59 protein-coding genes and 1 tRNA gene are annotated in these 55,305 nt (G+C 58.7%); 35 read left to right on the top strand and 25 right to left on the bottom strand.

Going from position 1 to position 55,305, the window contains the following annotated elements; genetic code table 11:
• The 3 genes from WCA10_RS01975 to WCA10_RS01985 all read left to right on the top strand — a co-directional run.
• Positions 1–721 (top strand): D-alanine--D-alanine ligase family protein (locus WCA10_RS01975; RefSeq protein WP_472820803.1); only part of this gene is annotated, 721 nt, incomplete at its 5' end.
• Between the two features lie 65 nt (positions 722–786).
• Positions 787–1,122 (top strand): cupin domain-containing protein, encoded by a 336-nt coding sequence (locus WCA10_RS01980; protein ID WP_472820804.1) that lies wholly within the window; start codon positions 787–789, stop codon positions 1,120–1,122.
• 218 nt (positions 1,123–1,340) lie between these two features.
• The gene (locus WCA10_RS01985; protein ID WP_472820867.1) at positions 1,341–2,468 is read left to right on the top strand and encodes an amidase; all 1,128 of its coding nucleotides are present in this window, start codon (positions 1,341–1,343) and stop codon (positions 2,466–2,468) included.
• Between the two features lie 15 nt (positions 2,469–2,483).
• Here the strand turns inward: WCA10_RS01985 and WCA10_RS01990 are convergent, their stop codons facing one another.
• A complete protein-coding gene (locus WCA10_RS01990) occupies positions 2,484–3,266 on the bottom strand; it encodes an NIPSNAP family protein (protein WP_472820805.1) in 783 nt (260 codons plus the stop codon).
• 29 nt (positions 3,267–3,295) lie between these two features.
• A complete protein-coding gene (locus WCA10_RS01995) occupies positions 3,296–3,754 on the bottom strand; it encodes a nucleoside deaminase (protein ID WP_472820806.1) in 459 nt (152 codons plus the stop codon).
• Between the two features lie 335 nt (positions 3,755–4,089).
• On the opposite strand from WCA10_RS01995, the gene WCA10_RS02000 reads away from it, so the two are divergent.
• The 5 genes from WCA10_RS02000 (at position 4,090) to WCA10_RS02020 (ending at position 10,002) form a co-directional block, all read left to right on the top strand.
• Positions 4,090–4,524: a MerR family transcriptional regulator gene (locus tag WCA10_RS02000; protein WP_472820807.1), complete on the top strand. Its 435-nt coding sequence runs from the start codon at positions 4,090–4,092 to the stop codon at positions 4,522–4,524.
• A 266-nt stretch (positions 4,525–4,790) separates the two neighbouring features.
• The gene (locus WCA10_RS02005; RefSeq protein WP_472820808.1) at positions 4,791–5,510 is read left to right on the top strand and encodes a (2Fe-2S)-binding protein; all 720 of its coding nucleotides are present in this window, start codon (positions 4,791–4,793) and stop codon (positions 5,508–5,510) included.
• 30 nt (positions 5,511–5,540) lie between these two features.
• Positions 5,541–6,530: an FAD binding domain-containing protein gene (locus WCA10_RS02010; RefSeq protein ID WP_472820809.1), complete on the top strand. Its 990-nt coding sequence runs from the start codon at positions 5,541–5,543 to the stop codon at positions 6,528–6,530.
• A gap of 21 nt (positions 6,531–6,551) precedes the next feature.
• A complete protein-coding gene (locus WCA10_RS02015; RefSeq protein WP_472820810.1) occupies positions 6,552–8,837 on the top strand; it encodes a xanthine dehydrogenase family protein molybdopterin-binding subunit in 2,286 nt (761 codons plus the stop codon).
• Between the two features lie 16 nt (positions 8,838–8,853).
• On the top strand, positions 8,854–10,002 hold the full coding sequence (locus WCA10_RS02020) for an XdhC family protein (protein WP_472820811.1): 1,149 nt from the start codon (positions 8,854–8,856) through the stop codon (positions 10,000–10,002).
• Between the two features lie 6 nt (positions 10,003–10,008).
• Here WCA10_RS02020 and WCA10_RS02025 read toward each other — a convergent pair whose 3' ends face one another.
• Positions 10,009–10,599, bottom strand: coding sequence for a DJ-1/PfpI family protein (locus WCA10_RS02025; protein ID WP_472820812.1), 591 nt, complete (start codon positions 10,597–10,599; stop codon positions 10,009–10,011).
• A gap of 291 nt (positions 10,600–10,890) precedes the next feature.
• Between WCA10_RS02025 and WCA10_RS02030 the strand changes: the two genes are divergently transcribed.
• Together WCA10_RS02030 and WCA10_RS02035 are read left to right on the top strand one after the other, a co-directional pair.
• Positions 10,891–11,493 carry a uracil-DNA glycosylase gene (locus tag WCA10_RS02030; RefSeq protein WP_472820813.1) on the top strand — a complete coding sequence of 201 codons (603 nt, stop codon included), beginning with the start codon at positions 10,891–10,893 and terminating at the stop codon, positions 11,491–11,493.
• A gap of 99 nt (positions 11,494–11,592) precedes the next feature.
• Positions 11,593–12,075, top strand: a complete 483-nt coding sequence (locus tag WCA10_RS02035; protein WP_472820814.1) for a cupin domain-containing protein — start codon at positions 11,593–11,595, stop codon at positions 12,073–12,075.
• A 24-nt stretch (positions 12,076–12,099) separates the two neighbouring features.
• On the opposite strand, the gene WCA10_RS02040 is transcribed toward WCA10_RS02035, so the two are convergent.
• A tRNA-Gly gene (locus WCA10_RS02040) sits at positions 12,100–12,174 on the bottom strand.
• 94 nt (positions 12,175–12,268) lie between these two features.
• Between WCA10_RS02040 and WCA10_RS02045 the strand changes: the two genes are divergently transcribed.
• The 4 genes from WCA10_RS02045 (at position 12,269) to WCA10_RS02060 (ending at position 14,697) form a co-directional block, all read left to right on the top strand.
• A complete protein-coding gene (locus tag WCA10_RS02045) occupies positions 12,269–12,493 on the top strand; it encodes a hypothetical protein (protein ID WP_472820815.1) in 225 nt (74 codons plus the stop codon).
• A gap of 45 nt (positions 12,494–12,538) precedes the next feature.
• The gene (locus WCA10_RS02050; RefSeq protein ID WP_472820816.1) at positions 12,539–13,666 is read left to right on the top strand and encodes a Fic family protein; all 1,128 of its coding nucleotides are present in this window, start codon (positions 12,539–12,541) and stop codon (positions 13,664–13,666) included.
• 152 nt (positions 13,667–13,818) lie between these two features.
• Entirely contained in the window at positions 13,819–14,292 is a 474-nt protein-coding gene (locus WCA10_RS02055; RefSeq protein WP_472820817.1) for a MarR family winged helix-turn-helix transcriptional regulator, read from the top strand.
• 9 nt (positions 14,293–14,301) lie between these two features.
• A complete protein-coding gene (locus WCA10_RS02060) occupies positions 14,302–14,697 on the top strand; it encodes a DUF1398 family protein (protein ID WP_472820818.1) in 396 nt (131 codons plus the stop codon).
• 197 nt (positions 14,698–14,894) lie between these two features.
• On the opposite strand, the gene WCA10_RS02065 is transcribed toward WCA10_RS02060, so the two are convergent.
• Complete coding sequence (locus WCA10_RS02065; RefSeq protein ID WP_472820819.1) at positions 14,895–15,371, bottom strand: RES family NAD+ phosphorylase; 477 nt, start codon at positions 15,369–15,371, stop codon at positions 14,895–14,897.
• The gene (parS, locus tag WCA10_RS02070) at positions 15,368–15,835 is read right to left on the bottom strand and encodes a type II RES/Xre toxin-antitoxin system antitoxin (protein ID WP_472820820.1); all 468 of its coding nucleotides are present in this window, start codon (positions 15,833–15,835) and stop codon (positions 15,368–15,370) included. The genes WCA10_RS02065 and parS overlap by 4 nt, the downstream gene beginning before the upstream one ends.
• Before the next feature lie 458 nt (positions 15,836–16,293).
• On the opposite strand from parS, the gene WCA10_RS02075 reads away from it, so the two are divergent.
• On the top strand, positions 16,294–16,854 hold the full coding sequence (locus tag WCA10_RS02075; RefSeq protein WP_472820821.1) for a hypothetical protein: 561 nt from the start codon (positions 16,294–16,296) through the stop codon (positions 16,852–16,854).
• Between the two features lie 63 nt (positions 16,855–16,917).
• Here the strand turns inward: WCA10_RS02075 and WCA10_RS02080 are convergent, their stop codons facing one another.
• Both WCA10_RS02080 and WCA10_RS02085 read right to left on the bottom strand, forming a co-directional pair.
• Complete coding sequence (locus WCA10_RS02080; protein ID WP_472820822.1) at positions 16,918–17,493, bottom strand: hypothetical protein; 576 nt, start codon at positions 17,491–17,493, stop codon at positions 16,918–16,920.
• A gap of 102 nt (positions 17,494–17,595) precedes the next feature.
• The gene (locus WCA10_RS02085) at positions 17,596–18,252 is read right to left on the bottom strand and encodes a TetR/AcrR family transcriptional regulator (RefSeq protein WP_472820823.1); all 657 of its coding nucleotides are present in this window, start codon (positions 18,250–18,252) and stop codon (positions 17,596–17,598) included.
• A 117-nt stretch (positions 18,253–18,369) separates the two neighbouring features.
• Here WCA10_RS02085 and WCA10_RS02090 point away from each other — a divergent pair, with 117 nt between their 5' ends.
• Entirely contained in the window at positions 18,370–18,780 is a 411-nt protein-coding gene (locus WCA10_RS02090) for a hypothetical protein (RefSeq protein ID WP_472820824.1), read from the top strand.
• Between the two features lie 82 nt (positions 18,781–18,862).
• On the opposite strand, the gene WCA10_RS02095 is transcribed toward WCA10_RS02090, so the two are convergent.
• Entirely contained in the window at positions 18,863–20,773 is a 1,911-nt protein-coding gene (locus WCA10_RS02095; protein ID WP_472820825.1) for an alpha-L-arabinofuranosidase C-terminal domain-containing protein, read from the bottom strand.
• A 123-nt stretch (positions 20,774–20,896) separates the two neighbouring features.
• Between WCA10_RS02095 and WCA10_RS02100 the strand changes: the two genes are divergently transcribed.
• Positions 20,897–21,808, top strand: coding sequence for a GNAT family N-acetyltransferase (locus WCA10_RS02100; RefSeq protein WP_472820826.1), 912 nt, complete (start codon positions 20,897–20,899; stop codon positions 21,806–21,808).
• A gap of 35 nt (positions 21,809–21,843) precedes the next feature.
• On the opposite strand, the gene mnmA is transcribed toward WCA10_RS02100, so the two are convergent.
• From mnmA to WCA10_RS02115, 3 genes are all read right to left on the bottom strand, one after another.
• Entirely contained in the window at positions 21,844–22,980 is a 1,137-nt protein-coding gene (gene mnmA, locus WCA10_RS02105; protein ID WP_472820827.1) for a tRNA 2-thiouridine(34) synthase MnmA, read from the bottom strand.
• Between the two features lie 277 nt (positions 22,981–23,257).
• On the bottom strand, positions 23,258–23,461 hold the full coding sequence (locus WCA10_RS02110) for a hypothetical protein (RefSeq protein ID WP_472820828.1): 204 nt from the start codon (positions 23,459–23,461) through the stop codon (positions 23,258–23,260).
• Between the two features lie 187 nt (positions 23,462–23,648).
• The gene (locus WCA10_RS02115; protein WP_472820829.1) at positions 23,649–24,842 is read right to left on the bottom strand and encodes a cysteine desulfurase family protein; all 1,194 of its coding nucleotides are present in this window, start codon (positions 24,840–24,842) and stop codon (positions 23,649–23,651) included.
• 147 nt (positions 24,843–24,989) lie between these two features.
• Between WCA10_RS02115 and WCA10_RS02120 the strand changes: the two genes are divergently transcribed.
• The 9 genes from WCA10_RS02120 to msrB all read left to right on the top strand — a co-directional run bounded on the left by WCA10_RS02120 (position 24,990) and on the right by msrB (position 31,580).
• Positions 24,990–26,015 carry an A/G-specific adenine glycosylase gene (locus tag WCA10_RS02120; RefSeq protein WP_472820830.1) on the top strand — a complete coding sequence of 342 codons (1,026 nt, stop codon included), beginning with the start codon at positions 24,990–24,992 and terminating at the stop codon, positions 26,013–26,015.
• Between the two features lie 10 nt (positions 26,016–26,025).
• Positions 26,026–26,745, top strand: a complete 720-nt coding sequence (locus WCA10_RS02125; protein ID WP_472820831.1) for a metallophosphoesterase family protein — start codon at positions 26,026–26,028, stop codon at positions 26,743–26,745.
• A 109-nt stretch (positions 26,746–26,854) separates the two neighbouring features.
• Positions 26,855–28,549 (top strand): M28 family peptidase, encoded by a 1,695-nt coding sequence (locus tag WCA10_RS02130; protein ID WP_472820832.1) that lies wholly within the window; start codon positions 26,855–26,857, stop codon positions 28,547–28,549.
• 88 nt (positions 28,550–28,637) lie between these two features.
• Positions 28,638–28,826, top strand: coding sequence for a hypothetical protein (locus WCA10_RS02135; protein WP_472820833.1), 189 nt, complete (start codon positions 28,638–28,640; stop codon positions 28,824–28,826).
• A 149-nt stretch (positions 28,827–28,975) separates the two neighbouring features.
• On the top strand, positions 28,976–29,407 hold the full coding sequence (locus WCA10_RS02140; protein WP_472820834.1) for an OsmC family protein: 432 nt from the start codon (positions 28,976–28,978) through the stop codon (positions 29,405–29,407).
• Between the two features lie 162 nt (positions 29,408–29,569).
• Complete coding sequence (locus WCA10_RS02145; RefSeq protein ID WP_472820835.1) at positions 29,570–30,034, top strand: YdeI/OmpD-associated family protein; 465 nt, start codon at positions 29,570–29,572, stop codon at positions 30,032–30,034.
• 153 nt (positions 30,035–30,187) lie between these two features.
• Positions 30,188–30,622, top strand: coding sequence for a DUF1761 domain-containing protein (locus WCA10_RS02150; RefSeq protein ID WP_472820836.1), 435 nt, complete (start codon positions 30,188–30,190; stop codon positions 30,620–30,622).
• Between the two features lie 79 nt (positions 30,623–30,701).
• Positions 30,702–31,094, top strand: a complete 393-nt coding sequence (locus WCA10_RS02155; protein WP_472820837.1) for a RidA family protein — start codon at positions 30,702–30,704, stop codon at positions 31,092–31,094.
• 51 nt (positions 31,095–31,145) lie between these two features.
• Positions 31,146–31,580, top strand: a complete 435-nt coding sequence (msrB, locus tag WCA10_RS02160; protein WP_472820838.1) for a peptide-methionine (R)-S-oxide reductase MsrB — start codon at positions 31,146–31,148, stop codon at positions 31,578–31,580.
• 69 nt (positions 31,581–31,649) lie between these two features.
• On the opposite strand, the gene WCA10_RS02165 is transcribed toward msrB, so the two are convergent.
• Positions 31,650–32,402, bottom strand: coding sequence for an ABC transporter permease (locus WCA10_RS02165; RefSeq protein WP_472820839.1), 753 nt, complete (start codon positions 32,400–32,402; stop codon positions 31,650–31,652).
• A gap of 8 nt (positions 32,403–32,410) precedes the next feature.
• Complete coding sequence (locus WCA10_RS02170; RefSeq protein WP_472820840.1) at positions 32,411–33,328, bottom strand: ABC transporter ATP-binding protein; 918 nt, start codon at positions 33,326–33,328, stop codon at positions 32,411–32,413.
• A gap of 186 nt (positions 33,329–33,514) precedes the next feature.
• Between WCA10_RS02170 and WCA10_RS02175 the strand changes: the two genes are divergently transcribed.
• Positions 33,515–34,561, top strand: coding sequence for a serine hydrolase (locus WCA10_RS02175; protein WP_472820841.1), 1,047 nt, complete (start codon positions 33,515–33,517; stop codon positions 34,559–34,561).
• A 108-nt stretch (positions 34,562–34,669) separates the two neighbouring features.
• On the opposite strand, the gene rpmB is transcribed toward WCA10_RS02175, so the two are convergent.
• From rpmB to WCA10_RS02195, 4 genes are all read right to left on the bottom strand, one after another.
• Positions 34,670–34,858 (bottom strand): 50S ribosomal protein L28, encoded by a 189-nt coding sequence (gene rpmB, locus WCA10_RS02180; RefSeq protein WP_472820842.1) that lies wholly within the window; start codon positions 34,856–34,858, stop codon positions 34,670–34,672.
• A 358-nt stretch (positions 34,859–35,216) separates the two neighbouring features.
• Positions 35,217–35,561, bottom strand: coding sequence for a hypothetical protein (locus tag WCA10_RS02185; protein WP_472820843.1), 345 nt, complete (start codon positions 35,559–35,561; stop codon positions 35,217–35,219).
• A 265-nt stretch (positions 35,562–35,826) separates the two neighbouring features.
• Positions 35,827–37,179: an ATP-binding protein gene (locus WCA10_RS02190; protein WP_472820844.1), complete on the bottom strand. Its 1,353-nt coding sequence runs from the start codon at positions 37,177–37,179 to the stop codon at positions 35,827–35,829.
• The gene (locus WCA10_RS02195) at positions 37,157–37,867 is read right to left on the bottom strand and encodes a response regulator transcription factor (protein ID WP_472820845.1); all 711 of its coding nucleotides are present in this window, start codon (positions 37,865–37,867) and stop codon (positions 37,157–37,159) included. The genes WCA10_RS02190 and WCA10_RS02195 overlap by 23 nt, the downstream gene beginning before the upstream one ends.
• Positions 37,868–38,073: 206 nt before the next feature.
• Here WCA10_RS02195 and WCA10_RS02200 point away from each other — a divergent pair, with 206 nt between their 5' ends.
• Both WCA10_RS02200 and WCA10_RS02205 read left to right on the top strand, forming a co-directional pair.
• Positions 38,074–39,114, top strand: a complete 1,041-nt coding sequence (locus WCA10_RS02200; RefSeq protein WP_472820868.1) for an LLM class flavin-dependent oxidoreductase — start codon at positions 38,074–38,076, stop codon at positions 39,112–39,114.
• A 236-nt stretch (positions 39,115–39,350) separates the two neighbouring features.
• Entirely contained in the window at positions 39,351–40,748 is a 1,398-nt protein-coding gene (locus tag WCA10_RS02205) for a glycoside hydrolase family 30 protein (RefSeq protein ID WP_472820846.1), read from the top strand.
• Between the two features lie 117 nt (positions 40,749–40,865).
• Here the strand turns inward: WCA10_RS02205 and WCA10_RS02210 are convergent, their stop codons facing one another.
• The 7 genes from WCA10_RS02210 to WCA10_RS02240 all read right to left on the bottom strand — a co-directional run bounded on the left by WCA10_RS02210 (position 40,866) and on the right by WCA10_RS02240 (position 48,365).
• The gene (locus tag WCA10_RS02210; RefSeq protein WP_472820847.1) at positions 40,866–41,396 is read right to left on the bottom strand and encodes a hypothetical protein; all 531 of its coding nucleotides are present in this window, start codon (positions 41,394–41,396) and stop codon (positions 40,866–40,868) included.
• A 476-nt stretch (positions 41,397–41,872) separates the two neighbouring features.
• Positions 41,873–43,132 carry a Glu/Leu/Phe/Val family dehydrogenase gene (locus WCA10_RS02215; RefSeq protein ID WP_472820848.1) on the bottom strand — a complete coding sequence of 420 codons (1,260 nt, stop codon included), beginning with the start codon at positions 43,130–43,132 and terminating at the stop codon, positions 41,873–41,875.
• 62 nt (positions 43,133–43,194) lie between these two features.
• Positions 43,195–44,175: a branched-chain amino acid transaminase gene (locus tag WCA10_RS02220; RefSeq protein WP_472820849.1), complete on the bottom strand. Its 981-nt coding sequence runs from the start codon at positions 44,173–44,175 to the stop codon at positions 43,195–43,197.
• Positions 44,172–45,638 (bottom strand): 2-oxoacid:acceptor oxidoreductase family protein, encoded by a 1,467-nt coding sequence (locus WCA10_RS02225; protein WP_472820850.1) that lies wholly within the window; start codon positions 45,636–45,638, stop codon positions 44,172–44,174. The genes WCA10_RS02220 and WCA10_RS02225 overlap by 4 nt, the downstream gene beginning before the upstream one ends.
• A complete protein-coding gene (vorB, locus tag WCA10_RS02230; RefSeq protein ID WP_472820851.1) occupies positions 45,631–46,698 on the bottom strand; it encodes a 3-methyl-2-oxobutanoate dehydrogenase subunit VorB in 1,068 nt (355 codons plus the stop codon). The genes WCA10_RS02225 and vorB overlap by 8 nt, the downstream gene beginning before the upstream one ends.
• Positions 46,683–46,979 (bottom strand): 4Fe-4S dicluster domain-containing protein, encoded by a 297-nt coding sequence (locus tag WCA10_RS02235; RefSeq protein ID WP_472820852.1) that lies wholly within the window; start codon positions 46,977–46,979, stop codon positions 46,683–46,685. Before WCA10_RS02235 ends, vorB begins: the two co-directional genes overlap by 16 nt.
• Positions 46,980–47,006: 27 nt before the next feature.
• On the bottom strand, positions 47,007–48,365 hold the full coding sequence (locus tag WCA10_RS02240) for an acetyl-CoA hydrolase/transferase family protein (protein WP_472820853.1): 1,359 nt from the start codon (positions 48,363–48,365) through the stop codon (positions 47,007–47,009).
• A gap of 380 nt (positions 48,366–48,745) precedes the next feature.
• Between WCA10_RS02240 and WCA10_RS02245 the strand changes: the two genes are divergently transcribed.
• From WCA10_RS02245 to WCA10_RS02270, 6 genes are all read left to right on the top strand, one after another.
• Complete coding sequence (locus WCA10_RS02245; protein ID WP_472820854.1) at positions 48,746–49,309, top strand: BON domain-containing protein; 564 nt, start codon at positions 48,746–48,748, stop codon at positions 49,307–49,309.
• Between the two features lie 256 nt (positions 49,310–49,565).
• Complete coding sequence (locus WCA10_RS02250) at positions 49,566–49,991, top strand: hypothetical protein (protein ID WP_472820855.1); 426 nt, start codon at positions 49,566–49,568, stop codon at positions 49,989–49,991.
• Positions 49,992–50,197: 206 nt separating this feature from the next.
• A complete protein-coding gene (locus tag WCA10_RS02255; protein ID WP_472820856.1) occupies positions 50,198–50,437 on the top strand; it encodes a hypothetical protein in 240 nt (79 codons plus the stop codon).
• Positions 50,438–50,832: 395 nt separating this feature from the next.
• Positions 50,833–53,196 (top strand): PilZ domain-containing protein, encoded by a 2,364-nt coding sequence (locus WCA10_RS02260; protein ID WP_472820857.1) that lies wholly within the window; start codon positions 50,833–50,835, stop codon positions 53,194–53,196.
• Between the two features lie 65 nt (positions 53,197–53,261).
• Positions 53,262–53,813 (top strand): hypothetical protein, encoded by a 552-nt coding sequence (locus tag WCA10_RS02265; protein WP_472820858.1) that lies wholly within the window; start codon positions 53,262–53,264, stop codon positions 53,811–53,813.
• Between the two features lie 717 nt (positions 53,814–54,530).
• A complete protein-coding gene (locus WCA10_RS02270) occupies positions 54,531–55,247 on the top strand; it encodes a hypothetical protein (protein WP_472820859.1) in 717 nt (238 codons plus the stop codon).
• The last annotated feature ends 58 nt before the right edge of the window (positions 55,248–55,305 follow it).

Below are 55,305 nucleotides of genomic sequence, written 5' to 3' on the forward strand. Positions count from 1 at the left end.
CCCCTACACCGGTGCGGGACCGCACGCGCACATTCTTGCCCAGGACAAATCCATCGCCAAAAAGATGTTCGCCTTTTACGGGATTCAGTCGCCCTACTTTGCCACAGCATGGCGCGGCACCATCGACCACGCCCACGACATCGCGTTCCCGCTCATCGTCAAACCCACCTCCGAAGATGGATCCATCGGCATCGATGCCACCGCCGTCGTCACCACTGTGAAGGATTTGATGGAGCGCATTGCCTATATCCAGACGGAATTCGATTCTCCCGCGCTGATCGAGGAGTACATCGAGGGACGCGAGATTTACGCCTCCATCCTCGGCAATTACGAAAACGCCCGCGCGCTACCCCTGGTGGAGCTCGACCTGTCGAAGCTTCCCAAAGGCGTTCCCAGGATCGCCAGCCAGGATGTGAAATTCGAGAAGGACACCGACGCCTACAGGCTCACGAAATCGGCGATCGCCGAAGACCTCGACGAAGAAACCGCCGCCAAACTGGCCGAGATCGCGATCAAGGCCTATCGCGCCGTCAAGCTTCGCGATTATGGCCGCATTGACATGCGTGTCTCCAGCAAGGGCGAGATTTATGTTATCGAAGCAAATCCGAACCCATGGCTCTCCAGCGGACAGGAGTTTGCCATGGCCGCGAGAAAATCCGGCCTCTCCTATACCCAGATGATTGGAGAGATCGTCGACCTTGCAATGGCCCGGAATGCGTGAGAACCCTCCGCTTCACTGACAATCCGCGGAATTGCGAACCTAAAGTGTGAATGCGAGGATTAAGAATGAGTTGTCATATTCCTGACGTCATCACCTTAAGCGCTGAGTCGTCGGCTCACCTTGATTACGATAATCATCCCATTGCTCATACCAATGATCATGTCGTTAGGATTGCCACGATGACAGAACCGTATCACTGGCATTTTCATCCCAACTCCGACGAAACATTCCTGATCCTTGAGGGTCGTTTAGCCATCGAATTTGAAGACGGAACGCTTGAGCTTCATCCTGGTCAATTAGCGACTATTCCCCGCGGAGTGCGCCACCGGACCCGGCCCATTGACGCGCGATCAGTGAACCTCACGTTTGAGATGGCCACGTCTGAAACCGTGGCAATCTGACGGATCGGGGTGCACTGCTACCCACAGGCCTAAGATGCTGGAATGGACTCCTCTTCCACCACGATTCGCGGCGCTCGCGAAGCGCTTGCATCGGGAAGCACCACACCGGCGGATCTTGCCAGGGATACGCTACAACGCGCTAACCGCAATCCCGGCAAAAACACCTATCCTGGCGCAATCCAGACTGGACACTGGAAGAGGCCGCGCGCGCCGCAGCGATCCCACGATCGACCGGCGGACAATTTGGCGATGGACGCAGCAATCTCTGGGGCATCCCTGTCTCTGTCAAAGACTGCTTCGACCTTGCCGGCGCACCCACCAGTTGCGGCGTTCACTTCTATCGCGATCTCAATGGCATCTCCCGGCACGACTCTTGGCTCGTTGAGCAGCTTCGCAAAGCCGGTGCCGTCATCACCGGCAAAACCCACCTCCATCCCCTCGCCTATGGCATCACCGGCGAAAATCCGGAATTCGGCGATTGCGAGCAGCCCGACAATCCGGGCGCGCTCACCGGCGGATCGTCCAGCGGTGCGGCGGCCAGCATTCTCGAGGGCTCTGCGCTTGCTGCAATCGGCACCGATACCGGCGGCTCCGTCCGCGGACCAGCCGCCCTCTGCGGCCTCGCCGGCTATCGCGCCTCCCTCGGCCGCGGCGACTGGCGTGGCGGCGCGCATCTCGCCCAATCTTTCGACACCATGGGCTGGCTATTTCGCGACCTCGAAGACGCTCCCCTGCTCGCTTATATCTTCGCCCCCGGCAAATCGAGCGCTCTCCAAGAATTCAATTCCTTCGCCGTCGTGCATGACGCATTCCTGCACGACACGGAGCCAGCGATCATGGCCGGCCTGCGCAGCGTCGAGCGCGATCTCCGCGCACTCGGACTCAAAAGCTCCACCATCGATGTCGGCTGGTGGGCCGGCTCCTTCGAAACCTACGCCACCATCCAGGCATCGGAGGCGGCGCGCCTTCATGCCGGTCACTTTGACTCGATGTCGCCGGCCCTTAGCGAACGCCTCGAGTGGGGCGCGCGCATCACAGACGCCGAGATCGTCGTCATGCGCCAGCGACACGCCGAATTCCGCACCCGCATCGACACACTGCTCCACGAACATGAATTGCTCCTGCTGCCCGCCTCGCCCGTAGCCCGCATCGGCATCGGCGCCGATAACAGCCAGGCGCGAAGTCGCATCCTCCGCTACACTACCCCGTTCAGCCTCGCCGGTGTCCCCGTCGTCACCATTCCCTGCTCCATCGGCGGCATGCAACTGGCCGCCGCAAAAGAAAGCGACGAAAGCCTGCTAAATCTGGCCGCACGAATTGGATCGAAGCGCCAACGACAGAATTGATCGCCTGCAACGAAATCAGATCTGCGAAGCTGCCAGCGGGCTCAGCACCAGGTTGGTGATGTTGCTGACAATCGCCTCAAACGCAAATCGCGGATCGGCTGAAAGCTTCTTCCACGCAGGATCGTTGCGGAAGACGTTCCACTTCGCATCCATTTCGGCAGAATCGGCAAAACTGAGCATGTAGGTGAGGCTGGGCATGCGCTGCCCGATCAGCGTGTCGCCAAAAAAGACCGGCTGAAATCCGGCGTTCTTGAAGATCTCGAATTCGCCGGAGTGGAACATCTGCACCTTCAAAATGTGATCGCGGTAGCTGGGGCTCTCGTAGGTGCGGAGTTGAAAAATGCGCTTTCCCTTGGCAGGCGGCGTGATCCGCGGCCAGCCCTCGAATGCGATCAAAAGCGATGAATCCATCCGCAGAAACGCTGGCGACGCCGCAGGCGCGCTCCAGAAAGGCTCGGCCGCTTTGATGTAGTCCTCATCGCGCCTCAATTCAACTTCGAGATTTCCGGCTGCCACTCCGCCCTCGATTGGAATCAGCACGTAGAAAGTCGGCGTTTCCGGACCGATGTCGAGGTGAAACGCTCCCACCGGATTCGAACCTTTGCGCGCAAGCGCCGGAACCAGCGCTTCGCTGATGTACTTCTCCGTCAAGGCAACCTGCGGGCCCGTTTGCAGCGTGTAACGTCGGAGTTCGTAGAACTCGCGAAGGTGGCCGGGATTAGCTTGCGCTTTGGCATCCCGCACCAGCGCAGATGCTGAGGAGGCGAGCGAAGCGGCAATAAACTTGCGACGATCCATGGATCCTTCTAACAAATGTCACAGGCGAGCTACTCTTCGCCGATGTCTTCGTTCCAGATTTCGGGGTGCTCTGCGATGTACCCTTCGAGCAGTTCGCGGCACTCGCGATTATCGAGATCGATCACTTCAACACCGTTCTCGCGCAGCCAGTCGAGGCCCCCGGCAAAGGTGCGGCTTTCGCCCACAACCACCGTGCCGATACGAAACTGACGCACCAGCCCGCTACAATACCAGCACGGCGCAAGCGTCGTCACCATTACCATGTTGCGGTAGCTGCGCTGCCTTCCTGCTCGGCGAAACGCATCGGTCTCCCCATGCATGCTGGGATCTCCCTGCTGCACCCGCCGATTGTGTCCGCGACTCACCAACTGGCCCGCGTTGGTAAAGAGCGCAGCGCCAATCGGAATACCCCCTTCGAGGCGTCCATAGCGCGCCTCTTCCAGAGCCACCGCCAGCATTCGTTCGTAGTCGTGGGCATCCGTCGCCATGTTTGGTGAAGATCATACGGGATCAACCCGCCTGAAAGCGGTGTTCCTTTCTTTGGAATTATTCGGATGCTCTTTGAGATCGAGATGTATACCCCAAAAAGTCGCCTCGCGTTCGGAACCTTGGCCTCAGAATCATCGTCCAAATTCCTTAAGAATTGTTAAGTCCAAAATCAAAGAGTTTCAACTCGACCCTCGCTATGTGTTTTAGAAACTTGCGATTGGAAAACCCGATTGAATCTTTTGACAGATGAACGGCCGGTCAACGGCCTCAAACGGCAGCAAAGCCCTCGAAGCTCCATTGACTTCGAGCGCGCACCAGGTTGTAGGTTGAATTTGTGAGAGACGCTGGCTATACCATCCGAAGCATGGCAGAGAGGTGCGGAATGACCGCGCACACTCTGCGCTACTATGAGCGCGTCGGCCTGATCCAACCGGTCGGACGCGCGCGCAACGGTCACCGACGCTACTCTGAAGCCGACGAAGCGTGGCTCAACTTCCTCCACTGCATGCGGGCCACCAATATGTCTATTCGCGAGATGCAACGCTATGCCGATCTCCGCGAAAAGGGCGACGCCACCTCACTCGAACGGCGCAAGCTGCTTGAGGACCACCAGGCTGCAATCGCCGCCAAAATCGTCGCGCTGCAGCAGGCACACGCACTGTTGACCCACAAGATCGCCAACTACAAGAAGATCGAAGAACGAATCCGCATCGGCGGCCCCCACCCTGCCGAGCAGGAACTCGAAAGTGAACTGGCGGCGGCAAGCTGAAATTGCCGTCGTCCTGTGGCAGGAAAAGACCGGGAAAACGTCCTTCTTGGGGTTTTGCATCGAATCTCTTCATCGAGTCTCAACCCAGACTCGGTCGCCTTGAGACCGCGGGATTTCCATGAGCTCAAAACCCATTTCCCACCCGTATGGGAATTTGGATACGATAGCGGCACGGCGTCTCCCTGGTTGGGGCTGTTCCCTCTGCTCTAATACGCCGATTCGCCGAAGATAATTCAAACACCGTCCTGTCCCAAGGAGGTCGACCTGTGGCAGACACTCTCGATACGCGCTTGAAACACCTGCGTTCGCGCCCTCCCCAGACCGCGAACGATACTCTCGCACCCGATCAACAGTCGGTAGACCTCGAAACTCTGACGGAGAATTCCGGCAAACGCGGGTTCAGCCGGCGCTCTTTCCTTTCCGGCCTGGGAGCAGCGGGCGTTCTGGCCGGAGCTGCCCCTCTGGCCGCGGCTGCTCCAGCCATCGAGCCTGCAATCCAGGATCAATCCGAAACCCGTGGCGCCGGCAACATCACGCTGCGCATCAACGGCAAAGATTACACCCTGCGCAACCTCGACCCGCGCGCCACCCTGCTCGACACGCTCCGCGAGCGCATTCACCTCACCGGCACCAAGAAAGGCTGCGATCACGGCCAGTGCGGTGCCTGCACCGTTCACGTCAATGGCCGCCGTGTCAACAGCTGCCTCTCCTTCGCCCTGATGCACGAGGGCGATGAGATCACCACCATCGAAGGCCTCGGCCAGCCTGGAAATCTGCATGCCATGCAGGCAGCCTTTGTGGAGCACGATGGATACCAGTGCGGCTATTGCACCAGCGGCCAGATCATGAGCGCGGTTGCCCTGCTCAAGGAACCCATCGGCCAGTCAGACGACGAAGTCAAGCAAGCCATGTCCGGAAATATCTGCCGCTGCGGCGCATACTCCAACATCCTCGCCGCGGTGAAGCAAGTGCGCTCGCGCGCCTAGGCGCCCTTCGCCTGAAGGAGAAGAGACATCATGGAAACCTTTAGCTACGTCAAAGCTCCAAGCATCGACAAAGCTCTCGCCAGCGCCGCCCAGTCAAAGTTCATCGCCGGCGGTACCACGCTGGTCGACCTGATGAAGCTCAACGTCGAGACACCGAAGACGCTCGTCGACATTAATCTCCTGCCTTTGGACAAGATTGAGAGGCTACCAACCGGTGGCCTGCGCATTGGCGCCATGGTGCGGAACTCCGACCTCGCATGGAATGCCGATGTGCAGAAATCCTATGCAGTCCTGTCCGAAGCGCTTCTTTCCGGCGCGTCGCCGCAGTTGCGTAACATGGCGACAACTGGCGGCAACCTGCTGCAACGTACGCGCTGCGCTTACTTCCGCGAGCCGAACGCCGGCACGCCCGGCGGCTACGGATGCAACAAGCGCACCCCCGGCACGGGATGCGCGGCGCTCGAAGGATTCAACCGCACCCACGCCATCCTCGGTACCAGTGAGCACTGCATCGCCACTCACCCTTCGGATATGTGTGTAGCGATGGCGGCCCTCGAAGCGGTCATTCACGTCGAAGGTCCAAAGGGCAAGCGCACCATCCCTTTCGCCGACTTCCACAAGCTTCCCGGCGACACGCCGCATATCGAGAACGCGCTCGAACCCGGCGAACTGATCACATATGTCGATCTGCCCAAGCCGGTCGAAGGCGCCAAGTCGACCTATTTGAAACTGCGCGACCGCGCCAGTTATGAATTCGCGCTTGCGTCCGCCGCCGTCGTCGCTCGCGTCGACGGTGGCCACGTTCGCTATATTCGGGTGGCCATGGGCGGTGTCGGCACCAAGCCCTGGCGCTGCCACGAAGCGGAAGCGGCGCTAATGGGCAAGCCGGCCAGCGCCGCAACCTTCAAGGCTGCGGCAGAAGCCGCGCTGGCCAAGGCAAAACCGCAGAAAGGCAATGCATTCAAAGTGGAATTGGCCAGGCGCTGCCTCGTGCACTCGCTCAAAACCGCAACCGCATAGTTGCACTTCACGGAGATTCTTATGGCGACGGACACACTTCCTCACGCAAGCATCATCGGCGCGGTGGTGCCGCGCATCGACGGCCCTTTGAAAACCAGCGGAACCGCGCGTTACGCCTGTGATCACGATATTCCAGGCCTGGCACATGCGGTGCTGGTGCAGGCCACCATCGGCAAGGGAACGATTCGCAGCCTCGATACTTCTCCAGCAGAAAAGATGCCGGGCGTGCTTCTGGTTTTGCACCACGGCAATCTGGAGGGTGTCTATCGCACCATTCCGCATGAAGAAGACGGCAGCATGGCTGAGTCGCGCCCTCTGTTTGCCGATAACACCATCAACTACTGGGGTCAGTACATTGCCGCGGTCGTAGCTGAAACCCTGGAACAAGCTAACGCTGCGGCGCAAGCCATCCGCGTGCAATATGACGTGGAACAGCCCGACGTGCAGCCCGATCTCGGCGCAGGTTTCAGCGGAGATCGGAAAAGCAGTTGGAAACGCGGCGATCCCGATCAGGCCCTCTCCACCGCGCCGGTAACGATCGATGAAACGTACTCCACGCCGATTGAAGTCCACAATCCCATGGAGATGCACGGCACCGTTGCGGTGTGGGATGGAGATAACCTGACGCTCTACGAGAGCACGCAGGCCGTAGTTGGCACCCGCACCGTGATGTCGGAAGTGCTTGGAGTTCCACGCGAGAACCTGCGCGTGATTTCGCGCTTCATCGGATCCGGATTCGGCGGCAAACTTTCTGCCTGGCCCCAAGCGGCACTGGCCGGAGCCGCTGCACGCCAGTTGAAGCGGCCCGTTAAAGTGAGCGTGGATCGACGCATGATGTTCTCCAACGTCGGCCATCGACCGCGAACGCAGCAGCGCATTCGCCTGGGCGCCACGCAGGACGGAAAGCTGACGGCAATCCGTCACGATTTTCTGTCGGAGACTTCGCAGCTTGACGATTTCATGGAGCGCTGCGGCGAGCAGACACCGTTCCTCTATAGCTGCCGGAACCTTGTAGTCACGGCTGCGATGGTTCGCAGAAATGTGGGCGCGCCTGCACCGATGCGCGGACCGGGTGCGGTGCCTGGACTCTTCGCGCTTGAATCCGCGATGGATGAGCTTGCCGTGAAGCTCAAGATGGATCCGCTGGAACTCCGCTTGAAAAACGATGCTGAGCGCGATGAGGGCAAAAACCTGCCTTTCTCGTCGCGACATCTAAAAGAGTGCTACACCACCGGCGCAGAGAAGATCGGGTGGAAGCAGCGCACACCGGAAGTCGGCTCCATGCGTCGCAACGGAAAGGTGGTTGGTTGGGGGTTGGCTGGGGCCTCTTGGGCCGCTGCGCGCATTCCCTGCATAGCCTCGGTGGAACTTTGTCCCAACGGACGCGTATGCGTTCGCTGCGCCACGCAGGACATCGGCACCGGAACGTATACCGTTTTCGCGCAGGTAATTCACGCGAAGACGGGAGTGCCGCTTGACCGCATCGACGTCTTTCTCGGCGACAGCTCTCTGCCCGATGGTCCGACATCCGGTGGGTCGATGGCAACCAGTGCGTTGCTTCCGGCGGCCACCAGCGCGGTTTCTGAGGCGGTAACGCGCCTTCTCCATATTGCCGCGACCATACCTCAATCGCCGTTCCATGGAATGGATCCCTCCAACCTTTCCATGACAAACGGCCTCGTGCATTCCAGGCAGCAGCCTCAGGTGGTGGGAGTTGCAATGCATTCGGGCGGCAACATGACTGCAAACAGCATTCCCTTTGAGCAAGTACTCAATCTCGCCAATCTCGGCGGGCTGAGCGCAACGGGCCGCACCGCTCCGTCATTTGACGATCCCAAGGCGAAACAATACTCGCTGCATTCCTTCGGCGCGCATTTTGCCGAGGTGGAGTGGGAGCCGGAGATCGCGCGTCTGCGCGTCAGCAAGACCTTCTCCATCTTCGATTGCGGCCGCATCATCAACAAAGGCGCGGGCACAAATCAGATTCTGGGTGCAGCCGTGATGGGCGTGGGCATGGCGCTGTTCGAAGACACGATCTTTGACCATCGTTCAGGACAGCCCATCAATAACAACTTCGCCGACTATCTCGTGCCCACTTGTGCGGATCTGCCAGTGCAGGATGTCACCTTCCTCGACTATCCCGACTACATCGTGAATGAGTATGGCGCGCGCGGTATCGGCGAGATCGGCATGGCCGGCGTTGCGCCGGCGATTACCGCAGCGGTGTATCATGCAACCGGGGTGCGGGTGCGCGAGCTTCCCGTGCGTATCGAGAATCTGCTTGAATCGAAGATGCTGGAAGCGTGAGCGAGATTAGGAGTTCATGACCGACCTCGAAAATATCCTGCCGCTCTGGCGCTCGTTGGAATCCGCGGGTTCAGACTACGTACTTGCCACAGTTGTGGATGTGGACGGACCTAGTTACCGTAAGCCCGGTGCGCGCATGTTGATTGCGCCCGACGGCCGCCGCGCGGGCACGGTGAGTGGCGGATGCCTCGAAGCGGAAGTCGCAAAACGTGCCTGGTGGCTGACTGACTCGGGGCCGGTGGTGCAACGCTATTCGACGGCGGAGGACGATGGGGAGATGCCATACGGTTCCGGCTGCGGAGGCGTTGTCTACGTCCTGCTGGAGCGCCGAGTCACGGCTACTCCGCTGTTGACAGCACTTGAGGCCGCATTTCATGCGCGCGTGCCGTTGGCCATCGCAACAGTTCTCGATGGCGCGGGCATCGCGGATCGAGTGTTTGCTGGACCGACCGTGCAGAGGAGTCACAACGCACAAAGCAACGCAGAAACGAGGCAGGCGCGCCTCGGCAATCTTGCTGCCCTGGCGCTTGATCGCATGCAGTCCATCGATCAGCGCGTTGCGATTGACGGAAGCGAAACGCGGATTTGGGTCGACTATCGCGCGGCCCGGCCGGGTTTGTGGATCTTTGGCGCGGGCGATGATGCCAAGCCGCTGCTGCGTCTCGCGCGCCAACTCGGCTGGTTCGCAGTCGTCGCGGATGGACGCAGCCATCTCGCCACCCGTGAGCGTTTTCCCAGCGCAGGCAAGGTGCTAGCGTTTTCGAACTCCACGTTGCCCGAATCCGAATCATCGTTTCTTGCAGAGATGAAAACAACGGACGCAGCGGTCCTGCTGACCCACAGCTTCGAGCAAGATTCCTGCATCCTGGCGGCATTGTTTGCGAGCAATTTCGTGCCCGCTTACCTTGGTGTGCTTGGTCCGCAGCGCAGAACCCGGGAAGTTCTCGCCGAGTCCGCTCGTCTGCTTGGACTTTCAAATCCAGCTGAACGCGTGGAGCAATGGCTCACCCAGATGCACGCGCCGACCGGCCTTGATCTCGGCGCGGAAACGCCGGCCTCGATCGCGCTCTCCATCGTTGCGGAAATTCAGCAGACGCTGAACAACGGCTCCGCATTGCCGCTGCGCCAGGTTCGCGCCGTGCATCCGGTGATGAGCCGCAGCTGAGCGAACTCAGGCAGCCTGTTCCTTCAGGTGCGCTTCCAGAACGTCGAGGAATTTTCCGAGCCACGCCGGATGCGCTGTCCATGCGGGACCGGTGACGAGTTTTCCGTCAACGGTGGCGTCGGCAAAATCCAGCGGAACAAATGTCCCACCCGCCAGGGTCACTTCCGGCGCACATGCCGGATAGCAGTTGACCATGCGGCCCTTCAGCACGCCCGCTGCCGCCAGCACCTGCGGACCGTGGCAGAGCGCGGCAATCGGCTTGCCTTCCTTGTCGAAGTGCCGCACCAGTTCAAGCACCTTGGGATTCAGACGCAGATACTCCGGCGCACGCCCGCCAGGAACCACGAGCGCGTCATACGATGCAGGATTCACTTCATCGAAAGTCGCATTCAGCGTGAAGTTGTGACCGCGCTTCTCAGTATAGGTCTGATCGCCTTCGAAATCGTGGATCGCCGTGCGCACCTGCTCGCCTTTTTTCTTTCCCGGACACACCGCATCCACCTTGTGGCCCACCATCTGCAGGGCCTGAAACGGGACCATGATTTCGTAGTCCTCAACGAAGTCGCCGGCTAGCACAAGAATCTTTGCTGATTTCATTTGTAAGTCTCCGGGTTCAACTCTCCGTGGTGATCTTCCGATGCGCAGGCTCCGAGCGCGCACGCAAGCGCATCCGAAAGAAGTCAGACACATGTTATCTGATGGGTGTGCCGCGGTGAAGATTCAAGCGTAAGCGGCCCGTTAAAGCGCGAGCGAACTCCGGCTGACCAGCGTTATAACCTAGAGTCTGTGATGACCGCTGCCCCACGTTCACTTGAGACTTTAAATGCACGAATCGTAGCCTGCGAACGCTGTCCGCGCCTGCGGGCACATTGCGTTGAAGTCGCGCGTGTGCGACGGCGCGCCTATGCCGATTGGGAGTATTGGGGGCGTCCGGTCCCCTCGTTCGGCGATCCCCAGGCGCGGGTTCTTGCCCTCGGACTGGCGCCCGGCGCGCACGGCTCCAACCGCACTGGCCGGCCATTCACGGGAGACGGCTCGGGAGATTTCCTCTATTCGATCCTGCACGAAGCGGGCTTTGCCTCCCTTCCTCGGGCAACTTCGCGCAACGATGGCATGAAACTCACCGATCTTTGGATTACGTCGGTCGTCCGCTGTGCTCCGCCGGCAAACAAACCCTCCCCGGAAGAGTTGCGCACTTGCTCCTCATGGATGGATGAGGAGATGGCACTCCTCAAGAATTTGCGCGTCGTCGTTTGCCTGGGTCGGATCGCATTTGACGGGCTGCTGGCATATGAGCAGCGTAAGGGCGCAAAACTTGTTCGCGGAAATTTTACGTTTGCGCACGCAGCCGAGTATACGTTGCCCGCCGGATTGACCGTACTCGCCAGCTATCACCCTTCGCTCCAGAACACGAATACCGGCAAGCTCACACGGACGATGTTTCTGGATGTATTCATGCGTGCCAGGCAGTTGGCCGGGTTGAAACCATGAACACAATTGCCATGTCCCGCTCAGAGGAACAGTTTCCATCGACCAATCCGTCCCGGTCCGATAGATTTGTGTGTGCCGGGACGCGCGAGGAGACATACGATGCAAAAAGCAGTGAGCAGGTTCTTGCTTTCCGCACTCACGCTGGGTGCAATGGGGGTTTACGCACAAACGATGAAATCCGATCACTGGTCCACGCCGGAATTACTGGAACGGGCAAAGCATCTCAAGGAACTCGCTGCGAAGGGCGACGGCTCCGCCAGCGAGACGCTCGATAAATATCCACACCATTACACGATGCTCGCCTATCGCCAGCACAGCGGGGGCGGCGAGCTGCATCAGAATTCCGCAGATATCTTCTTCATCGTTGATGGCCATGCAACCGTCGTGACGGGCGGCAGCCTCGTTGAAGCGAAGACGACGGGCCCCGGCGAAATCCGCGGCAAGTCCGTCGAAGGCGGCACGCGTCAGGAACTGAAGGCCGGCGACGTCGTCCACATCCCCGCAGGAATGCCGCATCAGACGCTCGTCAACGACGGTGACTCGGTTACCTATTTTGTGGTGAAGGTGGAAGAAGCTCGTTGAACGCCTGGGCTTGGAATGTGGACCTGGAGCGGGAGACCGGGATCGAACCGGCGACATTCAGCTTGGGAAGCTGACGTTCTACCACTGAACTACTCCCGCACTTTTGAATCAATTAAACCCGGGCGAAAAACTCACCTTAAGAAGTATCTCTCGCACAACGGGAAATGGCAATTTTCCCCGGTAGTCAACGTCAATGGAAGGCCAAAACCGGAGTCTCGTCATCATCGACGGCAAGGCGCGGCGTTCGACCAGCGGCACCTTCTACCTCGACTGGCGGGAGAACGGCCAACGCCGCACGCGCTCAGTCGGAACATCACCGCGCGAAGCACTGGACGCGTGGCAGCTCCAGTCCGGCATCTTCGCCGGCGAAATCAGCGAGCGGCGAATAATGGGCGTAATCACCGCAGTATTCGCGTAGATTATCACTTGAAATTGCGGCGAATACGCGCTATATTCTCTGCACATGGTGCGGAGAATAAAGCGCGGTGCCTACATCCACGAACGTCCTCAATGGCCGGCCTTTAGCTGGGATTCCGGGCGCATTTCCCAGCGTCTCGTTGAGGTGCGACACCGGCAAGGACGTCTGATTGGCCGCATGGAGGGGCTTGGATTCCAGCTCCGGACCGAAGCTGTGCTGGATACCTTAACCGAGGATGTCCTCAAGTCGAGCGAGATTGAAGGGGAGAAGCTCGACAGGGATCAAGTGCGCTCTTCGATCGCAAGCCGGCTCGGAATGGATATTGGCGGGCTGACGCCTGCGGATCGCAACGTCGAGGGTGTTGTCGAAATGATGCTGGACGCAATGCAGCACTACGACAAGCCGCTGACAGCGCAACGCTTGTTTGATTGGCACGCAGCATTGTTCCCCACCGGCCGCAGCGGAATGTCGAGGATCAACGTGGGCGCCTGGCGAGACGACAAAAAGGGCCCAATGCAGGTCGTTTCTGGCCCAATCGGGAAAGAGCGTGTTCACTATGAAGCTCCAGTCGCCGCCCGCCTTCGCGGGGAAATGAAGAAGTTCCTCGACTGGTTTGAAAAAGAGAGAGCGACCGACCTCGTGCTCAAGGCGGGCGTGACGCATCTGTGGTTCGTGACTATCCACCCATTCGACGATGGCAATGGACGCATTGCGCGCGCCATCGCTGACATGGTTCTGGCGCGTTCAGAACGCAGCCCGCAGCGCTTCTACAGCATGTCGGCGCAGATTCGGCAGGAGCGGAAGGCTTACTACGAAATCCTCGAAGCAGCGCAGAAGGGTGATCTCGATATCACAGGCTGGCTCGAATGGTTTCTCATGTGTCTCGGGCGTGCCTTTGATCGGGCGGAGACCATACTTGCCACTGTGCTCAGCAAGGCCCGCTTCTGGGATCGTTTTGCCGCGACGGAACTCAACGAGCGGCAACGCAGCATGATCAACCGGCTACTGAACGGCTTCGAAGGCAAACTGACTTCTTCGAAATGGGCGAAGTTAGAGACGTGCTCGCAGGATACCGCGCTGCGCGACATCGAGGATCTGATCAGAAAGGGCGTCCTCAAAAAGGAATCCGCCGGGGGACGGAGCACGTCCTACTCGCCCGCAAGAGTTGGCTAAGATCGCTGTACACTTGCCGACATTCGAGGACCTATCCGTCTCCAACGAGCGAATTGGCGGATTTTTAATCAACAACGCCCGGCTGCTCAGCAAAGGCTAGAGGGATTGGAAATACAGTTGACATGGAAACAGTTTCCATGTAATCTGTATTCATGAAAGACGCGAGAGCCACTTCCCTCACCGTGAGCGACCTGAAAAAGCACGTCGGATTCTGGCTGCGCTTTGTTTCCAACCATGTCTCTCAGGCGTTCGCCCACAAACTCCAGGCAAGCGGTATAACTGTGGCGGAATGGGTGGTGATGCGGGAGATGTTCGACGACGAGGAGATCTCGCCTGGCGTTCTTGCAGAACGCATTGGGATGACGCGCGGCGGAGTCTCCAAGCTGGTTGATCGGCTAGTCGGCAAAGGACTCATCGCCCGCACCGACCGTACCGATGACCGCCGGTTCCAATCCATTGCGCTCACGGCCGCGGGGCGGCGCTTGCTCCCTCGGTTGGCGACCCTCGCAGACCAGAACGACGAAGAATTCTTCGGTCCTCTCTCAGCCAGGGAGCGCGACGCTTTGCTCGCTTCCATGAAGAAACTGGTCCAGGCTCATGGCCTGCAGACCCTACCAACCGAATAAGGAGAACAAATGAGCAAGCAGGTGATTCAAGAACTAGCTATCGCTACGCAGCAAGGCAACATGACCTTCGCAGAGGTCGTTAAAGGGCTGCTCGAAGTGGGCGTGGAATCCTATCGCGTAGACTTTGCGACCAAGGAGAAGACCCACTACCTGTCGGACGGAACCACGCATGCGGTACCGATGATCCTTGTCCCTGGTCCCATATCGACGGAATTCCGCAGCGTCGATCTCGTGGCTGCAATTCGCGGTGCGCAGGCGGATACAGTGCGGTACCCGGAGTTCGTGACGCGGTCGACGGCCGCGGGTGTCATTGGCTATTGGGCGTTCCTGACCGGCAAGAAGGTGATCTATTTCGGCCGGAAGGGCGAGCAGCACACCGAGGAGTTTCCGAAGCCCAAGGCCTAGGCGAGCGCAAACATTCCCCAACTACTTCAGAACCAATGAAAGGAAGGATGCAGTGAGCACGATATCTAGGACATTGTCTGTTCAGATTGCCAGCATTCCGGGATGGCGGTCGTAGCGTACTTCCTGAACAACGGCGCAGCAGAGAATCCCAGAAACAATTCCGCGAGATTAGAAACGCGAAGCGACACTCTCTAGCATCACAGCAGCCGAGGATCAACCGAGCATGCAACCGGCGGCCCGATCTTAATTTCACGGAAATGCTGATGGTTCGGATTCAAAACGTAATTGCGTTCTTCAGGAACAATTACGCTCGGCACAGCCAAAACAGCGCTTCTCGCAGCCAGAACCCAGGCATCTCCATGGCTCTGGCTGGCAGCCGTGAGCGGTTCGGAATTCCATCCAGCCGGAAGACTTGAAATGGGCGACTCCTCCAGCAGGGCTGGGTCAAACGAAACGGCATACACATAGAAAGGCGCGCTAATCGCTATCCTCCCCATACCTGCGCCGCCTTTTATATGGACCAGAACCTCAAGGATTGAGAGGGAGCGATGGGCAGCGGTGTAAACCACCGCAACGCCCCTGCTATTCCATCTGCCTCCCCAATCCTTCGCACCCTGTCCCGAAAACGCTTTTGTGGGGTCAGGTTCCTTCGAGATCCGGTACGCCTCGATCAAGAGAAAACCCCGTCGGCAATGCGTCCGATGAGAGCGCGAACCTCGCGTCCGCCGAATTCGGTTCGGGCGTAATCGATGGGAGCTACATTTCCCAAACCGAAGGCCGGCGCCACAAGCCACTCGCGTGTTCGTGCTTCGTCTCCGTCGAAAAGGTCCAAGCCCGCCTCCCAGATTTCAGCCAGCCGCAACAACTTCTCGGACTCACGGCGGTCGAGAGCCCCTGTTTCGCGTCTGCGAGCGAACGTTCTCTCGGGAATATCCAAGTAGTTCGCCAGTTGTTGCTGGTTGAACCCAGTTGCTCCCAAGAATTTCTTGACTGAGTTCCAGGAGAGCCCGGCACTCGCCGCCTTGATGAGCGCAGGAACGTCCATGCTCTTCAGCCCGAGCGTTGCTCCAATTCGCGGTCTTCCTTTGGGAGCGTGGGACGGGGCCAATTCGGCGACGGATTTGTTTGCCAATGCCATGTCCCCATTCTAAACCTTTACTGCCACAATGGCACGCAATATTACAAAAATGGCAGGACGATTTTCGACAGGAATCGCAGCCGATCCGGGCGCACGATGGATAGTAAGTTGGAATAGTAACCTGGCTCGGAATTCCTTCAAACGTCAAGCCCTCTCCACGAAAATCCCCGCTAACCCCTTCATTCCATTCGCAAAATACTTTTCTCCATTTTGCAGGTAATTTTCCCCTCCCGGCGCACAATGGAATCGTGATTGAAACCACTAGCTCCGCGAACGTGCGCCGCGCCCACGCTATCTTCGCCAGCACCGCTATCGCGCCGCTAAGTCCAATCCGCAGAAACCTCTACAGCGAACCTCAATTCACACAGACCTTTAGCGCCACCCTCGTCTGCAAACCAATGTAAACAAGACCTTTACCCAGAGAGTGGGGATAATAGGGGTCCCAGGGAGTCACGTCCATGTTCAACGAATGCCGGCATATTCTCACCAGCGGACACAAGTGCAAAGCCGCCGCCCTCCGCGGAAAGGCCTTCTGCTATTACCACACCGCCGATCGCCGCTACGCCACCACCAGTACTTCCTCAGTCGATCCCTTGCTGATTCCCACCATCGAAGATGCCGCTGGAGTGCAGGTCGCCATCAATCAGGTCTTCCGCGGGCTCGCCTCCCGCCGCATCGACCGCCGCCAGGCAGGAGTCTACTTCTACGGCCTCCAGATCGCCGCGCGCCTCGCCCGCAAATCCGACGAAAAACTCGGCGAAACCGTCCGCGAAACCTGCGAAGACCCCGATGGCCACACGCTCGCGCCCGAAAAGTCCACCTGCGAGCCGCCCGCCGACTGCATCAACTGGCGTCGCCGCGACTTCTGCCAAAACTTCGAATACTACGAAGACGACGTCGAAGAACTCGAAGAGCGCCTCGAAGCCGAACGCCAAGCCAACGAATCAGAAACCGAAGAACAGGAACAAGCGGAAGAACAGGAACAAGATGAAGACGAAGACCAGGAAGACGACGATTAAAAAGCAAGCGCTCTCATTCCGTCATCCCCGCAGCTCAACGGTTCGTGCTTTGGACCGGAGAGTTCAGTGAACTGAGCTGCCTGCATTGCGGCAGGTCGACTCGAATTCGTTGTGGCTTGCCCAGTGCAGCGTCACTGTCGCGTGGTCGATAAACGGGCCGGTGTTCAGCTTGATACCTTGCTCGTTCGGCCGGTCCATCACCAGCAGTGGCCCGTGCCAGTTTCCGGCCAAATCGAAAAAGCCGCGATTGTGATAGTTAATCTGGAACGGCTTCTGCCACTCCAGAAGCCGGAAGGAAAACAGGCTGTCGTCGCTGCTCGTGTAGCCGCCATACATCGTGCCGCTCACATCCATCCGCTCGACCGATCCCGGCGCAAAGCACAGCCAGCCTGTGCCCTTCAGGTCGGCGCTCCATATCTTGCCTTCACGCCGCCCGCCGCCGTGTCGCCCAGGTCTTCCGGGCCAGAACGACATATACAGCGGATACGTCTTGCCGTCCTTTGACACGACCGTCCCCGTTCCGTGCCAGTAAAGCAGCGGCGTCGAGCGCCCGCCGATGTGCAGCGCCCACGGGTTCAACGCGACCGTCAGAACCCAGATGCCCGCGGTCGCGAGAATCCCGAACAGCACCAGCTTCATCAGGCAACCGCCCAGACTCCCCAGACACCCACTCTTCCCTCGCATGCGGCGTAGTATAGCGCGGTTTCACAGAACAGTAGACAGTCGCGGCGAGCAGGGGGGCTATTGCAGGCCGGTCCAGAGCATCCGGTGAAACATCCGGTCCATTTCCTCCGGCGATTCTTTTTCGCCGCGGTCGAGCCACCAGCGCAGCAGCGACAGCAGGCTGCCGGACAACGCCGAAGCCCGCGCAGCCAGCTCTCGCTGCGGGACCTTCGTGAGTTTCCCGGATTCTGTCAGTCGGCGCTCGATGCCGCGTGCAAAGAAGCCCTCGGCCAGCTCGAAGAAGTCCTTGAGGTGGCCGGAGTCGGAGAGCACACGATAGAGCTTGTTCTGGTTGCCGATGTGCGCAAAGAGTTCGGCGACAGGCATCACGCGATGCGATTTGTCTTTGCGATCACTGAGGGAGTTGCTGATGGTTTCAAGAAACGTCTCCAGCTGGCTGACGAGCAGGTCGTCTTTGTCGCGGTAGTGGAGGTAGAAGGTGGAGCGGCCGACGCCAGATCGGTCGAGAATGTCCTGTACAGTGACATCGTTGATAGGCTTCTCGATGATGAGGTTCAGAAGCGCGGTGCCCAGTTGCATGCGCGTGCGGCGGACGCGGGCATCTGCAGTCCGCATCGAGAGAGGCTCTACGGCGGAAAGCGGGCTGTTCTGCGGCATCGGCTTTGCAAATCGCGCGGGCAGCGTAGTGGCTTTTGTGCGCACGTTTTTGGACATCGACGGCCCCTTTGTTCAGCAACGCGGCTTGCGCTCTCGACGCGGCCGCATTTCAACGCTACAGTGCGAATCATAGGCTGAATCGCGCGGTTCGCCGATAGAAAAAGGAGAGTGACCATGAATCGACTTCGCTTGCTTGCAATGGCGACTGTGCTGACGTTCGCGATAGGCGCGGCGGCTCAACAAACACCAACGAGCCCGGACGCTCACACTGTTGCAGTAGCACCCGTCGAGCAGCACCTGAGGATACTGAGTGACAAGCTCAGTTTGACTGCCGATCAGCAGAACAAAGCCAGACCCATTTTGCAGGAGATGCATGACGGGTCGCAGAAGCTTGAGGACGATCAGAGCCTGACTCCCGACCAACGGCACGAAGGTATGGTGCCTGTGTTCATCAAAGCCGACAAAGCGCTGCGCGAGATTCTAACCGAGGATCAGAAGAAGAAACTCGATGAAATGGAAGCGCAGATGCACGGTGGTCCGCACGACCACCCGCATGGATCGACGGCGCCGCCGCAGGGAAACTAAAGAAGGTCGACATGGTCCCAGGTTCTGAAGCGAACCTGGGATTCCTCATTCTCCAGCGGCACGGCGCGATCAGGCTCTTGCTCTATTGCAGATCGATCAGCAATACCTCGATCGAATACGCTGGCAGCGTAATGGAGAATTTGCTGCTCACGTCATGCACAGGCGACTCCACAGGCACCAGCCGGTTGGGATCGTCGATGCTGTTGGTCGTCTGTGTATCGGGCGCGCTCAGCCGCACCAGCTTCGCCATGGCCTTCGGTTGCGCGCCCGGCAGCGCGATCTGCAACGGCTGCGGATCTGACGATGCGTTGACCAGCTTCAGATAAAGCTGCTTCTTCGCCGTGTTGACGGTGGATGAGTAGAAAAGCTTCGCACCACCGTTCTCAAGCTTCGAGGCAACGGTGTGATCGCCGAGGTAAGACGCGAACATCACTTGAGCGTAGTAAGCCGGCGAGCCATAACTCTTGATCGCGTTGTAGCCGATCAGGTCCGTCTCCCACTGCATGCCGCCCGGATCCACATTCACCAAGAGCGGCGCATACGAGGACATCACGATGAGGTCGCTGTTGCGTTCGAGGCCGGTCATCCAAGCAGCATCGCCCAGCGCCGCGCCCATGTTCGGTGTGGGGGCGCCTTCACGCGTGGCCCACTCGCCAACGAAAATCTTCGGGCCGTTGCGGTCGGCTTTGTCGTAGTGGGTCGCATCGGCAAAGTTCTGGGTCGCGCGCACGTAATAGTGATCGTCCTGCACATCGGGCTTCATGTCTTTGAGCGGCATTGTGGCGATCAGTTGCAGGTCAGGATACTTTGCTTTGATCGCCTTGTAGAACTGTGCATAGCGGCCTTCGTAGCTGCCCGATTTGTCGAAATTGTCTTCGTTGCCGATCTCCACGTACGTCAATTTGAAGGGAGCCGGATGCCCGTCCTTCACGCGCTCAGAGCCCCACTTCGTGTCCGGTCCGCCGGTGACGTATTCGAGTTCATCGAGTGCGTCCTGCACGTACGGCTCGAGATCGGAGCCAGGATTCACATGCTCCTGGGCCAGTGAGTAGCCTGCATACACCGCAAGTACCGGTTGCATGTGCAGGTCCTCACACCACTCCAGGAACTCCAGCAACCCCATGCCGTCGCTTGATTGATAATTCCAGGGACTGCGATGCGTGGGCCTGTCGACAAGCGGACCAATCGTCTTCTTCCACTCGAAGCGGTCCTCGATGTGGTCGCCCTCAAGATAGTTTCCGCCCGGCAGCCGCAAGAATGCCGGATGCATCGCCGCCAGCTTGTCCATCAGGTCGATGCGATTGCCGTTCGCGCGATTGTGATACGTCGGCGGAAATAGCGACACGAGTTGCAACCACATCGTACCCGCATGGCCCGCGGTGATCACAAGATGATTGGTTGACGAGGCCTCCATTGCGCCGGTTTTCAGCGCAAAGGTGAACTGCTTCCAGTCCGTGCCGACTCCGTTCACCGTCGCAGAGGCAACCGCTTTGCCGGTGTCGTCATTCACCAGGCTCACAGTGATGGGCCCGATGCCCGCGGTATCAGCCTTTGCGTAGAACGAGCCCTTGTATTCCGTGTTGTGGTGCAGCGCCATGCCCCACCAGCCCACGTTCAGGACGCCGGCCTGGCTATGCACATCAGCCTGTTCGATCTCCAGCTTCAGGCTGGTTGGCAGCGCGGCGCTGGGGCCGGTCGTTGCGTCGTGACTCATCTTCGCCCGCGCATTTCCACCCTCGACGAGATACCAGTAGGGAATGCCGCTCCATTCACCGCGAAATGTGCGGTTGCGCACCATCTCCGCGTATAGGCCTCCGTCATAGGCGTAGTTGATCTCCTCGGTCATCAGGCCGTAGAGCGTCGGGCTGACGGTGGAGATGGGCTGGTCAGGATGCAGCGTCAGCGTGGCCGGTGCGTTTTGTCCGGAAGCAATGAGGGCGGAGGCGGCGAGCGCGAGGGTGGCAGAGAAGCAGGCAAACGTTTTCTTTAGCATGCGAGTTGTTTCTCCAAATAGAACGCCGGGCCAGTATATCGCGCAAGACCACCCGTTCATTTCGGCGCTCGGTTTTAATGCTAATAGTTGCCAAAAACAACTAAATCAGGATAGCCTGCTTTCATGCCGATTGGCGCTCAACACGAGCCTCACTTATCTGAGCAGGTATCTGCTATTCGTCAGTTCAATCGCTTCTACACGGCGCGACTGGGATTGCTGCGGCGGCGTCACCTTGACGGCGATTTTGCACTGACTGAAGCGCGCATTCTCTACGAGGTCGGAGCCAGCCCCAGTACGACCGCGTCCGCCCTGCGCCAGATTCTCGAACTCGACGCGGGGTACATCAGTCGTCTCCTGTCCGCGCTTACCCGGAGAAAGCTGGTGCGCCAGGCAGCCTCCGAATCAGACGCGCGCGAAAAACATCTCACGCTCACGGCGACAGGCACAGAGGCTGTGGCGCGCATCAACCGGCAGTCGGCTAAGCACATTGAAACGATGCTTGCGCGCCTGACCGTTGCCGACCGCGAAGCCATGGTCACGGCGCTTGCACGTGTGCGCTTCATCCTCGCTGAGAGCTCGAAGCCGCCGGTAAGAATCGAGCGGCTCAGCTCTTCGAGCAGCCAGGCCCTCGACCTCCTGCACGAGTATTACGAAGCCGTGCACGTGGTGCAGCGCGATACACCGGCGGGCATTCGAAAGATGCTCAAGGCGCTGGACTCTGGGATGTGGCTTGCATTTTTGGCCGACGAAGTGGTTGGGTGCGTAGTGCTGCGCAAACTTGATTCAATCCCGCACGCTGCCGAGTGCAAGCGTCTCTACGTTCGTCCCACCGCACGCGGAAATCGCATTGCAGACAAGCTGCTGGACGCGATGGAAGCATTCGCGCGCAGCCGGCATATCCAGTGGATTTATCTCGACACCTACGACGATCTCAAGACGGCCATCGCTCTCTATGAACGGCGCGGCTACATGCGATGCGAGCGCTACAACGACAATCCGCAAGCTACGCTGTTTATGCGAAAGCATCTGGGATAAACGTCCACGCTGGCAGGCAGTTTCCGATTACTGTTCTAGAAGATCCACCCGCCGCCAACAACCTCATCGCTGTCATAGAAGACTGCGGACTGGCCAGGGGTGACGGCGCGCTGCGGTTCATCAAACGTCGCGACAACCTCGTCCGCGCCTGCTGGCTCAAGAGTGGCCCAGGCCGGCTCATGGCGATGGCGGATCTTCGCCTTGACGCGCATTGGCGAGGTAAGTTCCGGAATGCTGATCCAGTTCAGGCGGTTCGCGCGCAGCGTATGTGTTGCCAACTCCTCGTCTGCGCCAACCGTCACGCGGTGACTTGCCGCATCGATATTCAGAACGTACAGCGGCGAGGGCGAAGCGACCTTCAATCCCTTGCGCTGCCCGACGGTAAAGTTGGAGATCCCTTCGTGATGGCCGATCACTTCTCCCGTTGAAGCCACGAGTTCGCCTGCCGTGTCCGGCATAGCCTCACCCTGCTCCTCGAGATAGGCCGCGAGAAAATTCTGATACGAGCCGCCGGGAATGAAGCAGATCTCCTGCGAGTCAGGCTTCTCGGCCAGCGCCAGCCCCTTCTGGCGCGCTACTTCTCGCACCTCCGGCTTGGTCATGCGCCCCAGCGGAAACAGCGTGTGCGCGAGTTGCGCCTGGGTCAGACCAAAGAGGAAATACGTCTGGTCCTTGGCGAGATCGGCCGGGCGCTTGAGGATCCAGCGCTTGCGGTACGCATCGTACTCGTTCACTGCGTAGTGACCGGTGGCGATGGAGTCTGCGCCGATGGATCGCGCAGTCTTCAAGAGCTGGTCGAACTTCAGATGGTTGTTGCAGAGAGAGCAAGGAATCGGCGTGCGACCGGCGAGATACTCCGACACAAAGGGCCGCACCACATCCTGCTCAAACCGCTCTTCGTGGTTCACCACGTAATACGGAATGCCGAGATGCTCGGCAACGCGGCGTGCGTCATACACATCGTCAAGACTGCAGCAGCGGCCTGCCTTCGGCGCATCCGGGATGCCATGCTTGCCGGCGAGACGGGTCTGATCCCAAAGCTGCAGCGTGAGGCCGACAACCTGCGTGCGTTCCTCTTTGGTGCCTTGATCGAGGTGAGCAAGGATCGCCGCCACCGTCGAAGAGTCGACTCCTCCGGACATGGCAACGGCAATGGTGTTCTGCTGGGGCATGGGGATCGCGTACGACTCTATTTTCGCATCAATTGCATTCTTGATGTTGAATCTGCCTGGAGGGAGGCATCCTGCCTGAATTGAAGGCCTTGAAGAATGTGCAACCGATCGGTTGCACTCTACCTGATCTCCAGCTAGGCTCCTGTGGGTCAATGAGTTACGGCGGCCGTCTTGGTAAGTATTCTGGGCATTGAAGTTAGCCGCAGAGCGATGTGAGGAAAGGACTTATTGTCGGCCGAGAGAGCCGAGAAGGTTCGTTCTTGCCATGCCCCATCCGTCAACTGGGAAAATTTTCAATGTTCTGAACCTTTTTATACCGTTCGAGCAGCGAAGCATCGCAATGATGCCGTTGCTCCTCGCGCTCCAGAGCAGATCCTGATCTTGAAGTTGCAACGGTGGTGAAGCATTCGCGGCAGATGGAATCGATTGTGCCGTCATCATTTAGTCGATGTGTGAACTGTAATGTATAGGTGTGAGCCATGGATTTCGCTCCTTTTTATCTCGAACCTAACCAAGCGCAACGCCAAGTCTTCTATACATAGGTACTAGCAATTTGTGGACCTATTCACTTCAGGCGCAAGAAAGGTTTGGCCGACACGTGAGCATCGATTGCTTTGAGCACTTATCAAGATTGTCTGCAGATTCGCTAGCAAAACCGAAACTGCGTGCTAGCCCAGCGTCCCAGCGGCAACCGGGGAAAGTGCCCGCAGTTGCTGCACGGCTTCCGGAACAATCTGGAGCACACGATCGATCTGCACCTCGGTGATTGTCTTGAGCAGGCTGAAGCGGAGGCTGGCGCGCGCGCGGGCTTTATCGAGGCCCATCGCCATCAGCACATGGCTTGGTTCCGTCGCGCCGGAATGGCACGCCGACCCGCCTGAGACCGCGATCCCCTTCAGATCGAGCGCGATCACCAGCGCCTCGCCCTCAACGTTGTCGAACCAGATATTGGTCGTGTTGGCCGCGCGTGGCGCCGGCTTTCCGTCGGGCAGAGCTCCATTCAGGCCCGTCCCCGGCAGCGCAAGAACACCCGCCTCGAGTTTGTCGCGCAGACTTGCGAGCCTGGTCATGGTACCGTCTTCGAGGCTGTGCATCGCCAGTTCAATGGCCTTGGCCAGCCCCACGATGCCAGGTACGTTTTCAGTTCCTGCGCGGCGGCGGCGCTCGTGGCTTCCGCCTACAATCAGCGACTCTACCGGCGTACCGCGGCGCACAAACATCGCGCCAACACCCTTGGGTGCATGAACTTTATGTCCGCTGATCGAGAGCAGGTGGCAGCCGAACTGGCGCACATCAAACTTGATCTTGCCGGCTCCCTGCACCGCATCGATGTGGAAGAAAACGCCAGTATCGGCGGCTATCTTGCCGATTTCTGCTACTGGCTGAAGCACGCCGGTCTCGTTGTTGGCCAGCATCACGCTGATCAGCCGCGTTTCCGGCCGGATCGCGCGCAAAATATCATGCGGATCGATCAATCCGCTTGGCTGCGGAGCGACAAAGGTCGTCTGCACGCCGAAGTTGGCTAACTTGTTGGCGGCCTGAATGACGGCAGAGTGTTCGATCGAGGTCGTGATGAGGTGGTCGCCCGGGTGGAGCAGGCCGAAGAGGGCCGTGTTGTCGCCCTCCGTTCCGCCCGAGTTGAAAACCACTTCGGCGTCGTGGCAGTTGAAAAACTCCGCCAACGTCTCGCGCGCCCGGTCAATCGCCGTACGTGCCTGCTGTCCATCGAGATGAATCGACGAGGCATTGCCAAACTGCTCAACCCAATATGGACGCATCGCGTCCACCACCTCCGGCAGCAGGGGAGTGGTGGCGTTGGCATCCATATAGATACGGGTGCCCGGTGCGTTGTTGGTCGTCATGAGCAGAAGCCTCCCCTTGCGAGGTTATCACAGGAATTCATCACATTGCGGGTTGGCAAAAAGCGAACGGGGGCCGGGTGCAAACCATCTCGAATGCCGTAAGCTTGCCCCATGCCGCGTCTCCCCAGCCCGGAAATCGTTGCCCGCATGCGACACGAACTTCTGGATTGGTACGACCGCAGCAAGCGTGACCTGCCCTGGCGGAGGACAGACGATCCCTATGCGATCTGGGTTTCGGAAATAATGCTGCAGCAGACCCGCGTAGCGGTGGTGATCGAGCGGTTCAAGGTGTTCCTGGAACGATTTCCGACGGCGGAAGCGCTGGCGGCGGCTGACGAGCAGGAAGTCCTGGCGCTGTGGAGCGGCTTGGGCTACTATCGCCGCGCGCGCATGCTCCACAAGGCAGCGAAAACCATCGTTGCTGAGTACGCCGCAAAAATGCCAACTGCCGCCGCTGAATTGCGCAAACTCCCCGGCATCGGTCCATACACCGCCGCCGCCATCGCCAGCATCGCGCATGGCGAGCATGCTGCTGTTGTCGATGGCAACGTGGAGCGCGTGCTGAGCCGAATCCGCGGATGGGAATCGTACGATTCGGTCGGTGAAGCGGCGGTTCTCCGCAAAGTGGAAGAATTCTCAGCAGGACTCGTCGATCCGCACCGCCCCGGCGACTTCAACCAGGCCATCATGGAACTAGGCGCCACCGTCTGCACCCCGCGCAATCCGCAATGCCTCGTATGCCCGTGGGCAAAGGAGTGCCGCACCCTTGGCGAACACAAGACTCCCAAACGCGCTCCCATGACCAGCAGAGAAATCGCGTGCGCCCTGATTGTCCGCAAGGGCGATGCAGGCACTGAGGTTCTGCTCGAACAGCGTGCTGCGACCAACACTGTGATGCCGGGCATGTGGGAACTGCTGTTGCTTCCCGATGGCGCTCTGGCTGAAAGCGACGTGAGATTCACGGTGCGTCACGCGATCATGCAGGTGAATTATGTTGTACGTGTTTGCGAATTTCGCGAAGAGGACCTGGCTTTGCTGAAATCGAACGGGAGCGAACGTCGTTGGGTTTCGCTTGGTAAGGCTGCAGAGATGGCGCTCACCGGTCTTGCCAGGAAAGTGCTCGGCAAACTACGGCCGCGCTCCACCATTTCGATTCAGCAGCGGTCGTCGTGACGAGGTTCTAATGCGGATTGCGATCGTATCGGACATTCATGGCAATTTGACCGCGTTCGAAGCCGTCGTGGCGGACTTGCGGCAGACATCGCCCGATGTGATCTTCCACGGAGGAGACCTGGCAGCCAGCGGATCGAGTCCTTGTGAGATCATCGACCGCGTTCGCGAACTCGGTTGGCCTGGGGTGGTGGGGAATGCGGACGAAATGCTGTTCGATCCCGGGAAGCTGAAGCAGTTTGCGGAGCAATCGGCAGGGTTCCGGCCGTTCTATCCAATCGTCGAGGAGATGGCCGCGGCGACGAGAGCATTGCTCGGAGAAGAAAGAATCGCATGGCTGCGGGCATTGGCGCCTGTTCAGATGCTGGACGATGCGGCTCTTGTGCACGCAACACCTGGTGACCCATGGCGCGCACCATTGCCGGAAGTCGGCGATGAAGAACTGGTCTCTGCGTTTGAGAGCCTGGGCCAACCGATTGCCGTCTACGCGCACATCCATCGCTCATTTATCCGTCACACCGCGCGCATGACCGTAGCGAACACGGGCAGCGTCAGCCTTTCTTACGACGGCGACCGGCGGGCTGCATACATGGTGATTGACGGATCCAACATCGGCATCCGGCGCTTGGAGTATGACATTGAACGCGAGATAATGCTGCTGCGCCCGTGCGGATTGCCGCACTCCGACTGGATTGCGAGGACAATCGAGAGCGGTTCGTTCCAGATGCCGTAGTGATGCTGTCTGATCGTGGCGTGCTGCGAGGTCCGGGATTCCCGGGGGATAGAATTGTGGAGTTCCTGCGAATTAAAGCGGCCATGTGATGACCCTTTACGGAGACCTGATGCATTTCAAGAACTCTTGCGCGACAGTGTCTGTTCTGGTTCTGTGTTTTTGCCCGCTTCTTGCTCAAACGTCGAAGGATCGCGCCGTCCCGGAAATCTCGGGATTGCCGGCGGCGGCGAGTGCCGCTGCTGCCTCCATCGATCCCGAAAAGATTCGCGCCCACGTGCGCTTCCTTTCTCTTGATCTGTTGGAGGGTCGAGGCCCTGGCACGCGCGGTGCTGAACTCGCTGCGGAATTCATCGCTACTCAATTCGCGCTCAGCGGTCTCGAACCCGCAGGGGACAATGGCAGCTACTTCCAGAAAGTCCCGCTCATCGCTGTGCACACCGTCGAAGACAAAACCAAATTCGCCTTCGTGCCTGCGAGCGGAAATCCGGTCGACCTTACCTACGGAAGCCAGATTGTGTCGAAGGACGAAACGGGACAGGCCAGCGCGGATATCGATGCGCCCATCGTGTTCGTCGGTTACGGCATCCACGCGCCAGAATACAACTGGGACGACTACGCCGGCGTCGATGTCAAAGGCAAAATCGCACTGGTGATCGTCAATGAGCCGCCTTCTGAGAATGAGAAATTCTTCAAGGGCAAGACCATGACGTACTACGGTCGCTGGACGTACAAGTATGAAGAAGCGTCGCGCCGCGGCGCCGTCGGCGTGCTGATCATTCACCGAACGGATTTGGCGAGTTACGGATGGCCGGTCGTGCAAAACTCGCAGGCCGTCGAAAAGAGCTACCTCGTCGGCGAACCGACTGACACGCTTCGCGCCGCCGCATGGATACAGCACGACGTGGCGCAGCACCTCTTTAATCTGGCGGGCCTCGGCGATCTCGACAAGGGAATCGAGCGCGCAGGACAGCGCGGATTTCGTGCGCAGGAACTCAATGTCCGCCTGAAGGCTCACATTGAAAGCCGCGTGCGCAAATACGATTCCACGAATGTTGTGGCCCGCGTCGCCGGAGCCTCAAACAATCCTGAAAACGCTGTCCTCTACACTGCTCACTACGATCACCTCGGCATCGATCCCGATGCGAAAGGCGACGGTATCTATAACGGCGCCGCGGACAATGGCACGGGCTGCGGCATCCTGATCGAGATGGCGCGTGCATTCGCGCAGTCGTCGCAACGGCCGCCGCACGCGATGTACTTCTCTGCTGTCACGGCCGAAGAGCAGGGGCTGCTCGGATCGCAATATCTCGGCGAACATCCCCCGGTCCCCGCCCGAGACATCTCGCTGGACCTGAACTACGACATGCTGCTGCCCATCGGCGTTCCGCTTTCTGCTGATCTGGGCGGCGCTGAGCGCATCGACTTCTGGCCCACGATTCAGGCCGTCGCGAAGGACTTCGACTTGAAGTTGCTACCCGACCCCGATCCTTCAGCCGGCCACTACTACCGCTCAGACCATTTTTCGCTGGCCCGCGCCGGCATTCCCGCCTTCTCTGTGGATGAGGGTGTCCTGTTCGAGGGGCACGACGAAGCGTGGGGCCGCGCGCAGTTCGCCGACTTCGTCGAGCACCATTATCACCAGCCCTCCGACGAGTACCACGCTGACTGGGACTTTCGCGGCAACGCCAAGCTGGCAAGCTTCGGCTTCGTGCTCGGATGGCTGGCCAGCGAACAAAGCCACCCCGTTGAATGGCAGTCCGGCGACGAGTTTGAAGCTGCGCGGAAAGCGAGCGAGAGAAACTGACAGACTTCCGGTCGCGAATGGCACGAAGTGCGTTCGGGTGGAAGCGAGAACCTCAGTAGTAGTCCGCGCAGCTCAAGTAGTAGCCGCAATGCGTGCATACCAGCTTGCATTTGTGCCCCGTCAGCCGGTGCGAACAGGTGGGGCAGATCTGGCAATGGTGGTCGACTGGGGAATCTTCGGCAGCCTCGACGCCAGCGGCGCAGACCGCACCACTTTGTGGGAAATTGCCGGTAATTTCATCGTCGAAAACATGTGGTCTGTTGGGGAGCATGGGTGAGAGATTAGCATAGAGAAGTGGGTTCGGCTCACGTCGCAACGCAGTGGGCACCCGAAGTATCAAATCCGTAACGCCGTCCTCGCACTTCCCGGGCGGCGCACCCCCAGAACAGAGATCAATCGATCCGAAATCCCCAAAGGAGAATATCTATGGCTAGCAAGGCAAGTGCGGTTTGGACAGGTTCACTGAAGGAAGGCAAGGGCACCATCTCCACGGCAACCGGCGTGCTGAAGGACGCTAACTACTCGTTCGCCACACGCTTTGAGGGCGCCACCAGCGGCACAACCCCGGAAGAGCTGATCGCCGCGGCGCATGCAAGCTGCTTCTCGATGGCACTGGGTGCGCAGCTCGGCGGAGCAGGCCTGACGCCCTCGAAGATCGAGACCCACGCGGCAGTGACCCTGGCCAAGGTCGAAGGCGGGTTCGCCGTCACCAAAATCGCTCTCACCACCACCGCCAGCGTTCCCGGCGCATCGAAGGAAGTCTTTGACAAGGCCGCTGCCGATGCCAAAGGTGGCTGCCCCATCTCCAAGCTCTTCGCCAACAACACCGAAATTACACTCGACGCCAAGCTGGTCTAACGACGCGCAACGATTCTCGAAACCATCTCCATCCCATCCACGTCGTTACCGGCTGGATGGGATGCGTGTTTTTGGTCGAATTCCGTTTCAATTCATATTGCGAGTTTCGCTGCGCGTGTGCCAAATTGATTGCACGGTCTTGCAGGGTGCGAGGTCGGCTGCATGAAGGAATACAAATTCAAAGCAACGATTCAGGACGCCGGCAGTAACGGCGCCTATGTCTTCTTTCCCTACGACACCAGGGCTGAATTTGGCACGGGCGCGCAGATCCGCGTGGTCGCATCGTTCGACGGAGTTCCCTATACCGGGTCGCTGGTGAAGTACGGCTTTCCCCAGCACATGCTGCCCATTCTCAAGGACGTCCGCGCCCAGATCGGCAAAGGGCCCGGCGACACTGTCGAAGTGGTCATCAAGCGCGATGAATCCGTACGCAACGTCGAGGTACCGCCTGAGTTTGCGAAGCTGATGAAGAGAGAGGGCGCGCTTGAGGCATTTGAGAAATTGAGCTTCACCCACCGCAAGGAGTATTGCCGCTGGATCACGGAAGCGAAGAAGGAACAGACGCGCCAGGCTCGCATTTCCAAAGCCGTCGCTATGCTGAAAGCGGGCGTCAAGACGCCCGGCTGACGCCGCCGCCTCTGTCGCATCGTAGCCATCCGCGCTCCAGCACCGGTTTTCTCCTTGACACCCGTTTCCTTCAGGGCCAGAGTCTTATTCGCAATCAAAACTCAACTGATTGTGCTGTGAACTCAGGCGCATTGCGCCTGCGGAAGGATTCTCATGATCCACCTTCAGACTTTGAACTACCTTGCGGTCCTGGTTTCCGCGGTTATCCTGTGGGTTCTGGGAGCAATCTGGTATTCGCCGGCTCTTTTCGCCAAGCCATGGATGGAACTTCTCGGCATCAAGAAAGGCGAAGGCAAGCAGAGCGGCCTGATCCTCGGGATGGTCGCCTCTTTCATTGGTGACCTTGTGTTGTCGTTCATCCTCGCGCACATCATTGTCTGGGCGAACGCATTCGGTTTCGCTACAAGCGCATTCGGTTTCGCAAACGGTTGCGTCCTGGGCGTTCTCGGATGGATCGGGTTCATCGCCGCGCCGAATCTGCCCCAGGGCATCTACGAGAGACGGCCCTTCAAGCTTTTTGCCATCAATGGCGGCTACTGGCTCGTCGGGCTGTTCATCGTTGGGGGCCTGCTCGGGGCCTGGCGCTGATTGCTGCGGATTTGCTGCCTGGGTCTCGCCGTGTTCATTCCGCGAGACCGCAGGCAATCCCGCCCCTTAAAATTGCTCTATGAGCAAAACCGTAGTCTCCACCTCGTCGGCCCCCAAAGCGGTCGGGCCTTACTCGCAGGGAATACGCTGCGGCAACCTTGTCTTCACCGCCGGCCAGGCCGCTCTTGATCCTTCTACCCAGCAACTCATCTCCGGCGGAATCGCCGAACAGACCCGGCGCACCCTGGAGAACCTGAAAGCCGTTCTCGAAGCCGCGGGCACCACCCTCGACCGCGTCGTCAAGGCCAACGTCTACCTCAAAGACATGAACGACTTCGCCGCAATGAACGCGGTCTACGCCGAGTACCTCGCACCGCAAGGCGTCATCGCACCCGCTCGCACTACGATCGAGGCTGCGCGGCTCCCTAAGGATGCCCTCGTTGAGATTGATCTGATCGCGGAAATCGGCTGACGAATCGCAATGGGCGTCGAACGCATCCAATAAGCCCCCTTGGAGGTCCACATGAGCACTATACCCAAAGACACCGGCACACCCGCGAAAGTCACTCACACCGATGCGGAATGGCGCGAAAAGCTTACGCCCCAGCAGTATCACGTGCTGCGGGAAAAAGGCACCGAGCGCCCCTTCACCGGCGCTCTTGCTGAGAACCACGAAACCGGCAACTATCACTGCGCCGGCTGTGGAGCGCTGCTGTTTCTCTCCGGCGCCAAATTTGACTCTGGCTGCGGCTGGCCCAGCTTCGTTATTCCGGCCGACTCCAAGGCCGTCAATGAGCACGAGGACAATACGCTCGGCATGCGTCGCATCGAAGTTACCTGCGCCCGCTGCGGAGGCCACCTCGGCCACGTTTTCCCCGACGGCCCCCGCCCCACCGGCTTGCGTTACTGCATCAACTCTGCGTCTTTGAATTTCACCCGCGAGGGTGACCCGAAATAAAGAATCGATGCCGGCGGCAGTGCTTTCATCTAGTCCTCTTCTGAGAACAGCCGCCGGTCGCCAACCTCATCACTCCCAGCGAAACACCTTTGCTGAGATCGCCGTGAAGATGAGAAACAACGCCGTCAACGCTGCTACATCACCCATATGCGCCATCCACCCGTCTCCGTTCCAGATTCCTTCAAGCAGGCGTACGGCATAGGTGAGCGGCAGCAGGTGCGCCACCGCCCGCAACACCGGCGGCAGATATTCAACGCGCACGAACAATCCAGACAAAGCGAACATCGGATAAAGAATGACAGCGCCGATCGGCTGCGCAAAGCGAGCGGTGGGAACAATGCTGGCAATGAGAAAGCCGATCGACAGAATGCTCCACGTGCTGATCAGCAGCGCGATCGTAAACGAAAGCCATGGAATGCCGGCGCCCGGCGGAAAGTAGCGCTTCCCCGCCAGAAACATCAGTGCCAGCGTTGCCGCAGTCAGCAGAAGCTTCACAATCACGTGCGCGCTCAGAATCGTCTGCGGGCGCAGCGGCGTCGCACGCAGCCGCTTGAGAATGCCACCCTCGCGGTAGATGGAGATGATGGTCACCAGCGAAAGCACCGCGCTGATTGCGATCAAGAGCGCCACCAGAACCGGAAGGTCGCCTCGCGGAAGTCCGTTGGCAGCGGGCATGATCCCGCCGAACTTGAGGTTTGCCACGCGCCCCAGGGCAACGAAAATCAGCACCGGTATTCCGATAGTCCCGAACGCGCCCAGCGGTTCGCGCATGAACACCTTGATCTCGATCCACGTCAGTTTCCACAGTCCACGCAGCATCATCGTCGTTCCTATTCGCGAATCGAGCGGCCGGTCAGCTTGAGAAAGACGTCCTCAAGGTTGGGAAGTATGGTGCGGAAATCCGTTACCCGAATCTGACTCTCCGACAGGCAGTGAATTACCTTCGAGACCAGGTCGTCGCCCCGCCCGCAAATGGTGAATCGCTTGTCGTCGCGGGTCACTGACTCAACTTCTCGAATTGCCTGAAAATGCTCACCGGCGCTCGGGTCGTCCGCATCCAGAACGACAGTACGCTCCGGGCAGTGCCGGCGCACAAGGCTCTCCGGCGTGTCGATGTCGATGATCCGTCCGTGCTCCATGATGGCCACGCGGTCGCACAACCGCTCGGCTTCCTCCATTAAGTGGGTCGTCAAAAACACGGTCTTGCCCCGCTCGCGGATATCGCGCACCATGTCCCAGATTGCATGCCGCGCCTGCGGATCGAGTCCGGTGGTCAGCTCGTCGAGAAACACGACTTCAGGATCGTTGATGAGCGCCAGCGCGATAAACAGCCGCTGTTTCTGGCCACCGGAAAGATTCATAAACCACGCGCCGCGCTTTTCGGCGAGGCCCAGCTGCTCCAACAGGCGCTTCCCGTCGATCGCTCTCTTCCCGTAGAGCGACGCCCACAAGTCGACCGCCTCCCACACCTTGATGCGCTTCTGCAGCTGCGCCTGCTGCAGCTGAACTCCAATGCGCTCCTGCAGTTGGTACTCTTGGCGATAAGGATCAAGTCCGAGCACTGCGATGCTGCCGGAGTCAGGCCTGCGAATCCCCTCCACGCACTCCATCGTGGTGGTCTTGCCCGCTCCGTTCGGCCCGATCAGTCCAAAGATCTCGCCTTCGAAAACCTCGAACGACGCCTCCGCAACGGCTACGGTTTTGCCGTAGGTCTTGCGAACTCCGGAGACTTCAATCACTGAAGGCATAATGCTCTCTTTGCAAATCTAGAAACCACAGAACCTGCTGCGGAGAGTTCAGTGTACTTGTCTGGACCAAATTGCGGTCAGCGTACGATTTCATTCGCTCCATACATTGCAATCAGAAACAAGATCGCGTCATTCCCCGGGAGGTATTCCCTTCGCCCCACCGGCCCCTTGCATTACTCTGAGCGCATGACTTTCTTGAAGCGCCGTATGTCCGCCGTCGCTCTGATTCTTGCGCTCGCCTGCACTTCTTCGGCAGCATGCGCCCAGCCGCAGACCCCTGAGCCCACATCCGGCGAAGACGCCCAACTGGACCAGCAGATCAAATCCATCGCGAAGGCTCATCACGGACAGGTCGCGCTCTACGCGCACAATCTCCGCACGGGTCAGACCGCGTCGCTACTCCCGGACGAGCCTGTACAAACTGCCTCTGTTATCAAGATGAGGATCCTTCTCGATGCAGCCGAGCAAATCCGCACCGGCCATGCCACTCTCAACGAGCGCATCGTTCTCACCAAGGCCAACCAGGTGCAGGGCTCCGGCGTCCTCGGCGAACTCACTCCGCCGATTGCACTCACTCTCGATGACGTCCTCACGCTGATGGTCGTGCTCAGCGACAACACCGCTACCAACGTGGCCATCGACAGACTCGGCCTCGCCCGCATCAACGCCACTCTGCGCGCGGCCGGCCTTCACCAGACCGTGCTTTACAAAAAGGTCTATGTCCCCGCCACCGAGCCCATGCCACCCGACCAGCCGAAATTCGGTCTCGGCAAAACCACCGCCCGCCAGATGGCCTCCATCATGGAGCGCATTGCCACCTGCCATCTCGCCTTCGACGATTCCGCCCCGCTCCCGGCCGATGGAAAAATCTGCGGCGCCATTCTCGGCATGCTGCGCAATCAGCAGGACCGCGACAGCCTGCCGCGCTACCTCGAGACCCTCGACACGAGCGAAGCCGGCTCTGCCATCGGCAACAAGACCGGCGCTCTCAACCGAGTGCGTAACGACGTCGCCATCATCTCCGCAAAATCCGGCCCCGTCGTCATCGCGGCCTTCACCTGGCAGAATGCCGACCAGCGCTGGACCGGCGACAATGAGGCCGAGCAAACCCTCGGCAAACTCGCCAGGGCCATCGTCGATCGCTGGTCGCCACAGGGCCTCGATGCGGCAGCTTTCCCCTGGGACAATCCGCTGGCAAAATCTGCGCCTGCATCCAAAACAGCAGCGCCGTAGCGACTCTTTCGGGCACAACAAAACCCCGCCCTGCGAGGACGGGGTGCTTGAGCCACTATGGCTTATGCATTTTTTCGGGCGATGATCGCCGGAGTCGTAGGACGGCCTTTACGCCTTCGCGATTTTGCCGCTTTTGATGCAGCTCGCGCACACACGAAGGCGCTTCGGATTGCCGTTGACCAACGCCTTCACCGCCTGCAGGTTTACGTTCCAGCGCCGCTTGGTTACGTTGTGCGCGTGGGAAATGTTATTGCCAAACTGCGGCCCTTTGCCGCAAATATCACATACCTGTGCCATCTCAATTTGCTCCAGACTTGTCTTGAGTTTCCGCGCCAGCCCGAACTGCCCCAAAAGCAGCTCTTGTCCGTCCTGATCTGGTACGTCAGCTCTCAGACGGGCGAAGGGGCGAATGAAGACACACTCACCCTTCAGCTTGCCGAATCTCTAGTATACCCGGAAGCGCCGTTCAGGCCAAACCGGCCCGCTCGATCTGGCCGAACCATCGCCAGCGTTTGAACTTGAGGGAACCGCTCATTCAAAAAGAGATCCCCTTCCGGACAAGCCGGAAGGGGATTGGAGAGTTCATTGCACATGAAGTGAATGAACAAAACTCGTGCGAAGTGTCAGGCTTGGTTCTGACCTTGGGTGCGAGCGTTTATCGGCCGGAAGCGGTCGCGCCTTCGAACTGCAAGCTCACATTGCTTAGCTGGATGGTCTGCAACTGGTCCACTCCGCTCTCGCGGCTCACCACGTATCCCTTGTGCGTGTGCTTTTCCGCAACAAGCTTCGCAGGGATCGTGAGCGTCTTGCCGTTTTCCGCGAGTGTGACTTGAACGTTATCTCCTGTGCCGTTCCAGGTGACCTTGCAGTCGCCTGCGGGAATCTCGGTTGTGCCCACTTTCACTGGCGACGCAAAATTCAACGATTGCGAATTCTTGGCAGCCAACGCCGGGGCAGCTGTGAGTGTCAGCATAAGTGCGTATCCAAACAAACGCTTCATGATGTTCTCCTCGGATGCCTCGATGAATTTGAGGATGAAGTGAGGCACTGTCGACAGTGAACACCATTGGCAAGCTTTTTAAGCTTAAGAAACGTTAAGAGGATTTCGCTGGCCCGTGCCCGAACGCTGATCCTGTCACATCATGATGAGATCCGTGGCGCAAATCGCTGAAAACAAGATGCGCCTCCGCTTTTATAGAGATTTCCAAGCCGGGAAAATCAATGTGCAAATCTCTCGCTGCTGGAGCACACTCGAAGCTGTTTCCTTATGCAGTCTTTATGGCTTTCGCGCGCGTCAGCGGAATCGTGATCGTGACACGCAACCCAGGGGTTGCATTTTCAGCCACGATCGATCCGTGATGCAGATGCACGGCGCGTTTCGCGATTGAGAGTCCCAGCCCCGATCCACCGCCATTGGTGTTGCGCGCTTCTTCCACGCGAAAGAACGGATCGAAAATCCGCGCCAGCGCTTCCTCAGGAACCCCCGGACCGTAATCGCGAATCGAGATCATGGCATTGTCCGCGGTTTCGCTGAGGTCAAGCTCAATCGGCGATTTCTCCGGCGAATACCGAATCCCGTTGCGCAGCACATTCTCCACCGCGCGCCGCAGCAGTTCGGGATTGCCGTGCACCTGTCCGCATACGTTCCCACGCACTTGAATCCGGCAGCCGCGCATCTCCGCCTCCACGCTGGAGTCGTGCATCACCTCTTCAATAATGTCGCGGACACAAATCTCCCGCGTATCCTGCAGCGCCGGATCGTCCTCGACAACATTGATCTCGACGATGTCAGCAACCAGCGAAGCGATCCGGTCCACATCGCGCTCGATCCGCTCCAGCGCCGCCGTCGAATTCGAACTGGTCCGCGCCAGCTTCATCGCAAACTTCAGCCGCGCCAGCGGCGATCGCAGTTCATGCGAAATATCGCTCAGCAGCCGTCTCTCATTCGTAATCAGCCGCTCCAGCCGCTCCGCCATTTCGTTAAACGAGCGACCCAGCTGCCCGATTTCGTCGTCGCGATCCGTTTCCACACGCACGCTCAGGTGACCCCGTCCGAACAAGGCAATACTCGCCGCAACCTTTCGTATCGGCGAAATCACGCCCGCCGCCGCAATCCAGCAGAGAATTCCTGTCGCCCCGATCACAAGGAAATAATAAGGAAGAAACGACCAGATGCGCGGCGGCCTGCTTTGGCCCTCGGCCGCAAACCAGAACTTGCCATCCTGCGAGCGGTGGGTGATTTCCCAATGCTCGTGGGGGCCGCTGGTGCGCGATTTCACGGCAGGCGGCAGGGGCAGCATTGCTGCACGGGTCGCGCCGGTCACCAGATCCTTCCCGTTTGCATCCAGCAGGTAGTGTGAGCCTCCGAAGAGGCGATTCAGACTGTCGAGATAGTTCTTCAGCGCCGGCTCGCCACTGCTATCGAGAATGTTGCGCGCACTCTCCAGTTGCATTTCATCGAACCGGTCGTAAACCGGGTCGATCTTCTGCGTCTGCATCTGGTTTGAGATCGCGCGAAACGCGACGTACGAAAGCGACAGGATCCCAACCATCGCAAGCAGTACCCAGACATAAAGCGACTGCCTCAGCAGGACTTTAGGCTGTGCCGGTGAAGACATATCCCACCCCACGTACGGTTCTAATCAGGCTGCGGCCGCCCTCGAGCTTCTTGCGCAGGTGGCTGATATGTACATCCAGAAAGCGGTCATACGGCGTCGCCTCCCGCTCGAACAGAGCAGCCGTTATCTCATCCCGCGAAACCACCCGTCCGGCCGCGCGCATCAGCATCTCCAGCAGGTCAAACTCCGTCGCGGTCAGCTCCACCAGCAAATCGTCCAGCCACGCCTCGCGCGTCGTCGGGTTCACGCGAACGTTGCCGATCACCAGGTCTTCAGCTTCCCTGCGCGTCAACGACTCCGAACGCCGCAGCACCGCACGCACTCGCGCCAGCAACTCATCCGGATCGAAGGGCTTGGGCAAATAATCGTCGGCGCCGGAGTCGAGTCCGCGAATCCGGTCCTGCTGCTGCACCCGCGCCGTCAGCATGATTACCGGCAGATCCTTGCGTCGCCGCAGCCGCTGCAACAGCTCAAATCCGTCCACTACCGGCAGCATTACGTCCAGAATCACCAAATCGTAAGCGCCGTTCAGCGCTGCCGTCAGGCCTTCGCGGCCGTTATACGCACAGTCCAGCCGATGGCCTTCCTGGGTAAAGAACTCCCGCATCATGGCGCACAGCTCAACGTCGTCGTCCACCAGCAACAACGAAAGCTGCCTCTGCCTCTCCGCGCTTTCCATCTGCTTCATTTCAACCGCAACCGACACCGCGAAACACCTCTACGGCTCCTAAGTCTCGCATATCGGCGCAAGGCCTTCGAAGCCCACTTAACAATTCTTAACGTGAGCAGACCGTTCCGTCAGTCCGAATTCTTGCAAAGAGCAGAGGAGTCTTTGTACGCCGGCTCGCGAACGGAGAGTGAATCGCGGATCACGCGCCCTCATCTAACGGAATGATGAGTTTGCCCGTTTCAGTACTTGATCTGGTGGCGATGCACCCCGGAGAGCCCGCGGGCGCCGCGATCGCCCGATCCGTGGACCTCGCGCATCACGTTGAACAGTGGGGCTACCGCCGTTTTTGGCTCGCCGAGCACCATTCCATCGAAGGCTTGGCGTGCTCCGCGACTGCCGTCCTGATCGGCCACATAGCCGCCGCAACCAAAACCATGCGTATCGGCAGCGGCGGCATCATGCTGCCCAATCACGCACCCCTGGTGGTCGCCGAACAGTTCGGTACGCTTGAAGCCCTCTATCCGGGCCGCATCGATCTCGGTCTCGGGCGCGCGCCCGGTGGCGACTTCCACACCATGCGTGCCCTCCGTCGCGACCTCGGTCAATCCGGCGACGATTTCACCGCGTTACTTGAAGAACTACGCACCTACCTCAGCCCCGGCATTTCCGGCCAGGCCGTCAAGGCGATCCCCGGTCAGGGAAGCCGTGTGCCAATCACGCTTCTCGGCTCAAGCGACTTCAGCGCGCGATTGGCCGCATCGCTCGGCCTGCCCTTCGCTTTCGCCGCGCACTTCGCTCCGGAAATGTTGTTGCACTCATCGCACCTTTACCGCAGCCTCTTCCACCCCAGCGATGTTCTAGAGCGGCCGTGGCTAATGATCGGCGTTCAAATCATCGCGTCTGACACGGATGCCGAAGCTCGAAGGCTTTTCACCACCTCGCAGCGGCGCTTTCTCAGGCTCATTCGCAATCAGCCCGTGGAACTGCTGCCACCCGTGGATTCTTTGGACGTAATCGATCATCCATGGAACGCCCTCGAGAAAGCAGCAGTCGAAAGCAGGCTGAGTGCCGCCATTATCGGTTCGGAAAACACCGTGAAGGCCGGCCTTGAAAAGCTCGTCGCCGAAACCGGCGCCGACGAAGTCATCGCGGTAACCGATACCTGGGACCACGAGGCTCGTCTGGATTCTTACCGCCGATTGGCGAAAATCGCCGCAGGCATCGAGACCGGGATGCTAGCCGGTACCGATCCAATCCGCGGCTGAGCGAATTGCCGTTCTGTTCAATCGAGCGTGGTCAGGAACGACCCTTGAAGTCCGCATTGTCGTTGTTGACGCCCGTCCAGAAATCAGTCTCATGATTCCGGTTCAGAGTGGTAAGGTGATCCCACACTGGAGCCCGGGAGACGATGAGAGAGAAAAGATGGAACAGACGGGAAGTGCTTCTCGCAGGCGCGCAGGCTGCCATGGGAACTGCACTGACGGCATGCAGACGATCGCAAATGCCACGATTGGAGCCGCTCGCTGACGATCACATCGTCTTTGTGGCGACCACGGAGCAGAGTCCATGGCAGACAACGCCGGTCTTCAAGCCCGCATTCCGTTGGACCATGCTCAACCTCAACATTGATCTCTCTGAAACGAACTCCTCAAGCCGTCAGGCCATTCAGGGGTTTGGTGCTTGCTTCAACGATCTGGGATGGACTTCGCTTCAGGCTCTAAGCGAAGATGATCGCCAGTCGGTGCTCCGCGAATTATTCGATCCCGCTGTGGGTGCGCGGTTCTCTTACTGTCGGATGCCCATTGGAGCCAACGATTTCTCTACCGACGCATACAGCTATGACGAGCAGGACGGAGATTTCGCCCTTCAGCACTTCAGCATCGATCATGATCGAAACACCCTGATCCCATTTATCCATGCGGCGCAGCGTTTTCGGCCCGATCTGCGGTTGTGGGCTTCACCCTGGACGCCGCCAGCCTGGATGAAGCGGAATCACTTTTACGCGGAGGCAAAGAGTTCCCGCGGGACGAAAGATAACGGGATCCGCAGCGATCAGATTGGTCACGAGGGCGAGGACATGTTTATTCAGGAGCCTCGCTATCTCGAAGCATATGCTCGGTACTTCGGCAAGTTCATCGATTCATATCGCGCTGAAGGAATTCATGTGGGGATGGTCATGCCTCAGAACGAATTCAACTCGGCGCAAAATTTTCCCAGCTGTACGTGGACGCCGGAAGGATTGGCGCGCTTCCTCCATTTCCTGGGACCGGAAATGGACAAGCGAAATGTGAATGTGTTTTTCGGCACTCTCGAACGAGGCGAACCGAAGTTGCTCGAAACGGTGATGGCCGACAAAGATGCCGCGCAGCATATAAAAGGAATCGGCGTTCAGTGGGCAGGCAAAAATGCGCTGCCGGCTCTGCACTCTGAGTTTCCGCAGCTCACGGTCTTCCAATCGGAGCAGGAATGCGGCGATGGCAACAATGCATGGAGCTACACGGAGTATTGCTGGCAACTGATGAAGCACTACCTGCGCAGCGGAGCCACCGGATACATGTACTGGAACATTTCACTTCTGAAGGACCAGCCGAGCACATGGGGATGGCCGCAGAATGCGCTCGTCTCCGTCGATTCCGGAGCAAGAGCGTTCCGCTACACGCACGATTACTACCTCCTCAAGCACCTCACCCATTTCGTCGATGCAGGCGCCCGGCTCATTCCGACAAGTGGAAGCTGCGATGACGCACTCGCATTCCACAATCCGGACGGAACAATCGTGTTGCTGGTCCGGAACGAACTGGCGCATTCACAGCTGGTGCAGGTGCAAGCCGGAGAGCGATCCGTGGCTCTAGAACTTCCCCCGGACTCGATCGGCACACTGGCAATCAAATCCGCATGATGTTGAGGCGGTTTACCGAACATTTTGACCGAAATCTGTGCCATCGGTGTCGCCTTTTCATGCCTCACCTCAGGAAGCGATCCGCAGCATCAGGCCCCGGCGTCGCGATCGAAGACCTCATCGGTTTCCGTTGCGCTTTGTTTTCGATGCGATTGGATCAATCGCCACTCTATCCCCAATCGATAGCGTCGGATTGTTTACCGCGAACGATGTCGTCGAAATGAAGTCGATGAATGGAATCAAACGCGCGACACGGCGATGATGGCGGCGGATCAAGAGTCTTGTTGCCGTAAACTCAGTGAGCCAAACAGCTCCGTCAAAGGCATAGATTCCGGCTGGGTGATTCGTAATGAATCCCGGCAGATTCTGTTCATAGTTGCAGGTCGATGTCCCCGCCATCTGGTGGCCCGAACCGCAGTTGTTCTTCAACATCCGGCGCGTCGAATAGGCATCCAACGCACGGGCCCCGCCGTCCGCGGCCAGAAGCGTCCAGGTGAGCCCATCGATCCGCGGCCTCGCCATTTCTGTCGGCACCCGACGTCTCTGAACAAACCCGCCATCAAGTTTTGAAGGCGACCCATCCGGTGTCTCGGACCTCGCCATCGTGGCAAACACAAGAAAGAAGAACACGGCAGAAAACCAGCGCATCGCACGACTCTTTCAAAATTGCTTCTGAAAGAGTCATCGGCAGCGGGAGACAGAATTTCAGCGAAAAAGACCGCTTTGCGCCAAGCTTCTCCGCGCTAGGGTTCACCTCACTGCCTTGTCAAGCCCCTTTTCGCGCGAACGACCCCTAATCCGCTCAAAACAAACGGCAAAAAGCTTGTCCGCTTTTGCAGGTTATTTCGCCGATAAGCCTAGGCTGTATCTATGCGGGATTTCCGCCATCGCTTCTCTAATTGATGTGCTGGCTACGGCCCTGTAAGTCCAATGCCGAGAAACATTTGCGGCTAAACCTTTTGAAAAGGAATATTTCGTGCAATGCCCCGGCCGTAACCCTCTGAAAACATCGGACTTCCTCCCAGAGATGGGGGGAGGGGGGAGGGGGGAGCCCATGCCGCGAGCAAAGAAAGAGGGCGGCACCAACGGTACCGCCCATTAACTACAGTGTGCCAGTCCGTCAATTACGGATAAATGCCCCGGAGGTGGATTGCTTCGGCGACGCGGCCGATGCCCAGCATGTTCGCTGCGATCCGCATCGGCACCTTGCGATCAATGTGGATCTTGATCACGTCACGGAACGCGGTCTTCATCACCTTCTCGAGCCGGTTGTAGACGTCCTGCGCCTCCCAGAAGAGGTGCTGCTCATCCTGCACCCACTCGAAGTAGGAGACAGTTACTCCCCCAGCATTGCAGAGAATGTCAGGAATGATGAACGCTCCCCTCGCTTCGAGAATGCGATCAGCGGCAGGCATGAGTGGCCCGTTGGCCGCTTCAGCGATGATGCGAGCGCCAACCTTGCCTGCGTTCTCGCGGGTGACGGCATTCTCCAGCGCAGCGGGAACAAGGATGTCGCACTTCAATTCCAGAAGCGCGCCAGGCTCGATCGGCTCGGTGCCCGGGAATCCATACACACGGCCGGTGAGCGCCTTCATGTGGATGAGTTCTGGGATGTCGATGCCGTCGCGATTGTAGATGGCTCCGGTGGAATCGCTGACCGCGATGATCCGCGCGCCTGCCTCATGCAGCAGTTGTGCCGCAATCGATCCGGCGTTGCCAAAGCCCTGCACGGCAATGGTTGCGCCCTTCAAAGGGATGTCGAGATGTTCACATGCACATTGAATGGTGTAGAAGACGCCGCGGCCCGTAGCTTCATTGCGTCCCAGCGATCCGCCCAGGCTGATCGGCTTGCCGGTGACGACGCCGGGAATGGTATAGCCCTTGGTCATGCTGTAGGTGTCCATGATCCAGGCCATGGTCTGCGAGTTGGTGTAGACATCGGGCGCAGGAATGTCCTGCTGCGGGCCGATGAGCGGCAGGATCGCGCTGGTGTAGCGGCGCGTCATGCGTTCGAGTTCGCCCTGCGACATGTGTTTCGGATCGCAGGTGATTCCGCCTTTGCCGCCCCCGAACGGGATGTTCACAACCGCGCACTTCCAGGTCATCCAGGTGGCCAGCGCTTTCACTTCATCCAATGTGACCTGCGGATGGAAGCGAATGCCGCCCTTCGCGGGGCCACGTGCAGTGCTATGTTGTACTCGATAGGCCTCAAAGCGCCGGATGTGCCCGTCGTCCATGCGCACTGGCACCGTAACCGTCAGCACGCGCTCGGGAAACTTGATCATCTCCCGTGTATCGTTGTCGAGGCCCAGGGCGTCCGCCGCGGAGTCAAAATTCTCCAGCGCCACGTCGTAGGCGTTATCTGCGAGTTTTGTTGCGAGCATCGTTGTTCCTCCCTTGGCCGCACCGTTTACCCACGCGGTTCAAGCAGGAGAGCCCGCTCCGTCTACATCGCTTCAACTGTGGAGACGAATTCCTGCTCGTGCGTCATCCGTGATTGGTAAACCGGGGTAAGCCAGTTCCAGTAAGCCTGCAGGTGTCCGCGGGTCGCATCGAAATACAACTGCTGTATTTTTTGCGTTACCGCGCCGATGGTTCCATCCTTCACCGGGCGATGATCGACGCGCACGATAGGCGCCACGCCGACGGCCGTGCCAGTGAAGAAGAGTTCGTCACATATGTAGAGTTCGCTGCGGTCGATCGGCCTTTCGATGACGCGCAGCCCCATTTCGCGAAACGCGAGTTCCATGATGGAATGGCGCGTGATGCCTTCAAGCGCGTTTTCCGTGACCGAGGGCGTGATCAGCTTGCCGTCGCGCACCATGAAGATGTTGCAGGTGGCGCCTTCGGCAACGTGTCCATTTTCGTTGAGGAAGATGGCTTCGTCGAAGCCTGCCTGCCGTGCGTCGTCGCTGGCCAGTGCGCTGTTCACATAGGCGCCGCAGATTTTGGCGCGCGCCGGAATCGCATTGTCTTCGATCCGACGCCAGGAGCTTACGCCTGCATGCAGCCCATTGTCACTATGCAAGTATTCGCCAAAGGGAAGGGCAACAATGGCAAACGCATTCTGGTCGTCGGTGCTGACGCCGATGCGTTCGGCGGACTTGTAGGCAAGCGGCCGGACATAAACGTTGGTGCGGAAGGCGTTTCGACGCATCAATTCCACGGTGATCGCGCAAAGCTCCGGCACTGTGGCAGGAACGTGAATGCGCAGGATGCCGCAGTTCTTCTTCCAACGCTCGTAGTGTTCGGGTGCGCGCAGGATGAACAGTTCGTCTTCGGTGGGAACCCAATGTGCGCGGACGCCTTCGAAGACTCCGGTGCCGTAGTGCAGCGCATGGGTGAGGATATTGACCTGCGCATCGCGCAGCGGCATGTACTTGTCGTTGAAGTAAACGATGAGATTTGGATCGGAAGCGGCTTTCATTGTGCAACCTCTTTGTTGCGCGATTCGCGGTAAAGCGCACGCCCTCGCGCCAGGGCAAGCCCATCTAGCTGATACCACCGCTCTGACTTGACCAGACGGCGCAGCGCCGCATCGATACTGGCCTGCGGCAGGCCGCCGGTGATCTCGAGCAGCGCTCCCAGCATCACCATGTTGGCGGCCCGCGGATCGCCCAGCTCATCGGCAGCACGGGTAAAGTTCAACGCCAATACGTTTACGTCGTCCCGCTCGCAGTCCGCGGGAAAAGCGTCGCCGTTGTAGATGACCCATCCGCCCGGCTTCACGCTCAGGTCAAACTTGCGCAAGGACGGTTCATTCATCGCGACGAGAAAATTGGGCACCGTCACGAGGGGCGAATCGATCGGGTTCTTCGAGACGCGTACGTGGCAATTGGAAGTGCCCGAACGCATCTCCGGGCCATACGAAGGCAGCCATGAGACTTCGAGGCCGGCATCAAGGCCTGCTTCTGCCAGGATTTCGCCGAGAAGCAACACGCCTTGGCCGCCGAAGCCGGCGACCCGCACATGCAGATCGACATCATCGATTTCGCGACACGCCGAGGGAACGTCTGGTTGGTCATCATGGACGATTCCCAGCAAGGCTGGAATCTCCTCAAGCCGGGGTCCCGGACCCGCAATGGCACGCGGCTGCCGCTCTTTCGTGCGGTCGCAAACCACACCCAGCGGATATGTCTTCTCCATTACGTCGCGGACCCAGTGCTGCGCATCGACGGCCGACATCTTCCAGATCGTCGGGCAAGGCGCCAGAACCTCGATCAGCGAAAAGCCGAGCCCTTGCACCTGGTTCTCGACTGCCTTTTTGATGGCGCGCGCAGCTTGCGCAATTTGCTTGTTGTCGCCAAGGCCGACGCGCTCAATGTAGACAGGAGCGTCAAGCGTGGCAAGCAATTCACTCATCCGAAGCGGATAGCCTTCGTTCGCGGCGCTGCGGCCGAGCGGCGTCGTGGTGCTCTTTTGGCCAAGCAGGGTTGTCGGTGCCGCCTGCCCGCCCGTCATGCTGTAGATAGCGTTGTTGACGAAGATCACAGTAATGTTCTCACCGCGATTGGCGGCATGCAGAATCTCGGCCGAACCGATCGCCGACAAATCGCCGTCGCCCTGGTAGCTGATGACGATGCTGTGCGGATGACTGCGCTTGGCGGCGGTCGCAACCGCCGGCGCACGTCCATGAGCAGCCTGGATATTGCCCACATCGAAGTAGTGATACGCGAAGACCGAGCAGCCGACGGGGCTGATCAAGACGGTCCGATCCTGGATACCCAGCTCGTCGATGGCCCTGGCCAGCATCTTGTGCGCGATGCCGTGTCCGCAGCCGGGACAATAATGCGTCTGGTGCTGTAGCTCTTCTTTGCGCTCATAGGTCTCGTAGAAGACTTTTGCCTTCGAGTGCACAACTTCGTAATCCGATTCCACTTGATTAGACATGGGCCATCTGCTCCTTCTCCGCGATAGCCAGAACAAACTTCAGGACCGCTTCATGCGAAGGCACGTTGCCGCCCATGCGATTGAGAAGCTCGACGTGCCGCTTGCCATTCAGTGCCAGGCGAACGTCGTCGATCAACTGGCCATTGCTCATCTCGACCACGACAAACGAATGAGCGCGATTGGCGAGGCGCTGGAAATCGGTGGAAGGGAATGGATACAGGGTGATCGGCCGCAACAAACCGACCTTAATGCCCATGGCGCGTGCATCGGCCGTAACGGCTTTGAGGATGCGCCCGACGATGCCGTATCCGACGAGAACGATCTCGGCGTCTTCGGTGTACCAGTGTTCCGCCCGCGTTTCGCGCTGCTCAGCCTGGCGGTACTTGGCTTCGAGCGCATTCACGTGCGCTTCAAGATCGTCTGTGCCCATGTGCAGCGAGGTAATCATATTGGCTCGTGTTTCGGCCGTTCCAGCCACCGCCCATTCCGGCAGCCTGGGCGGAATAGCCGCTTCGGCAAACTCGACCGGTTCCATCATCTGACCCACAAAACCGTCGGCCAGGATCACCACGGGATTGCGATAGCGATCGGCAAGTTCAAAGGCGAGCGTAGTCAGATCGGCCATCTCCTGCGCGGAGTAGGGAGCGAGCACGATTGTCCGGTAATTTCCGTTGCCTCCGCCTTTCACCACCTGGTGATAATCGCTCTGTTCCGATGCGATGTTGCCGAGGCCGGGCCCGCCGCGCGTGATGTCGGCGATTACGCATGGAAGCTCGGCGCCCGCCATGTAGCTGACACCCTCCTGCATCAGGCTGATGCCGGGTCCGCTCGAGGCCGTCATGCAGCGGATACCGGCTGACGAGGCGCCATAGAGCATGTTGATTGCGGCTACTTCGCTCTCGGCCTGCAGAAAGACGCCACCGGCTAGCGGCATATAGAGTGCTGCGGCTTCTGTAATTTCGCTGGCCGGCGTGATCGGATATCCATAGAAGGCGCGACACCCGGCAAGGATCGCGCTCTTTACAATCGCTTCGTTACCCTTCATCAGTTGCTTGCGCATGCCAGGGCCTCCTCCAGTTGCATTGCTGCGCCGCGGCGCAGACGCAGGACTGTGATTGCCCCAGGCTCGGGACAAGCAAAAAAGCAGATTCCGCAGCCCGTACATCCTGAACCGTTATAGGTTGCGGTGCGATAGCCGTAATGATTGAGCTCATCGCTGAGGTGAATCGCGTTGGGAGGGCACGCCTCGATACACAGCCCGCATCCCTTGCACTCATTCACATCGACGCGCAGGAGACCTCGATCCCGTTTGCCCGCAATAGAGCCTTCCGTGAAGGTCATGGTTCACTCCTCTTCGTCATGGCCACGTTATGCATACGTGGCTGTCTTGCGTTCCAGGTAGTGCGCACTTAGCGCGAAGTCCTGAAGCTCCTGCTGGAAGCGCGGATCAGCAATGCCGATCAGCGCCTTAGCGCGTTCCCGCAGCGTTTTCCCGTGCAGGTAGGCGATTCCGTGCTCGGTCACGACGTAGTGCACGTCTGCGCGCGACGTCACTACGCCCGCTCCGGGCTCCAGAACCGGAACGATACGGGAGACAGAGCCGCGGCAGGCAGTTGCAGGTAGCGCGATAATCGGAACGCCTCCCCTGGAACGTGCCGCGCCGCGAATAAAGTCAATTTGACCGCCGCACCCGCTATAGGGCCTCGTACCCAGTGAATCGGCGCAAACCTGCCCAGTCAGATCTACCTGCAGCGCGGAATTGATGGCGACCATTCGATCATTCTGCGCAACTACAAATGGATCGTTGGTGTAAGAGATCGAACGGAACTCGAAGCTCGGATTCTCGTTGATGTAGTCGAAGAGTCTCTGTGTGCCGAGAACAAATGCTGCAACTGCCTTGCCGCGATGCAGCGATTTGCGCGATCCATTGATGACGCCCGCTTCCATCAAATCAATCACGCCGTCGGGACACATTTCGGTGTGAATGCCGAGGTCGCGCTTGTCGCCGAGACAGTTCAGCACCGCTTCGGAGATAGCCCCAATTCCGGTCTGCAGCGTCGCGCCGTCGGGAATCAGGGATGCAACGTGGCGAGCAACGCGCACATGAATTTCAGTAAAAGGCTCGGAACGCAACTCAAGCAGCGGCCGCGAAGTCTCGACAAATGCTGAGATCTGGCTCACGTGGATGGAGGTGTCGCCGTGCGTGCGCGGCGCGCGATCGTTTACTTCCGCGATCACGATCTTGGCGCATCGCGCCGCTGTCAGCGTGCAGTCAACCGTCGTGCTGAGGCTTACGAATCCGTGGGCATCGGCCGGCGTCACTTGCATCAAAACCACATCGAGCGGCAAGGCGCCGGTTTCAAAAAGGGCCTCGATCTCACTGAGGAAGATCGGCGTGTAGTCGGCACGTCCGGCGGCGACCGCTTCGCGCACGTTTTCACCGAGGAATAGGCCGCGATGCCGAAAGTGGCCCTCATATTCGGGTTTCGTGTACTCCGCCTCACCCAGTGTCTTCATGTGGACCAGTTCCACATCAATAACCTCGGAGGCGCGCGCGACCAGCGCATCAATGAGCGGTTTCGGCGTGCCGCAACTCGGTTGAATCCAGACGCGATCTCCCGACCGCACAGACTTCATGGCTTGCGCAGCGCTCATGCACTTGTCGCGGTATTTCTCTCGCCAGTTCACAATGTTTTGTCCCCCGGCCCGTTCACTTAACAACTTCAAGGCCTGCATCAACTTCGGGCGACAGAAAACATCTCCCAAAGCCCGGAATATGTTGCTCTCGTCCACCGAATCCGGACTGTGATGACAGTCACCCGTCACTGCCCGGAAGGGCATGTTGATCGAGAGCACTTTCACTGCCTGAAATGGTCTCGAAAACCGGAATCGAAGGTCGGGTCAGGGTGAACGCGGAGGTGCCGCTGGATGCAGGTCAAGGCGACAAGTCTGCACATCCGCAAGTGCTTGAGCGCGTGCGACCTCCCGAAGCGGACGACGATTGCGCACCGGGAAGGGGGACAACCGCCCTTCAACGCATCACATCTCAAATGCTGTAAGAGACATGCGTTGAACGTTCAACAAGGATTGAATCAGGAGAGGAATATATGAAACTTACAGGGTCCCGCCACACATTTCTGCTCAGCTCCGCCGCCGTTCTGGCAGGAGTCATGGTTGTTGCAGGCTGTAACAAGCCCTCCCACCCTGACGAGAAGTCAGCGGTTACCGACTCACTTAAAAACAACAATCTCAGTGCTGTCAGCGTTTCGCAGGACCGCGACAAGGGCGTCATGACGCTGAAGGGCAATGTCGATTCCCAGGATATGAAGAACCAGGCGGAAAGTGTCGCCAAACAGGCGGCGCCCGACTACAAGGTTGCCGATGAGGTCGGCGTATGGCCTGCGGGTGCCAGCGAAGCGGGTTCGGTGGCTTCAAATCTCGACAGCGCCATCGAAGACAATTTTAAGGCAGCAATCAAGGCCCACGCCAGCCTGAATGATCAGAGCATCAGAGGTTCGGCAAAGAATGGCACGCTTGTACTAAAGGGATCGGTCAAGACGGCTAAACAGAAGAAGGAAGCCGAAGATCTCGCCAAGAAGGTGCCAAACGTGCAGCAGGTGGTGAACGAAATCGAAGTCAATCCCAAGAAGCACTCGATCACCAACTCTTAGGTGCATAGACCCATTGGATGATTCCGAGTGATGGGTCGAAAATCCATGTGAAGGGTCGAAAAGTAGATAGAAGTTATACCTCCGCTGACGTTGGAGATAAATGAGTCCCGGCTGCCGCCCTCGGCCGGGGCTCTTCTGCGTTCAATTCCCTTTTGGAACGGTGCATCCAGAGATTCCCCAATCGGTAATTGCGTATTCGTTTCCGCGATGGCATTCGTCCGTGCGGAGCCCAACGCAGTGAAGATTGAAGTACGCAATGCAGCTATGCGTTGGGGGAACTGAGCAGATGCACATCAACTGGATTCATTTGTTTCTACCTGTCATGCAGGGCTTTGCGTTGGGAGTAATTGCGATGATCCTGCACGAATGTGGGCATCTCGCGGCAGCTGCGGCGCTAGGCGTGCGTGTGAAACGCGTTGGAGTTCAATGGAACAAAGGCTTTTTCACCGTTCGCGAACAGGGAACGGTCAATCAGAATCTGCTCATCGCGCTGGCGGGCCCTTGTGTGAACCTGCTTCTGATCATTGTTGAGCCATGGTTTCCGCTCTTCAGCCTGGCAAATGTGTGCTGCGTAGCGGCAAACATGCTTCCTATTGACGGTTCAGACGGGTTTCGAGTGGCAGAATGCTGGCGCCGCATTCGGGAAGGAGAGGTGGCGAACCCGGATTTCGGCCGCAGGTAACCGATGATGATCATCTGAGTCCGATAAGGGGCGGTGCAAGGCTGCGCCGCTTGGGGAGTTATAACGCTCATTTATCTGTGACTTAGATCACGTAAGATTGCTCATTAGCGCCATAAGGGCAGGATGGAAGTTGTACTTTTGTTACAACGATCGTGCGATGCCTCATTTGGGGTAAATGGCTAAACTCTCAATCGTGGAGAACTTCTATGCGAGAGAACGTTCATAAAGACGTTTACCGGTTTGCTTACGATGAGGCTTCATCAGAGCTGAGCAAGATTCTGAAATCCTTCGAGCAGCTTTGCGCTCAGAAAAACCGCGTCGAAAAGCTTATGGAAGTCCTCAAGCCCGAACTCGGGATGCCCGAGCAGGCGAATGGCGACAATCATGTCAAAAGGACGACGCACCTGCCCTATTGCACCGTGGTCACCCGCCTGACTGTTCTTTAAACCGACATCGCTGCAGCCCTGCTTTTCCCCCGCACAGTCAGCCGGGCGCGACCCCAGACGCGTCGGGCTGACCCCTCTTCTTCCAAATCCAAGTGTTTCGGACCTCCAAATCGGAGAAGAATTCCTTGTTCCATGAAAGGATTTTCCCGCCTACCGGACAGCTTCATCATCAAGATTTCTCCTTTTGAACCAGAGGTTTAGCTGCAACCGCAGGCCCACTTACCTCTCAACCCAGGACGTGAGCGGGCCGATTCTACGCTGGTTCCGATTGAATTTCGTCTCCCAAACTGAGAAAATCCTTTGCTACGATTGGTTTCCGATCAGGGAGCCGAAAGGGAAATCAAGGCGAACGCCGGCGAACAAGCGCATCCCGTCTTCCCGAAGACAGTGGCCCTATGGATACCAGAGTCTATTGCGTCTACAATCTCGCGCGAGGAGTTTTCCTCAGTTCGAAGGTGACTGCTGCCGACGGTGTGAATGAGCCTCTGAAGGTTTTGAAAGTGCTCGTGAGCGGGCTCGGATTGGACACGGAATCGGGGCTCTGGATATGTCCTTTCTCTGCAATTCAATCAGTACCCCGGCTTTTCCCGTTCGATTTGCTCTACCTCGACTGGGACCAGCGAGTGATCGAAGCGGTGGAGATTGTCCCTGGGGCCGAGTTCCCGCCCTACCGACGCGAGGTTGCGGGTGTGCTCGTTCTGGCGCGCCAGACGTTGAAATTCTCGCAAACCGGACGAGGCGATCGTCTGATTATCGGCGTCGAAGAAGAGATTGAGCGCCAGATTGCTGCCGCAGACGCATCCGATATCAAACCTACCGTTGCGAGTGCCCGATCTTCTGCAGGGAGGCTCAAAGGCCTTTTCGATAAAAAGGGCAAAGAACAGCGAACTGCGGTCAGCTCCGTACTGACGGAGGCATCTCCATCTGTAGTGACCAGAATGGCCGAGGGCGCCGCTCCGGCCGCGCCGACAGTAGTTGAGCCTCTCGCCGTATCCGCGGTGGGTCCGACGGAGACACCGGAATTGGCTAAGGGCGTTCCCGGTGCCGCGGGAATTTCGGCGGAGAAAGCCGAAGAGCCATTCCAATCCCCAATTTTCAAATCGACGGAAACAGAAGAGACTTCGTCCAACGAGGCGAGGGACGCGACCGCAGGCGAAAGACCGGTTGTATCGACCACTCAAGCGATCATTGAGGAGCCCGCGAGCGAAAGTAAGTCGGTCGTTATTGGGCAGCAAGGGGGCGTCGAAGACCTTTTTTCGAACTGGGTGGATGCGCCGTCGTTGTCGTCGGCCTGGATTCCGCGCAATCCGAGACCCGGAAGCGCGCCGAGAATTCCACCTGCGCCTGGCGCTGTCACTGCCACTCCACCGGATGAGAATCCGCCAGGAGTAGAACCTGATTCCAAAGCGTCCGACGCTCTCCACTTGCGACAGATTCCGGAGCCAAAGAAAGCCGTACCCGATTTTGCCACCGTTCCGCGGGAGACAGCCGAACGAATCGAGCGGCCGCGGGAAAGCGCGACTGCACCGGCGAAGACGATGCCAGTGCAGACTCCCGTTCCGACAACGACTGCCGTTTCCCAGCCACCCCAGGCGACGACATTTACAGTGGCCAACTTTGCAATGTGGCAAGTGAGCGCGCCTACTGCGATCAACTCTCTCGCGGCGGTTCAATCACAGGGCCAAACGCGTCCAGCTACCCCAGAGTTGGAGGAACAAGCCGCAAAAGTGAGGAGGACAGGCGACCAGGTGAAGTCAGCACCGGTTGCAAAGTCAGCTGATTCCCCGGCTGAAGCTTCGACGCCCTCGAGAGCGGCGAGGTTTGCGAGCGAAGCTGGTCTCCCAAAAGAGAGTGTGCGTACACAAACTGCAACAAGGGTGCGAGGACCCCTGGAGACGGCGGGTTCGAAGCCGGAGAAGAGCGTCGTTGCGCCGGGCACAACGAGGCAAGGGATCGCGGCCGGGATCGGAGCAAGTGATCATTCCCAGAGTGCGACTTCCGCGTCCGCTGAGAGCTCGAGGGTGGCGGCTAAAGACTTGGTTGCCGCTATCCAGGAGAAGAAACCTTCTATCGAGGCTGCAAACAACTCCCGCGAGCGGCTTCATGTGAAGTTAGCGGAAACAGCCGCAAGGCCCAAATCTCCGGAGGTGACTGCCGCGGTTCACGATACGGTGCAGACGCCGAAGCCGGAAGTTCCTGCGGCGAAAGCCGGTGTTTCTGCTCCAAGCGCGGCATCCGCTCCGAAACAGGTCAAGGTTGAACCCAAGGCCGTTGTGCCGGTCAGGAGCATTGCGCCGAAAGCCCACCCGAAGCCGTCGAGCGAACGCACGGAAGGGAATGGAAAATCGAAAGCCGGACCACCGAGTTTTGGGGAGCGCTTCAAGCGCTGGCTCAACCCCGTTGCTCCGGTTTCGAGCGATCGTCGACGCGCTTATCGACGGTATGTTCCTGGCATGGTGGCCCACTACTATACCGGCGGATCACCGAAGCCGCATGATGTCGCGGACATCAGCATGACTGGCTTTTATCTGCTGACCGAGGATCGCTGGATGCCGGAAACAATGATCCAGATGACCTTGCAAAAGCCTTGCGCAAAGGGCGAGCGGAAGCAGTCTATCACGGTCCTTTCGAAGATCGTTCGCCGAGGATCAGACGGTGTGGCGGCCGAGTTCGTGATGCCGGAGGGCTTGAATCCGGCGAGCCACGACATCCAGCCTTCGCAAGCAACGGACAGATTCACCCTTGCTCGATTCCTTTGATCGCGCGGGTGTTGGTTTCCTTCCGCAGTCATTGGTACTGGTTTGCTCGAAAGGAATCTGCGAATATGGACGTGCTAAGGCAGCGCGGAATCGACAAGGCTCCAGAGACTCCGCACCTGGCTGAGATCAAGGTCATTCACTCCACTACCCTCCCATTGGAGAAGAAGATGATGGCTGCCCGCGCCAAAGATCCCCTGATAAAGCGTCTGATGCGCTGGATTGTTCCGGACCAGCGTGTTGCCAAGCGCCATGGCATGCCGCCCGTGGTGGCGTATCTTGGGATGGTTCATTCCTCCAAGGTGTACAAGGTTGGCGACATCAGCATCGCAGGGTTTTTCATGGTGACGGAAGAGCGGTGGATCCCCGGCACCGGGTTTCCGGTAACCTTGGAGCGGACAGATGATGGAGCACGGGGAGAGACGTTGACTGTCTACTCCACCGTGATACGAATCGGCGCCGGCGGAGTGGGATTCAGTTTTCTGCAGCCGCCGGACAAAGAGCAGCACTCCGGCGAAGCGAACGGGACGACGCGCATGGATCTGACGAAACTGGCGCAGTTCCTGAATGGCCTGCCATTGTCAGAACCCAATTCCGAATCGATGGAGCAGGCTTCGTAGCACAAACGAGGGAATCTGTGAGATCGCCCGAGAAATCTTCGGGAAAGGCAGCGTGTGCGCAGCTCCCGGTGATTCTTGCCCGACCTTCGCCCATATGTCGGCATTCGTTGAACATGGACGTAACTCCTTGGGACCCCTATTATCCCCTCTCTTAGGGTAAAGGTCTTGTTTACATTGGTTTGCAGACGAGGGTGGCGCTAAAGGTCTGTGTGAATTGAGGTTCGCTGTAGAGGTTTCAAAAGACAGGGGTTAGTTAGGGACAAGGGACCAGGGATTAGGGACCAGGGACTAAGGACTAGGGAACAGGGATTAGGGAATACAGACCGGCTTGTAATGCGCATTTGAGGACTCGTGTGAGAGAGGATTTGCATTTGAGTTCATTGTGCGCCGGAAGGGGGAAATTACCTGCAAAATGGCCGAAAGTTTTTGCGGTTTGGAATGAACGGTTTGGAGAAGAATCTTGGAGCAAAGGGGTTGACATCGCGGTCTCCGAGAAGCGGATCCTTCGCTCCGCTCACAGGATGACGCGGGCTGGGGTGGGTGCGTGCTTTCCCAGGTCTCAACTACCCCAGCAACGAAGATCTGTCGCTGGGGACCCCGGTAGAAGCGAGATCCTTCAACTGCGCTCAGGACAGACTATGAGGCACCCGGCCGATTGTGATCTAGTATTAGGCGTCGCCAGACCCGGCGACCGGAATGCGCCTGCGGGGAGGTTTTGTGCGGAAGAACAATGTTGCGATCATCGCTTTAGCATTGCTGGTTCCGATGGCTCTGCCCGGCGCTCTTTCTCAGGCACGCGCGCAGGCGGAGAAGGCTGCGTATCCGGCCATGGCCGCGGTCGATGCGTATTTGGTGCCAGACCAGAATGCTGAAATCGCGCTGGCTCGCAGCGGTGCGCCCGCGTCCATTTCAGACGGGGCCGAAGTGATGGTGCTGGGACGGACGGGATTCACAACAGCAGTGAAAGGCACGAATGGTTTTCTCTGCGTTGTGGAACGATCATGGGGCGCGATGACGACGGATGCGGAGTTCTGGAATCCCAAGATTCGTTCGCCCATCTGCTTCAATCCAGCGGCGGCAAGGACGTTTGCGCCCATCTTTTTGATGAAGACGAGGCTGGTGCTGGCGGGAAAATCAAAGGCAGAGATTCTCGCAGCAACCTCGGCGGCACTGGACAGCAAGGAACTGCCGCCGCTGGAGCCGGGATCGATGTGCTACATGATGTCGAAGCAGCAGTACCTGAACGACCGCGGCATGCAATGGCATCCACACCTGATGATTTTTGTTGCGGGCGACGCGGCGAAAAGCTGGGGCGCCGATGGGGAGGGCTCTCCGGTGATCGCAGCGAACGATCCTGAAGAGCGGGTGACGATCATGATGGTCCCCGTCTGGAAATGGTCGGATGGGACGCCGGGGCCGGCGCTGGGGTACTGACGCAATCAATCAATGTCAGAGCTTTTCGCCAGAGACCTGACAACGCGCAGGGATCATC

Origin of the sequence: Occallatibacter sp., assembly GCF_049582745.1 — a bacterium.
GTDB lineage: Bacteria > Acidobacteriota > Terriglobia > Terriglobales > Acidobacteriaceae > Telmatobacter.

Bases quoted from the DNA above. Each gene is read 5' to 3' on its own strand.
- WCA10_RS01980 (WP_472820804.1), top strand. From the start codon at position 787: ATGAGTTGTCATATTCCTGACGTCATCACCTTAAGCGCTGAGTCGTCG.
- WCA10_RS01990 (WP_472820805.1), bottom strand. From the start codon at position 3,266: ATGGATCGTCGCAAGTTTATTGCCGCTTCGCTCGCCTCCTCAGCATCT.
- WCA10_RS01995 (WP_472820806.1), bottom strand. From the start codon at position 3,754: ATGGCGACGGATGCCCACGACTACGAACGAATGCTGGCGGTGGCTCTG.
- WCA10_RS02010 (WP_472820809.1), top strand. From the start codon at position 5,541: ATGGAAACCTTTAGCTACGTCAAAGCTCCAAGCATCGACAAAGCTCTC.
- WCA10_RS02015 (WP_472820810.1), top strand. From the start codon at position 6,552: ATGGCGACGGACACACTTCCTCACGCAAGCATCATCGGCGCGGTGGTG.
- WCA10_RS02020 (WP_472820811.1), top strand. From the start codon at position 8,854: ATGACCGACCTCGAAAATATCCTGCCGCTCTGGCGCTCGTTGGAATCC.
- WCA10_RS02025 (WP_472820812.1), bottom strand. From the start codon at position 10,599: ATGAAATCAGCAAAGATTCTTGTGCTAGCCGGCGACTTCGTTGAGGAC.
- WCA10_RS02035 (WP_472820814.1), top strand. From the start codon at position 11,593: ATGCAAAAAGCAGTGAGCAGGTTCTTGCTTTCCGCACTCACGCTGGGT.
- WCA10_RS02045 (WP_472820815.1), top strand. From the start codon at position 12,269: ATGGAAGGCCAAAACCGGAGTCTCGTCATCATCGACGGCAAGGCGCGG.
- WCA10_RS02050 (WP_472820816.1), top strand. From the start codon at position 12,539: ATGGTGCGGAGAATAAAGCGCGGTGCCTACATCCACGAACGTCCTCAA.
- WCA10_RS02055 (WP_472820817.1), top strand. From the start codon at position 13,819: ATGAAAGACGCGAGAGCCACTTCCCTCACCGTGAGCGACCTGAAAAAG.
- WCA10_RS02060 (WP_472820818.1), top strand. From the start codon at position 14,302: ATGAGCAAGCAGGTGATTCAAGAACTAGCTATCGCTACGCAGCAAGGC.
- parS (WP_472820820.1), bottom strand. From the start codon at position 15,835: ATGGCATTGGCAAACAAATCCGTCGCCGAATTGGCCCCGTCCCACGCT.
- WCA10_RS02075 (WP_472820821.1), top strand. From the start codon at position 16,294: ATGTTCAACGAATGCCGGCATATTCTCACCAGCGGACACAAGTGCAAA.
- WCA10_RS02080 (WP_472820822.1), bottom strand. From the start codon at position 17,493: ATGAAGCTGGTGCTGTTCGGGATTCTCGCGACCGCGGGCATCTGGGTT.
- WCA10_RS02085 (WP_472820823.1), bottom strand. From the start codon at position 18,252: ATGTCCAAAAACGTGCGCACAAAAGCCACTACGCTGCCCGCGCGATTT.
- WCA10_RS02090 (WP_472820824.1), top strand. From the start codon at position 18,370: ATGAATCGACTTCGCTTGCTTGCAATGGCGACTGTGCTGACGTTCGCG.
- WCA10_RS02095 (WP_472820825.1), bottom strand. From the start codon at position 20,773: ATGCTAAAGAAAACGTTTGCCTGCTTCTCTGCCACCCTCGCGCTCGCC.
- WCA10_RS02100 (WP_472820826.1), top strand. From the start codon at position 20,897: ATGCCGATTGGCGCTCAACACGAGCCTCACTTATCTGAGCAGGTATCT.
- mnmA (WP_472820827.1), bottom strand. From the start codon at position 22,980: ATGCCCCAGCAGAACACCATTGCCGTTGCCATGTCCGGAGGAGTCGAC.
- WCA10_RS02110 (WP_472820828.1), bottom strand. From the start codon at position 23,461: ATGGCTCACACCTATACATTACAGTTCACACATCGACTAAATGATGAC.
- WCA10_RS02115 (WP_472820829.1), bottom strand. From the start codon at position 24,842: ATGACGACCAACAACGCACCGGGCACCCGTATCTATATGGATGCCAAC.
- WCA10_RS02120 (WP_472820830.1), top strand. From the start codon at position 24,990: ATGCGACACGAACTTCTGGATTGGTACGACCGCAGCAAGCGTGACCTG.
- WCA10_RS02125 (WP_472820831.1), top strand. From the start codon at position 26,026: ATGCGGATTGCGATCGTATCGGACATTCATGGCAATTTGACCGCGTTC.
- WCA10_RS02130 (WP_472820832.1), top strand. From the start codon at position 26,855: ATGCATTTCAAGAACTCTTGCGCGACAGTGTCTGTTCTGGTTCTGTGT.
- WCA10_RS02135 (WP_472820833.1), top strand. From the start codon at position 28,638: ATGCGTGCATACCAGCTTGCATTTGTGCCCCGTCAGCCGGTGCGAACA.
- WCA10_RS02140 (WP_472820834.1), top strand. From the start codon at position 28,976: ATGGCTAGCAAGGCAAGTGCGGTTTGGACAGGTTCACTGAAGGAAGGC.
- WCA10_RS02145 (WP_472820835.1), top strand. From the start codon at position 29,570: ATGAAGGAATACAAATTCAAAGCAACGATTCAGGACGCCGGCAGTAAC.
- WCA10_RS02150 (WP_472820836.1), top strand. From the start codon at position 30,188: ATGATCCACCTTCAGACTTTGAACTACCTTGCGGTCCTGGTTTCCGCG.
- WCA10_RS02155 (WP_472820837.1), top strand. From the start codon at position 30,702: ATGAGCAAAACCGTAGTCTCCACCTCGTCGGCCCCCAAAGCGGTCGGG.
- msrB (WP_472820838.1), top strand. From the start codon at position 31,146: ATGAGCACTATACCCAAAGACACCGGCACACCCGCGAAAGTCACTCAC.
- WCA10_RS02165 (WP_472820839.1), bottom strand. From the start codon at position 32,402: ATGATGCTGCGTGGACTGTGGAAACTGACGTGGATCGAGATCAAGGTG.
- WCA10_RS02170 (WP_472820840.1), bottom strand. From the start codon at position 33,328: ATGCCTTCAGTGATTGAAGTCTCCGGAGTTCGCAAGACCTACGGCAAA.
- WCA10_RS02175 (WP_472820841.1), top strand. From the start codon at position 33,515: ATGACTTTCTTGAAGCGCCGTATGTCCGCCGTCGCTCTGATTCTTGCG.
- rpmB (WP_472820842.1), bottom strand. From the start codon at position 34,858: ATGGCACAGGTATGTGATATTTGCGGCAAAGGGCCGCAGTTTGGCAAT.
- WCA10_RS02185 (WP_472820843.1), bottom strand. From the start codon at position 35,561: ATGAAGCGTTTGTTTGGATACGCACTTATGCTGACACTCACAGCTGCC.
- WCA10_RS02190 (WP_472820844.1), bottom strand. From the start codon at position 37,179: ATGTCTTCACCGGCACAGCCTAAAGTCCTGCTGAGGCAGTCGCTTTAT.
- WCA10_RS02195 (WP_472820845.1), bottom strand. From the start codon at position 37,867: ATGAAGCAGATGGAAAGCGCGGAGAGGCAGAGGCAGCTTTCGTTGTTG.
- WCA10_RS02200 (WP_472820868.1), top strand. From the start codon at position 38,074: ATGAGTTTGCCCGTTTCAGTACTTGATCTGGTGGCGATGCACCCCGGA.
- WCA10_RS02205 (WP_472820846.1), top strand. From the start codon at position 39,351: ATGCCACGATTGGAGCCGCTCGCTGACGATCACATCGTCTTTGTGGCG.
- WCA10_RS02210 (WP_472820847.1), bottom strand. From the start codon at position 41,396: ATGCGCTGGTTTTCTGCCGTGTTCTTCTTTCTTGTGTTTGCCACGATG.
- WCA10_RS02215 (WP_472820848.1), bottom strand. From the start codon at position 43,132: ATGCTCGCAACAAAACTCGCAGATAACGCCTACGACGTGGCGCTGGAG.
- WCA10_RS02220 (WP_472820849.1), bottom strand. From the start codon at position 44,175: ATGAAAGCCGCTTCCGATCCAAATCTCATCGTTTACTTCAACGACAAG.
- WCA10_RS02225 (WP_472820850.1), bottom strand. From the start codon at position 45,638: ATGTCTAATCAAGTGGAATCGGATTACGAAGTTGTGCACTCGAAGGCA.
- vorB (WP_472820851.1), bottom strand. From the start codon at position 46,698: ATGCGCAAGCAACTGATGAAGGGTAACGAAGCGATTGTAAAGAGCGCG.
- WCA10_RS02235 (WP_472820852.1), bottom strand. From the start codon at position 46,979: ATGACCTTCACGGAAGGCTCTATTGCGGGCAAACGGGATCGAGGTCTC.
- WCA10_RS02245 (WP_472820854.1), top strand. From the start codon at position 48,746: ATGAAACTTACAGGGTCCCGCCACACATTTCTGCTCAGCTCCGCCGCC.
- WCA10_RS02250 (WP_472820855.1), top strand. From the start codon at position 49,566: ATGCAGCTATGCGTTGGGGGAACTGAGCAGATGCACATCAACTGGATT.
- WCA10_RS02255 (WP_472820856.1), top strand. From the start codon at position 50,198: ATGCGAGAGAACGTTCATAAAGACGTTTACCGGTTTGCTTACGATGAG.
- WCA10_RS02260 (WP_472820857.1), top strand. From the start codon at position 50,833: ATGGATACCAGAGTCTATTGCGTCTACAATCTCGCGCGAGGAGTTTTC.
- WCA10_RS02265 (WP_472820858.1), top strand. From the start codon at position 53,262: ATGGACGTGCTAAGGCAGCGCGGAATCGACAAGGCTCCAGAGACTCCG.